This window comes from Streptomyces humi, assembly GCF_001005085.2.
Classification (GTDB): domain Bacteria; phylum Actinomycetota; class Actinomycetes; order Streptomycetales; family Streptomycetaceae; genus Streptomyces; species Streptomyces humi.
In genome coordinates this window covers 1-41,705 of the sequence record NZ_LBMU02000084.1, presented here as the reverse complement: position 1 = coordinate 41,705, position 41,705 = coordinate 1, and the positions used below count along the sequence as shown (strand labels likewise).

At 70.9% G+C, this 41,705-nt stretch carries 36 protein-coding genes, 2 pseudogenes and 1 riboswitch; of the genes and pseudogenes, 18 read left to right on the top strand and 20 right to left on the bottom strand.

Annotation, left to right across the window (positions count from 1 at the left end):
- Both AAW13_RS47110 and AAW13_RS33435 read right to left on the bottom strand, forming a co-directional pair.
- Positions 1 to 511: pseudogene (locus AAW13_RS47110) on the bottom strand (metallophosphoesterase); the annotation flags it as partial.
- 16 nt (positions 512 to 527) lie between these two features.
- Entirely contained in the window at positions 528 to 767 is a 240-nt protein-coding gene (locus AAW13_RS33435; RefSeq protein WP_046727365.1) for an SCO4848 family membrane protein, read from the bottom strand.
- Positions 768 to 858: 91 nt separating this feature from the next.
- Here AAW13_RS33435 and AAW13_RS33430 point away from each other — a divergent pair, with 91 nt between their 5' ends.
- Positions 859 to 2,145 (top strand): D-alanyl-D-alanine carboxypeptidase family protein, encoded by a 1,287-nt coding sequence (locus AAW13_RS33430; protein ID WP_046727377.1) that lies wholly within the window; start codon positions 859 to 861, stop codon positions 2,143 to 2,145.
- Here AAW13_RS33430 and AAW13_RS33425 read toward each other — a convergent pair.
- Genes AAW13_RS33425 through AAW13_RS33410 form a run of 4 tightly spaced genes read right to left on the bottom strand, consistent with a single transcriptional unit; the run spans position 2,093 to position 4,966 of the window.
- A complete protein-coding gene (locus AAW13_RS33425; protein ID WP_046727364.1) occupies positions 2,093 to 2,998 on the bottom strand; it encodes a YihY/virulence factor BrkB family protein in 906 nt (301 codons plus the stop codon). The genes AAW13_RS33430 and AAW13_RS33425 overlap by 53 nt on opposite strands.
- Positions 2,986 to 3,411 carry a GtrA family protein gene (locus AAW13_RS33420; protein ID WP_046727363.1) on the bottom strand — a complete coding sequence of 142 codons (426 nt, stop codon included), beginning with the start codon at positions 3,409 to 3,411 and terminating at the stop codon, positions 2,986 to 2,988. Before AAW13_RS33420 ends, AAW13_RS33425 begins: the two co-directional genes overlap by 13 nt.
- Entirely contained in the window at positions 3,408 to 4,385 is a 978-nt protein-coding gene (locus AAW13_RS33415) for a decaprenyl-phosphate phosphoribosyltransferase (RefSeq protein ID WP_046727376.1), read from the bottom strand. Before AAW13_RS33415 ends, AAW13_RS33420 begins: the two co-directional genes overlap by 4 nt.
- Before the next feature lie 56 nt (positions 4,386 to 4,441).
- Positions 4,442 to 4,966: a phosphatase PAP2 family protein gene (locus AAW13_RS33410; RefSeq protein WP_046727362.1), complete on the bottom strand. Its 525-nt coding sequence runs from the start codon at positions 4,964 to 4,966 to the stop codon at positions 4,442 to 4,444.
- A gap of 151 nt (positions 4,967 to 5,117) precedes the next feature.
- Between AAW13_RS33410 and AAW13_RS33405 the strand changes: the two genes are divergently transcribed.
- Together AAW13_RS33405 and AAW13_RS33400 are read left to right on the top strand one after the other, a co-directional pair.
- Positions 5,118 to 6,500 carry a decaprenylphosphoryl-beta-D-ribose oxidase gene (locus tag AAW13_RS33405; RefSeq protein WP_046727361.1) on the top strand — a complete coding sequence of 461 codons (1,383 nt, stop codon included), beginning with the start codon at positions 5,118 to 5,120 and terminating at the stop codon, positions 6,498 to 6,500.
- Positions 6,501 to 6,522: 22 nt separating this feature from the next.
- Positions 6,523 to 7,278: a decaprenylphospho-beta-D-erythro-pentofuranosid-2-ulose 2-reductase gene (locus AAW13_RS33400; protein ID WP_046727360.1), complete on the top strand. Its 756-nt coding sequence runs from the start codon at positions 6,523 to 6,525 to the stop codon at positions 7,276 to 7,278.
- Between the two features lie 98 nt (positions 7,279 to 7,376).
- Here the strand turns inward: AAW13_RS33400 and AAW13_RS33395 are convergent, their stop codons facing one another.
- From AAW13_RS33395 to AAW13_RS33385, 3 genes are all read right to left on the bottom strand, one after another.
- Positions 7,377 to 7,955, bottom strand: a complete 579-nt coding sequence (locus tag AAW13_RS33395) for a 2'-5' RNA ligase family protein (protein ID WP_046727359.1) — start codon at positions 7,953 to 7,955, stop codon at positions 7,377 to 7,379.
- A gap of 144 nt (positions 7,956 to 8,099) precedes the next feature.
- Positions 8,100 to 9,113, bottom strand: coding sequence for a tryptophan--tRNA ligase (gene trpS, locus AAW13_RS33390; protein WP_046727375.1), 1,014 nt, complete (start codon positions 9,111 to 9,113; stop codon positions 8,100 to 8,102).
- Between the two features lie 126 nt (positions 9,114 to 9,239).
- Positions 9,240 to 10,694, bottom strand: coding sequence for a glycine hydroxymethyltransferase (locus AAW13_RS33385; RefSeq protein ID WP_046727358.1), 1,455 nt, complete (start codon positions 10,692 to 10,694; stop codon positions 9,240 to 9,242).
- Positions 10,695 to 10,726: 32 nt separating this feature from the next.
- Positions 10,727 to 10,818, bottom strand: a riboswitch (ZMP/ZTP riboswitch).
- Positions 10,819 to 10,920: 102 nt separating this feature from the next.
- Here AAW13_RS33385 and rocD point away from each other — a divergent pair.
- The 5 genes from rocD to AAW13_RS33360 all read left to right on the top strand — a co-directional run bounded on the left by rocD (position 10,921) and on the right by AAW13_RS33360 (position 20,669).
- On the top strand, positions 10,921 to 12,126 hold the full coding sequence (gene rocD, locus AAW13_RS33380) for an ornithine--oxo-acid transaminase (protein ID WP_046727357.1): 1,206 nt from the start codon (positions 10,921 to 10,923) through the stop codon (positions 12,124 to 12,126).
- Between the two features lie 146 nt (positions 12,127 to 12,272).
- Positions 12,273 to 15,953: a DEAD/DEAH box helicase family protein gene (locus tag AAW13_RS33375; RefSeq protein ID WP_240528803.1), complete on the top strand. Its 3,681-nt coding sequence runs from the start codon at positions 12,273 to 12,275 to the stop codon at positions 15,951 to 15,953.
- Positions 15,950 to 17,383: a restriction endonuclease subunit S gene (locus AAW13_RS33370; RefSeq protein WP_052768464.1), complete on the top strand. Its 1,434-nt coding sequence runs from the start codon at positions 15,950 to 15,952 to the stop codon at positions 17,381 to 17,383. The genes AAW13_RS33375 and AAW13_RS33370 overlap by 4 nt, the downstream gene beginning before the upstream one ends.
- Positions 17,380 to 18,993 carry a type I restriction-modification system subunit M gene (locus AAW13_RS33365; RefSeq protein WP_079179060.1) on the top strand — a complete coding sequence of 538 codons (1,614 nt, stop codon included), beginning with the start codon at positions 17,380 to 17,382 and terminating at the stop codon, positions 18,991 to 18,993. The genes AAW13_RS33370 and AAW13_RS33365 overlap by 4 nt, the downstream gene beginning before the upstream one ends.
- A gap of 155 nt (positions 18,994 to 19,148) precedes the next feature.
- Positions 19,149 to 20,669, top strand: a complete 1,521-nt coding sequence (locus tag AAW13_RS33360) for an HsdM family class I SAM-dependent methyltransferase (RefSeq protein ID WP_046727356.1) — start codon at positions 19,149 to 19,151, stop codon at positions 20,667 to 20,669.
- Positions 20,670 to 20,801: 132 nt separating this feature from the next.
- Here AAW13_RS33360 and AAW13_RS33355 read toward each other — a convergent pair whose 3' ends face one another.
- A complete protein-coding gene (locus AAW13_RS33355; RefSeq protein WP_206306309.1) occupies positions 20,802 to 21,395 on the bottom strand; it encodes a Uma2 family endonuclease in 594 nt (197 codons plus the stop codon).
- A gap of 183 nt (positions 21,396 to 21,578) precedes the next feature.
- Positions 21,579 to 22,208 (bottom strand): ATP-binding protein, encoded by a 630-nt coding sequence (locus AAW13_RS33350; protein ID WP_046727355.1) that lies wholly within the window; start codon positions 22,206 to 22,208, stop codon positions 21,579 to 21,581.
- A gap of 188 nt (positions 22,209 to 22,396) precedes the next feature.
- On the opposite strand from AAW13_RS33350, the gene AAW13_RS33345 reads away from it, so the two are divergent.
- A complete protein-coding gene (locus AAW13_RS33345) occupies positions 22,397 to 23,269 on the top strand; it encodes a helix-turn-helix domain-containing protein (RefSeq protein ID WP_046727354.1) in 873 nt (290 codons plus the stop codon).
- On the top strand, positions 23,266 to 23,469 hold the full coding sequence (locus AAW13_RS33340) for a DUF397 domain-containing protein (RefSeq protein WP_046727353.1): 204 nt from the start codon (positions 23,266 to 23,268) through the stop codon (positions 23,467 to 23,469). The genes AAW13_RS33345 and AAW13_RS33340 overlap by 4 nt, the downstream gene beginning before the upstream one ends.
- Before the next feature lie 62 nt (positions 23,470 to 23,531).
- Here AAW13_RS33340 and AAW13_RS33335 read toward each other — a convergent pair whose 3' ends face one another.
- The 3 genes from AAW13_RS33335 to AAW13_RS33325 form a co-directional block, all read right to left on the bottom strand.
- On the bottom strand, positions 23,532 to 25,700 hold the full coding sequence (locus AAW13_RS33335) for an AIPR family protein (protein WP_167391759.1): 2,169 nt from the start codon (positions 25,698 to 25,700) through the stop codon (positions 23,532 to 23,534).
- 174 nt (positions 25,701 to 25,874) lie between these two features.
- The gene (locus AAW13_RS33330; protein WP_046727351.1) at positions 25,875 to 27,059 is read right to left on the bottom strand and encodes a glutathionylspermidine synthase family protein; all 1,185 of its coding nucleotides are present in this window, start codon (positions 27,057 to 27,059) and stop codon (positions 25,875 to 25,877) included.
- Positions 27,060 to 27,066: 7 nt separating this feature from the next.
- Positions 27,067 to 27,408, bottom strand: coding sequence for a hypothetical protein (locus tag AAW13_RS33325; protein WP_046727350.1), 342 nt, complete (start codon positions 27,406 to 27,408; stop codon positions 27,067 to 27,069).
- Positions 27,409 to 27,687: 279 nt separating this feature from the next.
- Here AAW13_RS33325 and AAW13_RS33320 point away from each other — a divergent pair, with 279 nt between their 5' ends.
- Positions 27,688 to 28,551 (top strand): DMT family transporter, encoded by an 864-nt coding sequence (locus tag AAW13_RS33320; RefSeq protein ID WP_046727349.1) that lies wholly within the window; start codon positions 27,688 to 27,690, stop codon positions 28,549 to 28,551.
- Positions 28,552 to 28,557: 6 nt separating this feature from the next.
- On the opposite strand, the gene AAW13_RS33315 is transcribed toward AAW13_RS33320, so the two are convergent.
- On the bottom strand, positions 28,558 to 29,346 hold the full coding sequence (locus AAW13_RS33315; RefSeq protein WP_046727348.1) for a DUF3050 domain-containing protein: 789 nt from the start codon (positions 29,344 to 29,346) through the stop codon (positions 28,558 to 28,560).
- 208 nt (positions 29,347 to 29,554) lie between these two features.
- Between AAW13_RS33315 and AAW13_RS33310 the strand changes: the two genes are divergently transcribed.
- Genes AAW13_RS33310 through AAW13_RS33280 form a run of 6 tightly spaced genes read left to right on the top strand, consistent with a single transcriptional unit; the run spans position 29,555 to position 37,577 of the window.
- Positions 29,555 to 30,142 (top strand): putative antibiotic biosynthesis monooxygenase, encoded by a 588-nt coding sequence (locus tag AAW13_RS33310; RefSeq protein WP_046727347.1) that lies wholly within the window; start codon positions 29,555 to 29,557, stop codon positions 30,140 to 30,142.
- A gap of 30 nt (positions 30,143 to 30,172) precedes the next feature.
- Positions 30,173 to 32,509 (top strand): aminodeoxychorismate synthase component I, encoded by a 2,337-nt coding sequence (pabB, locus tag AAW13_RS44385; RefSeq protein ID WP_046727346.1) that lies wholly within the window; start codon positions 30,173 to 30,175, stop codon positions 32,507 to 32,509.
- Positions 32,506 to 34,014 carry an AMP-binding protein gene (locus tag AAW13_RS33295; RefSeq protein WP_046727345.1) on the top strand — a complete coding sequence of 503 codons (1,509 nt, stop codon included), beginning with the start codon at positions 32,506 to 32,508 and terminating at the stop codon, positions 34,012 to 34,014. The genes pabB and AAW13_RS33295 overlap by 4 nt, the downstream gene beginning before the upstream one ends.
- A gap of 23 nt (positions 34,015 to 34,037) precedes the next feature.
- Positions 34,038 to 35,588 (top strand): class I adenylate-forming enzyme family protein, encoded by a 1,551-nt coding sequence (locus AAW13_RS33290; protein ID WP_240528802.1) that lies wholly within the window; start codon positions 34,038 to 34,040, stop codon positions 35,586 to 35,588.
- Positions 35,585 to 36,763, top strand: coding sequence for an FAD-dependent monooxygenase (locus tag AAW13_RS33285; protein WP_046727344.1), 1,179 nt, complete (start codon positions 35,585 to 35,587; stop codon positions 36,761 to 36,763). The genes AAW13_RS33290 and AAW13_RS33285 overlap by 4 nt, the downstream gene beginning before the upstream one ends.
- A gap of 25 nt (positions 36,764 to 36,788) precedes the next feature.
- The gene (locus tag AAW13_RS33280; RefSeq protein WP_046727369.1) at positions 36,789 to 37,577 is read left to right on the top strand and encodes an aminotransferase class IV; all 789 of its coding nucleotides are present in this window, start codon (positions 36,789 to 36,791) and stop codon (positions 37,575 to 37,577) included.
- Between the two features lie 110 nt (positions 37,578 to 37,687).
- On the opposite strand, the gene AAW13_RS33275 is transcribed toward AAW13_RS33280, so the two are convergent.
- Together AAW13_RS33275 and pdxR are read right to left on the bottom strand one after the other, a co-directional pair.
- On the bottom strand, positions 37,688 to 38,173 hold the full coding sequence (locus AAW13_RS33275) for a carboxymuconolactone decarboxylase family protein (protein WP_046727343.1): 486 nt from the start codon (positions 38,171 to 38,173) through the stop codon (positions 37,688 to 37,690).
- A gap of 52 nt (positions 38,174 to 38,225) precedes the next feature.
- Positions 38,226 to 39,668, bottom strand: a complete 1,443-nt coding sequence (gene pdxR, locus AAW13_RS33270; protein ID WP_046727342.1) for a MocR-like pyridoxine biosynthesis transcription factor PdxR — start codon at positions 39,666 to 39,668, stop codon at positions 38,226 to 38,228.
- 46 nt (positions 39,669 to 39,714) lie between these two features.
- Between pdxR and AAW13_RS33265 the strand changes: the two genes are divergently transcribed.
- Positions 39,715 to 40,212 (top strand): carboxymuconolactone decarboxylase family protein, encoded by a 498-nt coding sequence (locus AAW13_RS33265; RefSeq protein ID WP_046727341.1) that lies wholly within the window; start codon positions 39,715 to 39,717, stop codon positions 40,210 to 40,212.
- A 77-nt stretch (positions 40,213 to 40,289) separates the two neighbouring features.
- Here the strand turns inward: AAW13_RS33265 and AAW13_RS33260 are convergent, their stop codons facing one another.
- The 3 genes and pseudogenes from AAW13_RS33260 to AAW13_RS33250 all read right to left on the bottom strand — a co-directional run.
- Positions 40,290 to 40,943: a chaplin gene (locus AAW13_RS33260; protein WP_338059071.1), complete on the bottom strand. Its 654-nt coding sequence runs from the start codon at positions 40,941 to 40,943 to the stop codon at positions 40,290 to 40,292.
- A gap of 153 nt (positions 40,944 to 41,096) precedes the next feature.
- Positions 41,097 to 41,375 (bottom strand): hypothetical protein, encoded by a 279-nt coding sequence (locus tag AAW13_RS33255; RefSeq protein WP_046727339.1) that lies wholly within the window; start codon positions 41,373 to 41,375, stop codon positions 41,097 to 41,099.
- 71 nt (positions 41,376 to 41,446) lie between these two features.
- Positions 41,447 to 41,705, bottom strand: a pseudogene (locus AAW13_RS33250) (hypothetical protein); the annotation flags it as partial.

Genomic DNA, 41,705 nt, shown 5'->3' with positions numbered 1-41,705 from the left:
GGCTGGGGGCGGGTGTGGGGGCCGGGGTGGGGGTGGGGGTGGGGGTGGGGTTCTCGGTTTCCGTTTCGGTGCGGCTGAGTTGTCTCAGGGGGACTTCGGGTTGTGCGGACGGTTGCGCTGTGTGGGGGCCGGGCGCGCCCGCGCGGCGGTAGCCGCCCATCGAACACAGTCCCGCGCCCCCTTCGGGGCGCTTCAGGGAGCGCTGCTTCAAGGCGCGGGTCAGCAGGGGACGTACGGCTTCGCCCGCCACCACCGCCAGCAGCAGGTACAGGGACAGGACCATCCACAGGAAGCCCGGCCAGGCGAGCACCCGCTGGAGCGTGAACGGGGCGTGGCCGACCTCGGCGAAGAGGGCGGCGAACATCACCACCGGGCCGACGACGAACAGCGCCGTGCCCGCGCGGCGCGCCCACCCCGGCCCCGCCGTCGTGTCCCGTACCAGGCGGCGCCACAGGTACCAGTACAGGACGGCCACCACGGCCAGGGCGACGAGCCCGAAGACGATGATCACCCCGGTGTGCCTCTTCCTATGACGTGCGGCGCAGTGCGCGCACTCCGCGCAACCCGATGACCCCGATGACCGTCCCCAATACGAAGGACACGACGGCCAGTGTCAGGTGGACCCAGAAGTACGCCGTGGGGCGGCCGTCGTCGAAGGCGAGTCCGCTGCCGTCCTTGACGAGGTTCTTGACGAAAGTGATCCAGATGAACCAGCTCCACACCCCGAAGGCGAGCAGGAACCAGGAGACCGGACGGCTGAGCTTCATGGGTTCAGTATCGCCGCCCGCTGTCCGGTTCCGATTCCGGGGTGGGGCGGGTGGCGGGACTTCGCCCTCCGTGCCGGGTACGTTCTCGTCCGTGTCCGCACCGAAACCGAAGACCGGCCGATCCCTGCTGGTCACCTCCGCCACCCTGCTGTCCCTGTCGCTCACCGCGCCGGCCGCGCTCGCCGCGCCGACGCCCTCGACGAGTCCGTCCGCCACTCCCCCGGCACGGATGTCGACGGTCGGGGGCGCCCGCCTGGGCCGGCCCGGCACCCAGGTGAACCTGGGCGCCGGGGTGCCGGTGCTGCCGAAGGACATCACCGCGCGTTCCTGGATCGTCTCCGACGCCGAGTCGGGCGAGGTGCTCGCCGCGCACAACGCGCACTGGCGGCTGCCCCCGGCGAGCACCCTGAAGATGCTGTTCGCGGACACCGTGCTGCCCCGGTTCCCGAAGGCGACCACGCACAAGGTGGTGCCGAGCGACCTGGCGGGCATGGGCGCCGGGTCCAGCCTGGTCGGGATAAAGGAGGGCCAGACGTACACGGTGCACGACCTGTGGCTGGGCGTCTTCCTGCGTTCCGGGAACGACGCCGTGCACGTGCTGTCCGCGATGAACGGCGGGGTGGAGCGGACGGTCGCCGACATGCAGGACCACGCCGACGAGTTGCAGGCGCTGGACACGCACGTGGTGAGCCCGGACGGGTACGACCAGCCGGAGCAGGTGTCGTCGGCGTACGACCTGTCGCTGTTCGCGCGGTCGGGGCTCCAGAAGAAGGACTTCCGGGAGTACTGCTCGACCGTGCGGGCGAGCTTCCCGGGCGACACGACGAAGAACGCCAAGGGCAGGTCGGTCCGCGGCTCCTTCGAGATCCAGAACACCAACCGGCTGCTCAGCGGGGACGCCGACGTGTCGGTCTACCCGGGTATCGCGGGGGTGAAGAACGGCAACACCACCAACGCGGGCGCCACCTTCACCGGCGTCGCCGAGCGGGGCGGCAAGGTGCTGCTGGTCACCGTGATGAACCCCGAGAAGAAGGAGCACAACGAGGTCTACAAGGAGACCGCCAAGCTGTTCGACTGGGGGTTCCAGGCGGCAGGCAAGGCGACTCCGGTGGGTGAACTGGTCCCGCCCAGGGGGGCGGTGGGCTCCAGTGCCCAGCCGGGGGCGACCGCCTCGGCGACCGCGGACGGCTCCGGGAAGGGCAGCGGCAAGGGCACCGGGTCCAAGCCGGTGGCCGCCGCCTCCGCCGGGGGTTCCCGCGGGATGGGGGTGGCGCTGGCGATCACGGGCGGGGCGCTGGTGCTGCTCGCGGTCGCGGCGTTCCTGGTCAACCGCCGTTGGCCACTGCCGGATCTGGTGCGCCGGCGGACTCGGCCCTGACCGCCCTGCCGCTCTCCGTCGCCGTCCAGGCGGCGCAGAACAGGACGAGTTTGGACGTGAAGTTGATCCACAGCAGCAGGGCCACCGGCACCCCGAACGCGCCGTACATGCTCTTCGCGGCGATCCCCTGGATGTAGCCGCTGAGCAGCAGCTTGAGGAGTTCGAAGCCGACCGCGCCGATCAGTGCCGCGACCAGCAGGCGCCGGCGGGTCGGTTCGACTCCGGGCAGCAGGGTGAGGACGTAGAGCAGCAGCAGGAAGTCGGCGGCCACGGCGACGGTGAACGCGGCGATCCGCAGCAGCACGCTGCCCCAGCCGTGTTCGGCGAGGCCCAGCTGCCGGGACGTCCAGCCGACGGCCGCCGAGGCGAGCGTGGACACGGCGAGGGTGGCGAGCACCGCGCCGCCGAAGCCGAGCAGGATGCCGCCGTCCTTCAGCTTGGCGAGGACCGGGTTCTCGTCCTTGTCGGCCAGCTCCCACACCGCGCGCAGACAGTCCCGCATCTGGCCGACCCAGTTGATGCCGGTGAACAGCAGCACCGCACCGGCGATGAGGCCGACGGCACCGGCGTTCTGGACCAGCGCGTTGATGTCCAGCTGGTCGGAGATGCCGGGCACCTGGTCGGCGATCTTGTTCTGGAGGTCCTTCTGCTGCGACTCGCTCAGTGTGGCGGCCCCGATCGCGGCGCCGACGGTCAGCAGCGGGAAGAGCGAGACGAAGCTGATGAACGTCATGGCGGCGGCCAGCCGGGACCACTTCACCCGGTCGAGCCGCTCGTACGACCGCCACGTGTGCGTGGCCATCAGCCGGCCGACGAGCGGGCCGACGACGGGAAGTTTTCTCAGCCAGTCCATGATCCGACTCTGCCCCCTGCGCGGAATACCAATGTGCGGGTACCCCAGAAGCGCACGAGTGTGGCCAGTGCCATGCCGACGACCGCACCGGATACGGTGTCGGCGCGCCGCGAGGTGAGGCCGAGTCCGTAGTGGCTCACGGTGAGGCAGAGCAGCTGGACCAGGGCGCCGGCGACGTTCACGGCGACGAAGACGGCGTAGGCGCGTATGCCGGTGGCGCGCGCGTGCCGGTAGGTGCCGAGCGCGTTGCCGAGGTAGGCGACCGTGCAACCCGCCACGAAGGACAGGGACTTGGCGGTGAGCGGACCGAGCCCGGCCGGACCGCGCAGCCAGCTGAACAGGGCCAGGTCGGCGGCGTAGGCGAGCAGCCCGACGGCGGCGAACCCCACCAGCTCACGGCGGTCCGCGATCACCAGTGGGCCACGGCGAGGGCGTACATCGTCAGCCAGGCCAGGCCGATCAGAGCGAGGGCGCGGTCGCGCAGGACGACGTCCTCGGGTTCGCCGGCGGTGCCCCGGTCGGCGAAGACGGCGTAGCGCAGGATCGCCAGGATGAAGGCGACCATGGACAGCTGGCGCCAGGGCAGCAGTCCCGGGCCCGGTCCGCCGTGGCCCTCCAGCGCCCACAGGCAGTAGGCGAGGACGGCGACCCCGGCGGCGAGCTGCCAGACGAAACGGAGGTATCCGGTGGTGTACTCGGTGAGCAGCGCGCGCGTGGCGCCCGCTTTCCCGGCCATCTGCACGGCCTCGGAGTAGCGCTTGGCCGACACCATGAAGAGCGCGCCGAAGCCGGTGGTGATCAGGAACCAGCGGGACAGCGGGATGCCGAGCGCGACCCCGCCGATCATCGCCCGCATCAGGAAGCCGGTGGTGACGACGACGAGGTCGACGACCAGGACGTGCTTCAGGGCGACGCAGTACGCCAGTTGCACGGCCAGGTAGGCGACCAGCAGGACCGGGACGAGAGGCGGGGTCAGCCGGGCCGCGAGCAGCGGCGCGAGGACCGCGAGGACGCCTCCCACGGCGTAGGCGACGGGGACCGGGACCCGGCCGGCGGCGACCGGGCGGCGGCACTTCGTGGGGTGGGCGCGGTCGGCTTCGGCGTCCCGGGCGTCGTTGATCAGGTAGACGGCGGCGGCGCAGGCCGTGAAGAGGGCGAAGACCAGGGCCTCACGCAGCAGGGCGGGCACCGAGAACAGCCGTCCGGCGGCCGCCGGGGCGGCGATGACCAGGGCGTTCTTGACCCACTGTTTGGGGCGGGTGGTCTTCAGCAGGCCCGTGAGGAGACCGCCGGGGGTGACCGGGGCCCGTACGGGTCCGGACGGCCGGACGGGGTGGCCGCGCTGCTCATGCAGAGTCGTTTCAGCCCGCGCCTCACCAGCACGCACCTCACCGGCACGCGCCTCACCAGCCCGCGCCTCACCGGCCGCGTGGGCGGTCTCGGTCACGCCCGCCTCCCCGGGTACGAGGCGCCGGGCACTCCGTCGCGCATCCAACGCGCTCCCGCGCGCGCCGTGAGCGCCCCCAGGGCCGCGCCCGCCGCCACGTCCGTCGGGTAGTGCACCCCGACGACCAGCCGGGAGAGGCACACGGCGACCGCGAGGGGCGCGAGGGCGGAGGCGCCGAGCGCTCCGAAGGCGACGGCGGCGGCCGTGGCGGAGGTGGCGTGCGAGCTGGGGAAGGAGTGCCGGCCCGCGGTACGCACCCGGGGCCGCACATGCGCGGGACGCGCCCGCCGTACGACCCGTTTGACGCCCATGCTGCCGAGGTGCGCGCCCGCGACCAGCGCCGTGCCGCGCAACCAGGCGCCGCGTCGCGCGCCGTCCACGGCGGCCCCGGCGAGGCCCGCCGCGAGCCAGAGCGCGCCGTGCTCCCCGGCGAGGGAGAGTCCGCGCGCGGCCGACGCGACGCGTGGATCGGCGCCGCAGGCGTGCAGCGCGGAGAGGATCCGGTGGTCCATGTCGTCCATTGGACTCACTCTTCACCTTCACCCCGCCAAAGCTACGACCATATGGAGCGACATTCGGATAATCACCCGTTTCGGGGAGTCAGGTGATCTTCCGTAACTCAATCCCCTATTCCACCCATAACACCCATACGGCAGCGATACGGTCGTTCTCATGCCTGGAAAGCCTGGAGGGCCCGTCGCGCCTGACACCACCGTCCCCGTCACCGGCTGGGGCCGCACCGCCCCCACCGCCGCCCGGCTGATCCGGCCCCGCACGTACCAGGAGGCCGCCGACGCAGTCCGCAACTGCGGGGCGCGCGGCGGTATCGCACGGGGCCTCGGGCGGGCGTACGGGGACGCGGCGCAGAACGCCGGCGGTGCCGTGCTCGACATGACGGCTCTCGACCGCATCCATGCCATCGACGCGGACGGCGGCACCGTGCTGTGCGACGCAGGGGTCTCGTTGCACCGCCTGATGGAGGTGCTGCTGCCGCTCGGCTGGTTCGTCCCGGTGACCCCGGGCACCCGCCAGGTGACGGTGGGCGGCGCGATCGGCGCCGACATCCACGGCAAGAACCACCATGTCTCGGGATCGTTCTCCCGTCACGTGCTGTCCTTCGAACTCCTCACGGCGGACGGCCATGTCCGCACGGTGAGCCGCGGCACCCCGCTGTTCGACGCGACGGTCGGCGGCATGGGTCTGACCGGAGTGATCCTCACGGCGACCGTCCGCCTCCTCCCCGTCGAGACGTCGTACATGTCCGTCGACACCGAACGCGCCGCCGACCTCGACGACCTGCTGACCCGGCTCACCGAGACCGACCACCGGTACCGCTACTCGGTCGCCTGGATCGACCTGCTCGCGCGCGGCCCGGCGACCGGGCGCGCGGTCCTCACCCGCGGCGACCACGCCCCCCTGGAGGCGCTCGGCCCACGCACCCGCGCCGGACGCGCGCCCCTCGCCTTCCGCCCCCGCAGCCTTCCGCCCGCCCCCGACCTCGTCCCCGGCGGCCTCCTGGGCCGCACCACCGTCGGCCTCTTCAACGAGCTCTGGTACCGCAAGGCGCCCCGCGCCAGCACCGGCCGGCTCCAGCGCGTCTCCGCGTTCTTCCACCCCCTGGACGGCGTCCCGCACTGGAACCGCGTCTACGGCCGGGCCGGCTTCGTCCAGTACCAGTTCGCCGTCGGACACGGCCAGGAGGACACGCTGCGCCGGATCGTGGCCCGGATCTCCGAACGCCGCTGCCCGTCCTTCCTGGCCGTCCTCAAACGCTTCGGCGACGCCGACCCCGGCTGGCTCTCCTTCCCGGTGCCCGGCTGGACCCTCGCCCTGGACATCCCGGCCGCGCTGCCCGGCCTCGCCGCCCTCCTCGACGAACTCGACGAGGAGGTGGCCGCCGCCGGCGGCCGCGTCTACCTCGCCAAGGACTCCCGGCTGCGCCCCGAACTGCTCACCGCGATGTACCCGAGGCTCGCCGAATTCCGCGCCCTGCGGGCGGAGTTGGACCCGCACGGGGTGTTCGTCTCCGACCTGTCCCGCCGTCTCGGTCTCTAGCCCCCAGTCTCCAGGAGCTGTCGTGAAGGACGCCTTCGGAATGCCCCAGTCCCTGCTCGTCCTCGGCGGTACGTCCGAGATCGCGCTGGCCACCGCGCGCCGGCTGATCGCCCGCCGCACCCGTACCGTGTGGCTGGCCGGCCGTCCCTCCCCCGCGCTCGAACAGGCCGCCGCGCACCTGCGCACGCTCGGGCCGGACGTCCACACCCTCCCCTTCGACGCCCTCGACCCCGAGTCCCACGAGGCGGTCCTCGGCAAGGTCTTCGCGGAGGGCGACGTCGACGTGGTCCTGCTGGCCTTCGGCGTCCTCGGCGACCAGGCGACGGACGAGCGGGAGCCGGTGAACGCCGTGCGCGTCGCCCAGACCAACTACACCGGCGCCGTCTCGGCGGGCCTGGTCAGCGCGCGGGCGTTGCAGGCCCAGGGCCACGGCTCGCTGGTGGTCCTGTCGTCCGTGGCCGGAGAGCGGGCCCGCCGCTCCAACTTCATCTACGGCTCCAGCAAGGCAGGCCTGGACGCCTTCGCACAGGGCCTCGGCGACGCGCTGCACGGGACGGGCGTGCACGTGATGGTCGTACGGCCGGGTTTCGTGCGGTCGAGGATGACCGAGGGCCTGGAGGAGGCCCCGCTGGCGACGACCCCGGAGGCGGTGGCGACGGCGATCGAGACGGGCCTGCGCAGGCGCTCGGAGATGGTGTGGGTGCCGGGCGCGCTGCGGGTGGTGATGTCGGCCCTGCGGCACGCACCGCGGTCGGTGTTCCGACGACTGCCGATCTAGTTCCGCCCGGCTGGGGGTGCCCCTTCAGGGGCGCTGGGGGTGCCCCCGGACGAAGGCCGGGGGAGGAACCGCGCGACCAGCCCCCACCGGCCCGCAGGCTACCGACTGGCGATACTGCCCCGCTCCGCGTGACCCACCTGAGGCGGCACGACAGAGCCCCCGAACGCGTACTCGTGCAGCTTCCGCCACACCCCGTCCGCCCCCTGCTCGTACAACGCGAACCCCATGCACGACCACTCGGCCTCGAAATCCGCCAGTTCGGCGAACGCCCGGTCCATCGCCGCCTCGTCGATCCCGTGGGCCACGGTCACATGCGGGTGGTACGGGAACTGAAGCTCCCGCTCCAGCGGCCCCGACGCGTCCCGCACCCGCTGCTGGAGCCAGGCGCAGTCGTCCGCCCCCTCCACCACCCGGACGTACACCACCGGTGACAGCGGCCGGAACGTACCGGTACCGCACAGCCGCATCGGGAACGGCCTGCCCACCGCCGCGACCTCGCTCAGGTGGGCCCGCACCGCGCCCAGCGCCCCCGCGTCGATCTCCGTCGGCGGCAGCAGGGTCACGTGCGTGGGGATGCCATGGGCCGCGGCGTCGCCGAAGCCCGCGCGCCGCTCCTGGAGCAGGCTGCCGTGAGGCTCCGGGACCGCGATCGACACGCCGATCGTTACGGTCCCCACGTCATCTCCCGTCGGTCGTGATGGCCGGACGGGTGTCGGGTTCGTACCCGGCCGTCCGGCTATCGACTGTACGGCCACGGCCCCCTCCCGGGCAGCCGTGGCCGAAGTGATGTGCAGCGCTTCGCCGCGCGAATCGCTGCCGGCTCAGTGCTTGGCGGGCAGGAAGCCGACCCGGTCGTAGGCCTGGGCCAGGGTCTCGGCGGCGACGGCACGCGCCTTCTCCGCGCCCTTGGCCAGGATCGAGTCGAGCGTCTCCGAGTCGTCCAGGTACTGCTGGGTGCGCTCCCGGAACGGGGTCACGAACTCGACCATGACGTCGGCGAGGTCCGTCTTGAGCGCGCCGTACATCTTGCCCTCGTACTCCTGCTCCAGCTCGGCGATCGACCTGCCGGTGAGGGTGGAGTAGATAGTGAGGAGGTTCGAGACGCCCGGCTTCGCCACGGCGTCGTAGCGGATCACCGTGTCCGTGTCGGTGACGGCGCTCTTGACCTTCTTCGCCGTCGCCTTCGGGTCGTCGAGCAGGTTGATGAGGCCCTTCGGCGTGGACGCCGACTTGCTCATCTTGATCGACGGGTCCTGAAGGTCGTAGATCTTCGCCGTCTCCTTGAGGATGTACGGCTTCGGGACGGTGAAGGTCTCGCCGAACCGGCCGTTGAAGCGCTCGGCGAGGTCACGGGTGAGCTCGACGTGCTGGCGCTGGTCCTCGCCGACCGGGACCTCGTGGGCCTGGTAGAGCAGGATGTCGGCGACCTGGAGGACGGGGTACGTGAACAGGCCGACGGACGCGCGGTCCGCGCCCTGCCGGGCCGCCTTGTCCTTGAACTGGGTCATCCGGCTGGCCTCGCCGAAGCCGGTGAGGCAGTTCATGACCCAGGCGAGCTGGGCGTGCTCCGGGACGTGGCTCTGCACGAAGAGGGTGCAGCGGTCCGGGTCCAGGCCGGCGGCGAGCAACTGCGCCGCGGCGAGCCTGGTGTTGGCGCGCAGTTCGGCGGGGTCCTGCGGGACCGTGATCGCGTGCAGGTCGACGACCATGTAGAAGGCGTCGTGGGACTCCTGGAGGGCCACCCACTGGCGGACGGCGCCGAGGTAGTTGCCCAGGTGGAACGAACCGGCGGTGGGCTGGATGCCGGACAGCACGCGAGGTCGATCTGAGGCCATGTTCACCATTCTCTCAGAGGGTGAGGGTGGGAATGGCCCGGCGGTGGGGGGGGTGGTTTCGGAGCGCGGGGGACTGCGGGCCGGTGGGGGCCGTTCGCGCAGTTCCCCGCGCCCCTGCGGGGCGCCTCAGCCGAGGTCGATCTCCGGGTAGAGCGGGAAGCCCGCCACCAGGTCCGTCGCGCGCTGGGCGATCTCCGCCGAGACCTTCTCGTCCAGGACGTGCGACGCCTTGCTCGGCGCGCCGGACTTCGTGGTGCCCGGCTCGGCGGTGGTGAGGACGCGGTCGATCAGGCCCGCGACCTCGTCCATCTCGGCCGTGCCCAGGCCGCGCGTGGTCAGCGCCGGGGTGCCGATGCGGATGCCGGAGGTGTACCAGGCGCCGTTCGGGTCGGCCGGGATCGCGTTGCGGTTGGTGACGATGCCGGAGTCGAGGAGCGCGGACTCCGCCTGGCGGCCGGTGAGGCCGTAGGAGCCTGCCACGTCGATCAGGTTGAGGTGGTTGTCGGTACCCCCCGTGACCAGGGTTGCGCCCCGGCGCATCAGGCCCTCGGCGAGCGCGCGCGCGTTGTCGACGATCCGCTGGGCGTAGTCCTGGAAGGCGGGCTGCCGGGCCTCGGCCAGGGCGACGGCCTTCGCGGCCATGACGTGCGGGAGCGGACCGCCGAGGACCATCGGGCAGCCGCGGTCGACCTGGTCCTTCAGGGAGTCGTCGCACAGGACCATGCCGCCGCGCGGGCCGCGCAGCGACTTGTGGGTGGTGGTGGTCACGATCTGGGCGTGCGGGACCGGGTCGAAGTCGCCGGTCAGGACCTTGCCGGCGACCAGGCCCGCGAAGTGCGCCATATCGACCATGAGGGTCGCGCCGACCTCGTCGGCGATCTCGCGCATGATCCGGAAGTTCACCAGGCGGGGGTAGGCGGAGTAGCCGGCGACGATGATCAGGGGCTTGAACTCGCGGGCCTGCTCGCGCAGCGCGTCGTAGTCGATGAGGCCGGTGGCCGGGTCGGTGCCGTAGGAGCGCTGGTCGAACATCTTGCCGGAGATGTTCGGGCGGAAGCCGTGCGTGAGGTGGCCGCCCGCGTCCAGGGACATGCCGAGCATCCGCTGGTTGCCGAAGGCCTGCCGCAGCTCGGCCCAGTCGGCCTCGGTGAGGTCGTTGACCTGGCGGGCGCCGGTCTTCTCCAGGAAGGGGACCTCGACGCGGTCGGCGAGGACGGCCCAGAAGGCGACCAGGTTGGCGTCGATGCCGGAGTGCGGCTGGACGTAGGCGTGCCGGGCGCCGAACAGCTCGCGGGCGTGCTCGGCGGCGAGACCCTCGACGGTGTCGACGTTGCGGCAGCCGGCGTAGAAGCGGCGGCCGATGGTGCCCTCGGCGTACTTGTCGCTGAACCAGTTGCCCATCGCAAGCAGGGTCGCCGGGGAGGCGTAGTTCTCGGACGCGATCAGCTTGAGCATCTCGCGCTGGTCGGCGACCTCCTGGCCGATGGCGTCCGCGACGCGCGGCTCGACCGCGCGGATCACGTCGAGGGCGGCACGGTAGGCGGTGGACTCGGTGGACAGGGGCGCGGACTTGTCAGTCATTCGGGACCTCCGGACATGTCGTTCGGCACTCACGGTTCGGCCCAGGCGCACGGCACTCGATCACGACGCGGGCCGCTCCCCGATGGTCGGTCCCATCCCAGCGCGCCAGTCACGGCCCTGCGGTCACACTACCGGGCACGCCCGGTCCGGGGGCCGTGGCGTCCACCAGTCGGGCACGGACAGAGGGTAGGAAAGGGATCATCTCGCCGCCCTCCCTGGAGTCGCCGTGACCACTACGGAAGCCCTCATCGCCGCCGCCGACCTGCACAGCGCGCACAACTACCATCCCCTGCCGGTGGTGATCGCCACGGGCGAGGGAGCATGGCTGACGGACGTCGAGGGGCGCCGCTATCTGGACTTCCTGGCCGGGTACTCGGCGGTCAACTTCGGGCACGGCCATCCGCGCCTGGTCGCGGCCGCGCGGGCGCAGCTCGAACGGGTGACGCTGACGTCCCGGGCCTTCCACCACGACCGGTTCGCCGCGTTCTGCACGGAGCTGGCCGAGCTGTGCGGGATGGAGATGGTGCTGCCCGTGAACACCGGGGCGGAGGCGGTGGAGACGGCGGTGAAGACCGCCCGGAAGTGGGGCTACCGGGTCAAGGGCGTACCCGCGGAGATGGCGAAGGTGGTGGTCGCGGGCGGGAACTTCCACGGCCGTACGACGACGGTGATCTCCTTCTCGACCGACCCGGAGGCACGGGCGGACTTCGGGCCGTACACGCCCGGCTTCGAGATCGTCCCGTACGGGGACCTCACGGCGATGCGGGCGGCGCTGACCGAGAACACGGTGGCCGTGCTGCTGGAGCCGATCCAGGGCGAGTCCGGGGTGATCGTGCCGCCGGCGGGTTATCTGGCGGGGGTGCGGGAGCTGACCCGCGAGCGGGACGTGCTGTTCGTCGCGGACGAGATCCAGTCGGGGCTGGGCCGCACCGGGCGCACGTTCGCCTGCGAGCACGAGGGGGTGGTGCCCGATGTGTACGTCCTCGGGAAGGCGCTCGGGGGCGGGGTGCTGCCGGTGTCGGCGGTCGTGTCCGGTGCCGACGTGCTGGGCGTGTTCCGGCCCGGGGAGCACGGTTCCACGTTCGGCGGGAACCCGCTGGCCTGCGCGGTGGGCCTGGAGGTGATCGCGATGCTGCGGACCGGGGAGTTCCAGGAGCGGGCGGCGGTGCTGGGGGAGTTGCTGCACCGGCGGCTGGCGGAGATCGCGGGCAGCGGCCGGGTGACGGCCGTACGGGGGCGGGGTCTGTGGGCGGGGGTGGACGTGGCTCCGGCGGTGGGGTCGGGGCGGGCGGTCTCGGAGCGGCTGCTGGAGCGGGGGGTGCTGGTGAAGGACACGCACGGGTCGACGGTGCGGGTGGCTCCGCCGCTGGTGGTCGAGGAGGAGGATCTGGAGTGGGGGATCGAGCAGCTGTGGGGGGTTCTGAGCGCCTGAAGGACCCACCTGTGGCAGATGTGCCACAGCCTGTTTCGACTACCGGCGATGACGAAACTCCTGGCGCCACTACATCCTCACCGCTAGGCTCGATGATCCCTTCAGTGCACTTTGTACAGCAGCCCAGGAAGAGCGGTACCTCTCTGATGAGCGCAGGTGGCGCGGCACAGACACCGGACTCCAGACTCGCCGAGCTCGCCCGCACATCGCGCAACTTCGGCTTTCTGTACGACCATCTGCCGCTGCTCGTCGCCTACGGCTCGGGCGCCGAGGCCAATGTCTTCACCGACCCGAACACCTCGCTGATCAAGTCACGGCAGTTTGGTGAGGCCCTCGCTTCCGACCTGGTGCGCCGAGGTCGCGTTCAGTTCACGGGGAGCAAGCAGGTCGAGCGCCTCGCCGCCCTCGACAGGGAGGGCTATCTGCACGGCAACGTGGGGCCCGCCTTCCGCGAGGTCCGAGTTCTCGGCAACAAGGCCAACCACGACGACTACGACGACCCCGACGACGCCTTCCGGGCCCTGCGGACCTGCCATCGGCTCGGCGTCTGGTACCACCGCCTCATCACCGGATCTCGCGAACAGCGAACCTTCGTTCCGCCGGATCCGGCCCGCACCCCGGCCGCCCAGAACACGGCCCTGCGCGCGCAGGTGGAGGAGACCCGGCGGGCTCTGGAGGAGGCCCGTCTCACCTACGAGGGCCAGGCGTCCCAGGCGCAGGCAGAGCATGCAGCCCGCCTCGCGGCGGAACAGGAGCTCGCCGACGCGGCAGCAGAGCGTGCGGACCTTGCCCGCCAGGTTGCCGCCATGCAGGATCAACTCGCGGCACTGCAACAGGCCCAGTCCGCGGCCGATGCCCAACTGCTGCGCTATCAGGTCACAAGCCCCGCTGCCGCCTCCGAGGCCGTGGCCGAGCGCGCGCGTCTCCTGGAGAACGCCGAGCAGGCAGCCCGCGAGCCCCTCACCGAGGCGCAGGTACGCACCCGCCTCGACGAGATGCTCACCGAAGCAGGCTGGAGCGTCCAGGACGCGGGTGGCAACCTCAACCTGTACGTGCAGGGTGACCGGCGCGGTAGCGGCGTCGCCGTACGCGAGACGACCACGGCCACCGGCCGCGCCGACTACGCCCTGTACGTGGAGCGCAAGCTCGTCGGCGTGATCGAGGCCAAACGGGAGGGCGCGGACCTGACGGCCGCCGAGACACAGGCCGACCGGTACGCCGACCACCCCACCGAGGCACAGCAGCGTCTAATCGCCTGGCGCACCCCGCTGCCGTTCCGCTATGTGTCAGACGGCGGCGAGACCCGGTTCCGCAACACCCTCGACCCCGAATCGCGTAGCAGGCGGGTCTTCTCCTTCCACCAGCCCCGCACACTGGCCCGCTGGATCCGGCAGGCCGAACAGGACCCCCAGGCGCCCTCCTACCGCGCTCGGCTGCGCCTGCGTATGCCCGAACTGGACGAGCGCCCGCTGCGCCCTGCTCAGATCAAGGCGGTGCGCGAGGTAGAGGAGTCCGTCGCACTGGGCAAGGGCCAGCAGGGCACCGGCCAGTCCCGTTCCCTCGTGCAGATGGCGACCGGAGCCGGCAAAACGTACACAGCGGTCACGTTCGCGTACCGGATGCTCAAGTACGCTCAGGCCGAGCGGGTCCTGTTCCTGGTTGACCGGAACAACCTGGGCGCCCAGGCGCAGAACGAGTTCGAGAACTTCACAACGCCCGACACCAACCGCACCTTCGCAGACCTGTTCAACGTGCAGCGCCTGGGCGCCGAGGGTATGAACGCCTCCGCGAAGGTCGTCGTCTCCACGGTGCAACGCCTCTACATGGAACTGACGGGCGCCACCGTCCCCGCCACGCGGGGAGAGGACGGCGAGGAAGAGTACTCGTACGACGTGGCCGGGGACATCCACGTCGGCTACAACCCCGGCATCCCGCCCGAGTCCTTCGACCTGATCATCGTCGACGAGTGCCACCGCTCCATCTACGGCAAGTGGCGTTCCGTGCTGGAGTACTTCGACGCGCCGGTCGTCGGCCTCACCGCGACGCCCGTCGCCCAGACCTTCGGGTACTTCAACGGCAACCTAGTCAGCGAGTACACCTACCCGGAGGCGGTCGCCGACGGCGTCAACGTCGACTTCCAGGTATACGAGATCCTGACGCGCATAACGGGTGAGGGCGGCGTCATCGCGCGGGGCACAATTCCCGTCCGCGACCGCCGCACCCGCCGCCAGCGCTACGAGGACTTCGACGAGGACGTCTCCTACGGCGCCACGGAAGTCGGCGTCGGGGTGATCAGCAAGGACCAACTCCGCACGGTCGTCCGCACCTTCCGCGAGCGCCTGTTCACGGAGATCTTCCCGGAGCGCGCGAAGCGCGACAAGGAGACCGGCGAGCTGCTGTGGGACGAGATGTACGTCCCTAAGACCCTCGTCTTCGCCAAGAACGACAACCACGCCGAGGAGATCGTCGAGGTCATCCGTGACGTCTTCGGCAAGGGCAACGACTTCTGCGCGAAGATCACCCATGCGGCCAAGAAGCCTGCGGAGCGGCTCTCCGACTTCCGTAACCTGCCGCAGCTGCGTATCGCCGTCACCGTGGACATGATCGCCACCGGCACCGACGTCAAACCACTCGAATGCCTCCTCTTCCTTCGGGACGTCAAGAGCTGGGCCTACTTCGAGCAGATGAAGGGCCGCGGCGCCCGCACCCTCTCGCTGACCGAGTTCGAGCGGGTCACGCCGGGTGTCGGCCCGAAAACTCACTTCGTGATCGTCGACGCGGTGGGCGTGACCCGGAAGCCGAAGGTGGACGCCGGTCCGCTGGAGCAGCACACGGAGAAGGACCTCAACCTTGAGAAGCTCCTCCGCCTGACCGCCCGGGGAGTCGCGGAGGACACCCACGTCTCGACGCTGGCCTCGCGTCTGGCCAAGCTCGACCTCCAGATGACCGACGACGAGCGCGCCGAGATCGAGGGGCTCACCGGGGGCGTACCGCTGAAGCACATCGTGCACCGGATGGTGGACGCCGTCTCGATCGACGAACAGGGCAAGACCCGCGAGGCCGCCGAACGCCTCGGCCTCGACCCCGACCAGGCCGTACGGGACGTGACCGAACGCGCGCTTCGTCCGCTGGCCTCCAACCCCGAGCTGCGCACCAGGCTGCTGGAGATGCGCCGCGCGAAGGACATCCTCTACGACGAGACGAGCCGCGACGCCCTCGTGTCGGCCGGCGCTGTCCCGGAGGACGAGTCCAGTGCACGCGAGACCGTTCGCGAGTGGCAGAAGTACATCAAGGAGCACCGCGACGAGATGGCGGCGCTCGCCCTCTCGTTCTCGGCCGACTCGCGGGTGTCGCCCCGCGACGCCCTACGGCAGCTGAAGGACCTCGCGCGGGCCGTGGCCCGACCACCGCGTGCCTGGACGCCGGAGAAGTTGTGGCGCTCTTACGAGCAGGTCGGCGAGGCCGTGACAACGAACCGAGCCGCCGCCCGTACCGCGGCCGATCTGCTGGCCCTGATGCGCTACGAGTTGGCGGGCGGCGCGGAAGCGGGTGCGGCTCCGCCACGCCCGCACGAGGAAGCGGTACGCGAGCGGTACGCGGCCTGGCTGGCCCGGCAGGAGCAGGTAGGTGTGACCTTCACCGACACCGAACGCTGGTGGCTCGACCGCATCGCCGAGGCCACAATCCAGCGTGTACGCTTCGACACCGCCGACCTTGACTACGCCCCGTTCACGAAGATGAACGGCACGGATGGATTCCTCGCCGAATTCGGCGAGGAAAGGGCGGAAGAGATCCTCGACGAACTGGACAGGGAGCTGAGCGCGTGACGCTGGATCTGGGACTGGGTGCGCATTCCGGCGACGGCCGGGGGGAGCTTCCGGGCGGGTCCGGTGGGGGGCTGCCTGAGGGGTGGGCTTGGGCGACGTTGGGGGAACTGTGTGAGGTCAACCCCCGCTCCTTCGAGGATGAGCCTGGGGATGATGACCTCATTTCGCAGGTGCCCATGGCGGCTGTTGAGGCAGAAACGGGACGCATTAACGCGTCCACCCATGTGCGATATGGCGACTTGAAGAACAAGTCTCTCACTCGCTTCCAGGAGGACGATGTTCTCTTCGCCAAGATCACGCCCTGCATGGAAAACGGCAAGATCGCGGTAGCCCGAGGCCTGTTGGACGGTCGCGCTCTCGGCAGCACAGAATTCCATGTGCTGCGCAGTCATGGGGCAGTTCTTTCTGAATACCTGATGCACTATTTGTTGCAGCGCGACGTACGCGTCAATGCCGAGCAGAACATGTCCGGCGCAGTTGGTCAACGTCGCGTACCGCGGCCTTATCTGGAGTCCCTTGAGGTTCCGGTTCCACCACTTGCGGAACAGCGCCGCATCGTTGCTGAGATCGAGCAGCAGATCAACCACATCGAGGCGGGCGAAGAGGCCCTAAAGGTCAGTTTTCAGAAAATCGACGAGTTCCGCAAGTCCGTCATCTGCTCAGCAATTCCAGACCCCCTTCCCGACGACTGGGAAGAAGTCACCGTCGGAGAAGCCGGGAAGGTGGACCTGGGTCGGCAACGACACCCATCCTGGCACTCTGGGCCAGAAATGAAGCCGTACCTGCGTGTCGCCAACGTATTCGAAGATCGCATCGACACTTCCGACGTCAAGGAGATGGATTTCTCCAATACTGAGGACAAGTACACCCTGAAGGAAGGTGACGTGCTTCTCAACGAAGGACAGAGCCCGCACCTCCTGGGGCGTCCAGCGATCTACCATGGCGAGCCCGAAGGTGCCGCCTTCCAGAACACACTTATCCGATTCCGTCCAAGTCTTCGGATAACTTCAGAGTGGGCACTGCTTGTCTTCCGCCGACACATGCACACTGGGCGTTTCATGAAAGAGTCACGTATTACGACCAACATCGCGCACCTCTCAGCTGCCCGCCTGAAGACCGTCGAGTTCCCGTTTCCCCCTGAGGGGACGCAAGAGTCGATCGTCAAGCAGGTACGGCGACAACTGGAAGAGGCGGACAGAATGGAAGCTGAGCTCCGTGGCGTGACCAAAGGATCAGCTGACCTTCGCGCCGCTCTCCTCAACGCCGCCTTCACCGGCGCCCTCGTCCCCCAGGACCCCGCCGACGAGCCCGCCTCCGTCCTGCTCGACCGGATCCGCGCCGAGCGCGTGACCGCCAAGAAGGCACCCCGCAAGCGCGCCCCACGAAAGCCGCGATCCGCCCCACCCGGTCAGGAAGAACTGCCCCAATGAGCACCACCACCCTCATGGACAACGCCACCACCCCGGCCCCCCGCCGCTCCGCCGGCGACACGACGTCCACGCTCGTCAACCGGCTCTGGTCGTACTGCGAACTGCTGCGCCACTCCGGCGTCTCCACCCTCGACTACGTCGAGCAGCTGACGTACCTCCTCTTCCTGAAGATGGCGGACGAGCGCGCGAACCGGCCCGCCCGGTTCCGCAACAACCTGCCGGAGGAGCCGCTCGTCCCGTCGGGCCTGGACTGGTCGAGTCTCATGAGCCGGTCCGCCGAGGATCTGGTGGACCACTACGAGCACATCCTGCGGGAGCTGGGCCGCAAGGGCGGCACGATGCTCGGCGAGGTGTTCACCAAGGCACAGAACAAGATCCACGAGCCCGCCGTCCTGGAACGCCTCATCAAGGACCTGATCGACCCCTACACCTGGACCCGAGCGAACCTGGACCTCAAGGGCGACGCGTACGAAGGCCTGCTCCAGCGCGGCGCCGAGGACCGCAAGACGGGCGCCGGCCAGTACTTCACGCCCCGCCCGCTGATCGACGCCATGGTCGACTGCGTGCAGCCGCGCCCCGGTGAGTCGATCACGGACCCCGCTTGCGGCACCGGCGGCTTCCTCATCGCCGCGCACGCCCACATCGTCGAGCGCTACGAGGAGCAGCTGTACGGCGACGAGGCGCGCAAGCTCCAGACGGGCGCTATCACCGGCTACGAACTGGTCCGGGAGACGGCCCGGCTGGCCCTGATGAACATGCTGCTGCACGGCATCGGCACGTCCGAGGCCCGCCCGCTGATCACCATCCAGGACTCCCTGGCGAAGTCGCCGCACAAGTTCTACGACATCGTGCTCGCCAACCCGCCCTTCGGAGTGGGCTCGGTCACCGGCGAGGCGTACACCTCCCGCAAGGACTTCTGGACGCAGACCACGAACAAGCAGCTCAACTTCGTCCAGCACATCTACACCCTGCTGAAGACGAACGGCCGGGCCGCCTTGGTACTCCCGGACAACGTGCTGTTCGAGGGCGGGGCAGGCGCGGAGATCCGCCGCCGCCTGCTGGACCTCACCGACGTCCACACCCTGCTGCGCCTGCCCACCGGCATCTTCTACGCCAACGGCGTCAAGGCGAACGTCCTGTTCTTCGACAAGCGCCCGCCCCGCCCCGGCGGCAAGCCCGCGACGAAGCGGCTCTGGGTCTACGACTTCCGCACCGACCAGCGCTTCACGCTCAAGCAGCGCGCCCTGCGCCGCGAGCACCTCGACGATTTCGTGGCCGCCTTCCACTCCGGCGGCACGGACTACTCGGCCCGAAAGCCAAGTGAGCGCTTCCAGTCATACGAGTACGATGAACTGATCGCCCGTGACAAGGTCAACCTCGACCTGACGGTGCTTCAGTCAGCCTCCGCTTCCGCCGCGACGCTCGCGCCCCCGGACGTGATCGCGCAGGAGATCGTGGAGGACCTGGAGACCGCGCTGGCCGAATTTACCGCCGTAGCACAGGCGTTGAAGAAGGCCGCGAACACCAGGGCGACCGACGGCTCCACCGGCACCACCACCAACGCTTCCGAAGACGGCACCACGGACGACGGCACGACCCAGGAGCGGTAACCCGGTCCCCCTCCCGCCAAGCCCCCACGGGCTCCGGTGCCCCGAGGGCCTGCCGGAGCCCGCTCCTGGCAACGGGAGGCGTGGCCTCTGTATCCGTGCGGACGGTACGGACACCGATGGCCCGCCAGGGACTTCACACAGGGACTGGGTGACACATGGCCAACGGGCTCGGCCGAGGCAACGGCGCGGCGGCGGCAGGCGTACAGCCGGAGAGGCTCTGGAAGGGCGACGCGATAGCGGACCGCTTCTGGAAGTTCTACCGGGAGGAGACCAGTACCCGCGCCATCACGCGCCTCCAGTTCCTGGAGCACGTCGGCTACCTGCTGTTCCTCAAGCTGGACCACGAGCGCGCCCAGCGCTCGGCTCGGTTCGCGCACCCCCCCGTCGCCCCCGTCGACGCCTGGCCGAACCTGGCCCTGCTCAGCGGAGACGCCCTGCACACCGGACTGTCCGCGCTCATGGACGACCTCGGCGACCAGGAGCTCTCCGACCGTCCCGACCGGCAGACCGCGAGCGTCGTCTTCCGCGACGCCCAGCCGTGGGACCTCGACCGGATGGCCGAGCTCAACAAGCTGATCGTCGAGCAGATCGACCCCTACCGGTGGTTGTCGGTCCCCCAGGCCGAGTTGGGCCGTGCCTTCTCCCGGATGCTGCGTGACTGCCGCGACGACATCGACCTCAAGATCGACACTGGCCAGACCCTCACGCCTCTCCCCATCCTGAACGCCATCACGAAGGTGCTCGGCGTGGGCCCCGAGGACATCGTCATCGATCCGGCGTGTGGTACGGGCACGACGCTCATTGCCGCGTACAACGCCATGCTCGCGGCGAACCGTCAGCTGGCGCCGACCGCTCTCGCCGGCGCCGACCTCGACGCGCAGATGTGCCGACTGGCCATGCTCAACATCCTTCTGCACACCGGCCGTCCGTTCGCCGACCCCGCTCCCATCCGGCTCGCGGATACGCTCAAGCGCAAGTCCCCGGTGGTCCGTTCCGTGTCCGGTGTCGTGCCCACCGTGGCCATCTGCAACCCGCCGTTCAAGAGCAACGGTGTCCAGCCCGACGCCACCATGCGCGACGACTTCTGGGCCTACGGGGACTTTCCCACCAACTTCCTCCAACACCTGGCGATCACCCTGCCCCAGGGCGCGCGGGCGGCCGTGTTCGTCCCGGACGGAGTCCTCTTCGGCGGCGGCGCGGCGGCCACCGTACGTCAGAACCTGCTGAGGAACTGCGATGTGCACACGCTTCTGCGGCTCCCGACCGGGCTGTTCCACCGCAAGGGCGTGAAGTCCAACATCCTCTTCTTCACGAAGTCCGCCCCCAGGCCGAGCGGCGAGCCCGCTACGAAGGACCTCTGGGTGTACGACGCCCGGACGGGCAACCACCACACCGACACCGGAAACCCGGTCACCGAGGCCGATTTCGAGGACTTCGTCGCCTCCTGCCTCCCCGAGGAGGGCTTCGCCGCACGGACCGAGTCGAAACGTTTTCGCCGTTACCCGGTGGAGGACCTCCTCGCCCGCCCGAAGACGAGCCTCGACCTCAAGGCCCATCTGACCCCGGAACTGGGCGACTTCGGCTCCCCCAAGGAGATCGCCTTCGAGGTGGCGGACCTCCTCGACGAGGCAGCCGCCCATTTCCGCCAGGTAGCTGAGGCGTTGCCGGGACAGTGATCCGAAGAGAAGAGAGGCGTCGCCGGTAGGACTCGGTCCGGTCGACAACGAGCCACGCACCCAGCGGCCCGGCCAAGGACTGATCACCCTGGCGTGCCCGCCCCGATTTCTCGCGGGGAGGGCACGCTGCGGTCAGTGACCCGGTCGCGTCCCGTACAGGCCCAGGCCGACCGTGGACAGGTCGCCACCGAGCTCGGCAGGCAACGGCACATCTTCGCCGTACTTGCCGTGGACGACGCTCCTGTACTCGCCTTCCCCCGGGCGGCCGAACAGCGACCACGTACCTGTCCGCGGGTCGACCTGCAAGAGGAGAGCGACGCCCGCCGCCGCGTACCACGCCGTCTTCTCGTTGATGCCCTTGAGCCGCTCGGTCGGAGAGATGACCTCCACGGCCAACTCAACGGCGTCGGCGTCCAGAAGCCAGCCGTCGTCGTCCTTGAACGCACGTGGGCCGATGGTCAGATCCGGGGTCGCGTAGTCGTCCGGATCACCGGGCATCGGGACGGACACGTTCTCGAACGCCTCGTACGCGGCCGAGAGCCCGGGGCGGATGGCATCGCGCAGGTCGATGATGATCCCGGCGTGCCTGCCGCTCGGGCTGGGGGACATCACGAGTGTTCCTCCGATGATCTCAACACTCATGCCCGTGGCTTGCTCGATGCTCTCTGCGGCCTCGCGCAGGTGCCCACGACGGACGGGAATGGGGTGGTGAGCCGGGGTGCCCAAGGTGCCACCTCTCTCGTTGCCTGGCTGAAGCTCCAGCGGGAAGCGTCTCAATGCTCACGCGACATGGTTTTCACTGTACGACAGAGATCGGGGACAGGGCTTCAGCGATCAACGAATCACTCACGGGAGTACTGCGCCTCCGCTGATGTCGCGTCTCACGAGTCGGGCTGGGGTACACGGTGATCACAGCGGCCCACCATCCCGTACCGCTAGTGGCTCCGCCGCAGGCACCCGTAGCGCCGGGCCCTCGTCCAGTCCGAGTACGACGGCGAGACCACCCGCCGCGTACGGCTCGGTGCGCACCGTAAGGACGACGTGCCACTCACCCCACACCCGCACGTGCTGTCCAGGCCGCACGACGGCCGCCGCGACCTCCCTCCCGCCGGGCACAGCCACCATGTCCGGCGCTTTCAACTCGGCCCACACCGTCTTTCCGATCCCCTCCGCGCGCTCCTCGACGCCCCACCGGTGAGCCATCGCCTCCACGAGCAGCAGCCCACGCCCGCCCGTCTCCTCATCGCCGGGCGCACGTACCTCCGGAGTGCCGGAACCCGCGTCGCTGACCTCCAGCCGCAGCAGGCCTTCCGACGGCGAGCGCGCGATCCGGACACCCACCTGGCGGTCCCTCGGCACGGGCACGCGCAGCGCGTTGGTCACCAGCTCGGAGAGCACCAACTCTGCTGCTTCCAGAAGGTCTTGATCGGCATGCCAGCCACCCAATGCAGCGTGTAACGCGGCCCGGGACCGCGGCACGCTTTGAGGGGACCGGGACAGCCGGAAGGTGACTTCGTCCGAGCTGAGGCTCTCTGCCATGACGCCCCCTGAGGGTCGATAGCCGCTGATCAAGTTGCCGGGTCGCCGCTGCGAGGTGCCGGGCGGCCACTCGCGCGCATTCCGCAGCATATGTATCGGCGCAACGTTGCACAGAGCTTGTCAGCCCTGTTTCACTCTTTCGAGTAAGAGCCACGCTCCGCACCTCCGGCCTCTGGTAGGAGTCGCATATGCCTACTGTTAAACCCTCCACCGTGCTCGGGCGCCAACTCGGTGACGAACTACGCAAGTTCCGTGAGACCGCAGGTGTCTCCATGGCGGAAGCAGCCGAGTTGCTCGACTGCACCAAGGGAAAGATCAGCCGGATGGAGAACGGGCACGTACCCGTCCGCATCCCGGATCTGAACACACTTATGCACGCCTATCGGGTCGAGGCCCCGGAGACGCGCAACCGCCTTGCCGCCATTGCACAGCGAGCCAACCGCCGCCGCCGCGAGGGGTGGTGGCATCAGTACGGCTCTGTTCTGGGTGATTCGTACCGCGATCAGATCGAGCTTGAGGCCATCTGCGACAGTGTTCGAACGTACGAGGTACAGCTGGTCCCGGGACTCCTCCAGACCGCCGAGTACGGCCGCGCGGTGACGGTCGCGTCGAGGGCCTGGAAGACGCCGGAAGAGATCGATCAGTTCGTCCAGGTGCGGCTCGCCCGACAGCAGCGGCTCACATCCGAGGGCCCCATGTCGCTCTGGGCAGTACTGGCGGAAGGAGTCCTCCGACAGCACGTAGGCGGGCCCGCAGTGATGCAGGCGCAACTGGAGCATCTCGCCACTATGGCGGAACTCCCCAACATCACCGTCCAGGTGCTGCCGTTCTCACGCGGTGCCCACTCGGGTATGTTCGGCCCGTACCTGCTGTTGAGCTTTCCCCAGGTGACATCGCTCGACCTCGTACTGACGGAGACCCCGACCGGCAACATCTGGATGGAGCGTGAACCGGAGGTCGCTTACTACCGCGCCCTGTTCGACGATGCCCGCACTACCGCGCTGCCTCCGACGGAATCCCTCAGGCTGATCCGCCGCACCGCCAAGGAGCACCTCGCATGAGCCAGGATCACGACATACATCCCGTACACCCGGGAGCAACGTGGCGTGCCAGCAGCTACAGCGGCGGGCAGGGCAACTGCGTCGAAGTCGCCGACAACCTCCCCACCCTCATCCCCGTCCGCGACAGCAAGCGCCCCACCGGCTCAGCACTCGCCTTCTCCCCCAGCGCATGGACCGCTTTCGTCCACCACCTGCGCTGAGCGAAGCAGAGAGCCTTGCCTGACCACGGCTCGACAGCGGCCGGCGGGGCCGGAGCCGTGGACTACGCCGGACTCTCCTCCTCCGACTCTCCCGCTCCCGCGTCCGCGATCTCCTGCCAGAGCCGCTCGGCGATCTCCACCAGCGTCCCCTCCCCCGGAACCTTCCACTGCTTGGGTCCCTGGACCGCGCTCCACTGCTCCTTCCAGTCGGCCGCGTTCCACATCTGGGAGACCAGTCCGGTCGGGGAGTAGCGCTTGCCGTCTGCCTCCCAGAGGATGGGGGTCTTCCGGTCGTTCACCCAACTCGCCCTGCGGCGCCGGGGGTCCTCGTCGAGCCAGGCGCCGATGGCCAGTTCCTCCACGGTGCTGGGGGCGTAGACGAGCGGGGTGCCCTCGCTGATGGCATCGTGGTCGACGAGCAGGCGGACCGTCTGAGGCCGCCGCTGCCGCTTCGGCCCGGTGCCCGACATGAGGGCCTTAAGGTTCATGGGGGAATCCGGACCAGTGCCTCGTTCGAGTACCCCCAGGACCGCGGAGACCAGTTGCGCGCAGCGCCCCTCGTTGGCGAACGTGCTGGTGACGTAACTCTTCTTCGTGAAGAGGGTGTCGACCATGGTGATAAGGCAGAGAAGCACGGCGCTGACCTGGCCGGGCACGTCGGCGAGTTCGGCGGCCCACTCGTCGTCCGGCTCGTCGAACCGGTCCCTCCCGATGCGCTGGAACACCAGGTGAGCCACCAGCAGACCACCACTGTCCACGACGGCGGCAGGGCGGCCAGTGAACTTCGCCCTCAATTCCGTCAGTTGGTCCCGGACCAGCCGGAACACCTGCACCGCGCGCCAGATCTGCTGGGCGGTCGGCTGCTGACCGAACAGCATGGTGTAGGCGCCTCCCTTGCCCTCCTCCCACAGCGCGTTCGTGGAGCCCTTGACTCGCACGGCGAGCGACGAGTCCCGGTGCATGCAGGCCAGGGCCGTAGCCGCTTCCGTGACCGAGCAGCCCGACTCGGGGGCCGGATCCAGTTCACCCCGCCGGAAGACGTACTCCTTGTCGAGGGAGAGGCGAAAGTCTTTCTGGATCTCGCTCTGGACGGTGTCGATGGCGATGAAGTCCCGGCGCTCCATGTGGTTCTGTGTGTTGGTGGCCTTGGTGATGGAACGCCCGAAGCCTTCCGGCGCGCCCTCCAGGGAGATGATCCGTACCAGGACGTACGCGTCCGCGACGGCCTCGGGGTCCCTCTCGTACGCCCGGAAAGCGGAGGACACCGTCTGGGCGCCGTTGACCACGCTGGCATTGTGCAGGGTGAGGGTGGTGGGCTGGCCGACCGCTCTCTTGGCGTGCCAGTCCTGCACGATCCTGTCGCACTGCACGGTGATGCCGTTGTGGCGGTAGAGGAACCCTTCGGGGTCCTCCAGCATCGACTCCACCATGGTCTGGTTGACCCCGGTCAGCCCCAGCGTCTTGCGAACGTTGCGGTCGTAGAGGCGCTCGCCGTGCCCCTTGTCATGGCCCTCGTCGTCGCCCTTGCCTCCGTACCAGCGCGCCAGTTGGTCAGCGCTGATCTCACCGATCACCGCCTTGTACGGTGTCTCGCGGCTGTACCACTCCCGGTCCATAGTCGCTTTGAGGGTGATCGGCTGCGGCTCCAGGTCCTCCCGGATCGCCCGGTGAAAGTCCTCCTGGCCCAGGATCCGGTACTCCACGGTCCGTCCGTGTCCGCCGAACTCGTTGGCGGCTTCGTCCAGGATGTTGCGGGTTTCGGGGGAGAGACGGCCGTCTCCCATGAGAGCGACGACCAGGTTCACCTTGCAGGTGGGAAGTCGAAGGATTCCGTGCACACGGTCCGCGAGCAGCTGCAACCGCTCGTTGAAGTGGTCGAGATCGCGGTTGTCGAGCTTCTTCAGTCCGTGCACGAGCTTGAGCGCCGCCTCCGTGTCGAAGCCGGCCGTCCCCTTGTCCTTCCACTTTGCCTGGATCAGCCAGAGTTCGGATCCTGAGGCGGAGAACGCGACGCAGTCGATGCCGAAGTCGTCCCGGCCGTCGATCACCCACGCCGCCGCCTCGTCCGAGGTGCAGTCCGCGAGGATACGGGCGGCCTTCGCGGACACGGCTCTCGACAGCAAGGCCGTCTCGCGCTCCTTGGGATCCTTCTTCTCGAAGTCGTCCATGGAGATCCGGTCCTGGAACTCCCGCAGCAGCGCCCTCTTGATGTGCTGAACCTCAAGGGGCATGTCCTGCCCGCCCTTACCCATCCACACTCCCAACGGCCTTGCTCGACAGAACTGTTCAGACTATCGAAGCGGGGCACAGCGCGCACCGTCCCGGGCAGGAAGGCAACGCTCCTGACTTCTCGAGGACGATCTGGACGCCGGCACACGGCCGATCAGGCGCACACGGTCACACCACTAGAGGATCACGTGGGGCAGGAAGCGGGCGTAGTCGTCCGTGACCAGGCCCGCCGACTCGCGGATCCCCAGGCCCGCCGCCTCAGCCCCCACCACCCAAGCGCCCAGCACGACGTGGTTGCGGTCGAACGTCGGCAGCGGGGCCAGCTCCTGGTAGCAGCACGGCTCCTCGCGCACGACCGGGGCGTGGCCCGGCTCGTGCACGACCACCCCCGCGCCCTCCCGGCCCAGCAGCGGCTTGCTGACGTAGCCGCCGGCGTCCGCGAGCTCTCTCGGACCGTCCACGTAGGCCGCCAGGAGGTTCGGGTGGCCCGGGTACAGCTCCCAGAGGACCGCCAGCAGCGCCTTGTTGCTGAGCAGCATCTTCCAGGCGGGCTCGATCCACATCGTCGTGCCCGTGCCGCCGCCGTTGTCCAGGGTGTCGAGGACGTGACCGGCGAACTCGTCGGTGGTGAGCCATTCCCAGGGGTAGAGCTTGAAGCAGGCGCGGATGAAACCGAGCCGGTTGTCGACGAAGCGGCCGGAGAGCGTGTCCCAGCCGATCTCCTCCATGGAGATCCAGTCGGTGGCGAGGCCCGCCTGTTCGGCCGTCTCCTTGAGGTAGGCGACCGTCATCAGGTCCTCGCCCAGTTCGTCGGCGGAGGAGTGGGCGAAGTGCAGGGGCGTGCCCGGGGGCAGCAGGCGGGCCTGCTCGCGCCAGGCGGCGACCAGGCGTTCGTGGAGGCTGTTCCACTGGTCGGCGCCCGGGAAGCGGTCCGTCATCCAGAACCACTGGGCCGAGGCCGCCTCCACCAGGGAGGTCGGCGTGTCGGCGTTGTACTCCAGGAGCTTCGCCGGGCCGGTGCCGTCGTAGCGGAGGTCGAAGCGGCCGTAGAGGGAAGGGAGTTCGGCACGGCGGTGCCAGGACTCGGTGACGGCGGCGACCACCCGGGGATCGGTGATGCCGAGGTCGGCGAAACGGTTCTTCGCGACCATGTGGTCCGCCGCCGCCAGACACATGGCGTGCAGTTCCCCGACCGTCTCCTCCAGCGCCTCCACCTCGTCGAGGGTGAAGGCGTAGTAGGCGCTCTCGTCCCAGTACGGGCGCAGTGCGCCGTCGGCATGGCGGGTGAGGGGGTAGATCACACCCTGTTCCTCGACGGTCCGCTGCCAGCCGGCGCGGGGGTCGGTGGTACGGCGCTCCATGGCCCGGTCAGCCGCCGGAGCTGCCGTGGCCGCCGCCGAAGCCGCCGCGGTGGACGCTGTGACCGCCGCTCGACGAGCCGCCGCCCCCGCCGGACTTGGTGAACGAGCCGCCCTTGACCCAGCCGCTCCGCTTCTTGCCGCCGTAGTAGTAGCCGGCGTCGACGGTGGACTTGGCGGACGTGCAGTTCTTGTCGGAGACGACCTGGTAGCCCTTGCCGGCGCGGTAGCTGTCGCGGTCGACGCAGCGCTTGTCGGGGTCGGAGGAGCAGGCGGTCAGGGCGGCGGCCAGCAGGCCCATACCGCCGAGGACGACCGTTCCCGAGCGTAGTTGACGGCGTACGCCTGCCATGTCCGTGCTCCCCCGTGCTGCCCGTGTGATGTCCGGCGACAGTTTAGACGAGCGGTTTCGGCCACCCGGTCGACGCGGTCCCCGCCCTCGACGCCGCCGCCCGCCCGGCCGCCCGCCCGCCCGGCCGCCCCTCCGCCCCTCCGCCCCTCCGCCCCTCCGGCGCGAGCTGACCCGCGGCGGGGCGGGGGGAAGCGGGTCCGGGACTCCCAGGTCCGCTTCTTACCTTCCCTCCGGTCGCCGCTTGCCCGTCTCCCCTACAGTCCCTCTGTGCTCTTCGGAATGGTGTGCGCCCTCGCGGCCGCGGTCTGCTTCGGTACGGCGACGGTCCTCCAGGCGATGGCCGCGCGGGCGGCCGGTGACGGGACCGGCGGGGAGGCGGCGCTGCTGCTGCGGGCGGTCCGGCAGTGGCGGTACGTCGTCGGGCTCGGGCTGGACGGACTGGGGTTCGTCTTCCAGGTCCTGGCGCTGCGCTCGCTGCCCATCTACGCGGTGAGCGCGGCCCTGGCGTCCTCGCTGGCGGTGACGGCGGTGGTCGCGGCGCGACTGCTGCGGGTGCGGCTCAGCGGGGTGGAGTGGGCGGCCGTGGGAGTGGTGTGCGCGGGTCTGGCGATGCTGGGGCTGGCCTCCGGCCCCGAGGGGGACCGGGCCGGGACCACGACGCTGAAGTGGGTGATGCTGGGGACCGCCGTGGCGGTGCTGCTGCTCGGCCTGGCCGGCGGGCGGCTGTCGGGGCGGGGGCGGGCACTGGTCCTCGGCCTCGGCGCCGGGTTCGGGTTCGGGGTGGTGGAGGTGTCGGTACGGCTGATCGACACGCTCCGGCTGCCCGCCCTGCTCACCAACCCGGCGACGTACGCCCTGCTCGTCGGCGGCGGCGCCGCCTTCATGCTGCTGACCTCGGCGCTCCAGCGCGGCTCGGTGACCACCGCGACGGCCGGCATGGTCATCGGCGAGACGATCGGTCCGGCGGCGGTGGGGGTGGTGTGGCTCGGGGACCGCACCAGGGAGGGCCTGGCCTGGCTGGCGGTGCTCGGGTTCGCGGTGGCCGTGGCGGGTGCCCTGGCGCTGGGCCGGTTCGGGGAGGCACCGGACACGGCGGACGCCGGGCCCGGCGCGTCCGAGCCGGTCAGCCCATCGCGTCCGTGATCCCGATCAGCCCATCGCGTCCGTGATCCCGTCCCACAGGCGGGACCTGGCCTCCAGGGCGACGAGAACGGTCCCGACGGCCTCCGCCCAGCGCTGTTCGTCGGTGCCGCACAGGTCGGCGACCATCTGAAGGGCCATGGGAGTGTGCTCCTCGCCGTCGACCTCGATGTGGCGGGCCAGGTAGTCCCGGAAGAGCGGGAAGCGGTCGGTGCCCTCCTCCCTGACGACCTGGTCGAACATGTCCGGGATCAGGTCCTCCCTGGAGAAGGCGAACACGGCGGCCCGGCAGTGCAGCGGGCGGTCGGCGATGATCTCGAACGTGGTGCGGACGAACTCCGCGGCGGGGGCGGGGACCTGGGCCACCCGCAGGGCCGCGGAGACGTCGTGGCCCTCGGCGACGAGCGCGACGAAGGTGTCGATCGGGACGGTGTCGGCGGAGGCCTCGGCCATGGCCGCGCGGTACAGCTCGTAGTGGCTGGTGAAGCCGCCGTCGAGGGCGTCGCTCTCCTCCACGAGCACGATGTCGTTGACGAGCCGGCGGGCCACCGCCGAGCCGCGGGGCACCCAGGGCACGTCGACGCAGGTCAGTTCCCGCTGGAGCGACTTGAGCAGGGACATGAAGTCCCAGACGGCGAAGACGTGGTGGGTCATGAACGTCGCCAGCCGGTCCCGGTCGGATATCCGCCGGTAAAGCGGGTGCGCGGTCACCTCTTTACGCGCGGATTCGATCACCGCGCGCGCCTGATCGATTGCCTCGCGGCTTTCCCGGGTGAGCTCCCAGACATACCTCGACATGGCGTCTCTCCTTCGTTCCGGACCGCGATCGTGCAACTCCAGGGACCGCCGGGCAAGCACTTTCCGGAATTCCGCGAAAGTTACCCGAAGTAGTAGTCCACGGAAGGCGCCAACCCCATAGAAAGCGCTATAAAAAGTTACGTTCCGGACACAAAAAAATCTCGTTGAACCTGTGAACGCGCGTTGTGTCGATTGCGTAAAGGACAGCGTGACCAGTAATCCCGTCACCGTCACCGTGGCCTATCACGTGATGCCGGGTCGTGAGGGCGACTTCCACTCGTGGGGGTGGGCCATGCTGGGCGCGAGCGCCCGACAGCCGGGGTTCCTCGGCGGCGGCGTCCTAGTCGACCAGGAGGCGGAATGGCATGTCGTGTATCGCTTCGCCACCGAGGACTCGGCGCTGGCCTGGGAGAACTCCCTGGACCGCGGGCAGTGGGAGACCCGCACGGACGGCATCGCCCGCCCCACCGGGCGCCGTAGCGTACGGGGGTCGAAGGAGTGGTTCGACGCGCTGAACGGGCCGCCGCCCGCCGCGCCGCCACCCGCTCCGCCGGCCAAATGGAAACTGTGGTTCATCAACATGAGCGCGGTGTTCCCACCGGTCCTGCTCTTCAATATCGTCGTGCTGCCCTATCTCAGCGGCGTCAATCCGCTCATTCGCACGCTGGTGCTCTGCCTCTGCGTGACCGCGCTTGTCACCTGGATTCTCATGCCGCGGCTTCAGCGTTTCTTCAAGAAATGGCTGTATCCGCCGCTCCAGGCGCTGCGCGGGCGGCACAAACGACGGGCCGCATAGGCCCGGGAACGATCCGAGGGAGGTGGGCGGGTGAAGACCCTGCTCATCGACAATTACGACTCGTACACCTACAACCTGTTCCAGTTGATCTCCGAGGTCAACGGCGAGGAACCGGTGGTGGTCCGCAACGACGACGGGGGCGGCGCACTCCCCCGGCTCGCGGAGTTCGACAACGTGGTGGTGTCCCCGGGGCCCGGACATCCGGGGAACGGCCGTGACTTCGGCGTCAGTGCCCGGGTGATCGCCGAGGCCACCCTGCCCGTGCTCGGGGTGTGCCTGGGCCACCAGGGCATCGCGCTCGGCGAGCGGGCCCGGGTGGCACCCGCCCCGCAGCCGCGGCACGGGCACCTGAGCAGAGTGCGGCACGACGGGCGGGACCTGTTCGAGGGGCTGACCCAGGACTTCACGGCCGTGCGCTACCACTCCCTCGCGGTGCACGAGCCGCTGCCCGCCGCCCTGGAGGCCACCGCCTGGGCCGAGGACGGCGTCCTGATGGGCCTGCGCCACCGTGAACGGCCGCTGTGGGGCGTGCAGTTCCACCCGGAGTCGGTCCTCACCGAGTACGGCCACCGCATGCTGGTGAACTTCCGCAACCTCACCGCCCGCAGGGCCCGAAGGGCACGCACCAAGAACACCGCCGTCCCTCCGGCCGAGGCGGCCGTCCCCCAGCCGAGGTCGGCGTCCGGTGCGCGGAGCACGACGGGCGTGCCGGGTGCGCGGAGCGCCGCGGACGTGCCGGATGCGCGGAGCACCGCGGGTGCGGTCGATCCGGCGGGCGCCACGGGCGGTGCCGACGCGGCCGGGTTCCCGGCCGTCCTCCCCCGTGCGGGGCGCACGGCCAGGACCGCCGGTCCCCGCCCCGGCGCGGCCGTCCCCCGGCCCCGGCAGGGCGAGGTGCCCGCGTACCGGCTGCACACCCGCCGGCTCGCCGGCGCCGTGGACACGGAGGCCGCCTTCGGCCGCCTGTTCGCCGCCTCGGCCCGCTCCTTCTGGCTGGACAGCTCGCTCGTCGAGCGCAGCCGCTCACGGTTCTCGTTCCTCGGTGACGACACCGGTCCGCTCGCCGAGTTCGTGCGGTACGACGTGACGGCCGGGCGGTGCGAGGTGACACGGGCCGGACGGCCGCCGCGCAAGGTGTCGGCGAGCGTCTTCGACTACCTGAAGCGGCAGCTGACCAGCCGCCGGGTGGACGCCGACGGGCTGCCGTTCGACTTCACCGGCGGTTACGTCGGTTACTTCGGCTACGAGACCAAGGCCGACTGCGGCTCTCCCAACCGGCACCGCGCCGAGACCCCGGACGCCTGCTGGCTGTTCGCGGACCGGCTGCTCGCCGTGGACCACGAGGAGGACGTCACCTACGCGGTCTGTCTCGCCGAGGACACCCCGCAGGCCACGGCAGAGGCCGAGGAGTGGCTGGCGGACACGCTGGCCCAGCTCAGCTTCCTGGCACCGGGCGACCGCAGGCCGGCCCCGCCCGCCGCCGGCGCGCCCGATCCGGAGGCCGCCGAGCCCTGGCTGGTGCGCGACCGGGCCACCTACCTCGCGGACATCGAGGCCTGCCAACGGGAACTGCGGGCCGGCACCAGCTACGAGGTCTGCCTCACCGACGCGGCCCGGCTGCCCGCCCCGCCGGACCCGTACGCCTTCTACCGGGAGCTGCGCCGCGTCAACCCGGCGCCGTACGCGGCCTTACTGCGGTTCGGCGACCTGGACGTGGCCGGCTCCTCACCGGAGCGGTTCCTGCGGATCACCCGGGACGGGGTGGCGGAGGCCAGGCCCATCAAGGGGACCGCGCCGCGCGGTGCGACCCCGTTCGAGGACGGCCGGCTGCGGGACGCGCTGGCGGCGGACGCCAAGACCCGCGCCGAGAACCTGATGATCGTCGACCTGCTCCGCAACGACCTGGGCCGGGTCTGCCGTACCGGAACCGTCAAGGTGCCCCGGCTGATGGCCACTGAGTCGTACGCGACCGTGCACCAGCTGGTGTCGACGGTGACCGGCCGGCTGCGGGCCGGGACGGACGCCGTGGACTGTGTACGGGCCTGCTTCCCGGGCGGGTCGATGACCGGGGCGCCGAAGCTGCGCACGATGGAGATCATCGACTCGCTGGAGACCGAGGCCCGGGGCGTGTACTCGGGTGCGCTCGGCTACCTCGGGTGCAGCGGCGGCGCGGACCTCAGCATCGTCATCCGTACGGCGGTGATGGCGGGCGGCCGGATGCAGCTGGGCGCGGGCGGCGCGATCGTCCTGGACTCCGACCCGGCCGCCGAGTACGACGAGATGCTGCTGAAGACGGCCGCGCAGATGCGGGCCCTGCGGGCGCACACCGCGGCCGCGACGGACGCCGTGCGGGAGGCCGCCCGGTGACCCGGGCCCCCGCCGTCACGGCGACCGCCAACCTCGCCGCCCGGCTCACCGACCGCGCCGAACGGTACGGCTGGGACGGCCGGCCCGCCTTCCACCAGGGCCACCGCGTCTTCACCCACGGCGAGGTGCACGAGCTGGGGGCGCGGACCGCGACCGTCCTCGCGGAACACGGGGTCGGTCCCGGTGACCGGGTGGTCCTCGCGCTGCCCGACTCGATCGCCTGGGTGGTGGCCTTCCTGGCCCTCGCGCGGCTCGGCGCCGTGGCCGTCCCGGTCAACCCCGAACTCCCGGCGGCCGACCACGCGTTCATGGCCGCCGACACAGAGGCGGTGCTGTGCCTGACCGGCCCCGGCCTGGACGACCGTTTCGCGAGACGGGTCCGGCTCGGCGCCGACCAGCTGCTCGCGCTCGCCTCCGCCGCCGGGCCGGCCCCGGCCCACCCGGTCGACGCGGACACCCCGCTGTACGTCCAGTACACGTCCGGGACGACGGGCAGGCCCAAGGGGGTCGTCCACACCCACGCCGACCCGACCGCGTACCACGACCTGATCGGGCGGCGGCTGCTCGGCGTCACCGCGGACGACGTGACGCTGTCGGTGTCCAGGCTGTACTTCGCGTACGGCTTCGGGAACGCCTTCGCCTTCCCGCTCTTCTCCGGCTCCAGTGCCGTCCTGACGGACCGGCGGCCGGGGCCGGCCGCCGTGGACGAACTGGTCGCCCGGCACCGGGTGACCCTGGTGTACTCGGTGCCGTCCGCGTACGCGGCGCTGGTCGCCGACCGGGGCAGCGGGCACCAGGCCTGCTTCGCCTCGGTGCGGGCCGCCGTGTCGGCCGGCGAGGGGCTGCCGGCCGGACTCGGCGAGCGGGTCTCGGAGCTGCTCGGCGCGCCGCTGCTCGAACAGATCGGCTCCACCGAGGCCGGGCACGCCTTCTGCGCCAACAGCCTGGCCCACAACCATCCCGGGACCGTGGGCCGTCCGGTGCCCGGCTTCGAGGTGGAGCTGCGCGACCGCGACGGCCGTCCGGTGCCGGACGGCCACGAGGGCGAACTGTGGGTGCGCGGGCCGACGGTGACGCCCGGCTATCTGAACCGGCCCGAGGACACCGCCCGCACCCTGGTGGGCGGCTGGCTGGCCACCCACGACCGGGCGGTCCGCGAACCCGACGGCGCCTACCGGCACCTGGGCCGCACCGACGACATGGAGATGGTCGGCGGGATCACCGTCTCCCCGCTGGAGGTGGAGGCCGTGCTGCGCACCCATCCCGGGGTGCGCGAGGTCGCGGTGGCGGCGGTGCCCGACGGGTCCGGTGCCGGACGGCTGCGCGCCTTCGTCGTACCCGCCGCGACTCCGGCGCCGGACGGGCTCCAGGAGGAGCTGCTGGCGCTGGCCAGGCAGCGGCTGGCCGCGTTCAAGGTCCCGCGCAGCGTCAGCCTGCTGCCCTCCCTGCCCCGCACGTCGTCCGGGAAGCTCCGCCGCCATCTGGTCCGCCGGGGCGCGTGGTGACCATGACTGAAAGGACCGTCTCCATGCAGGAATCCCTGATCGGTGAGCGCGGCTTCTACCTGGGCCCGCTGTTCCGGCGGGCGGCCGACCGGCACGGTGGGGTGTTCGTCACCCTGGACCGGCCCCTGGACACCCACCCGGATCTCGGCGTCCGCCTCAGTTACGGGGAACTGGCCGACGCCGTCGAGGAGTTGTCGGCGCGCCTGTGGGCGGCCGGGGTGCGGCCCGCCGAGCAGGTGGTCGTCCACAAGACGGACAACGTCGACATCGTCCTGCTGACCTGCGCGGTGTCCCGGATCGGCGCGGTGCCCGTGCTGCTCTCGCCCACCCTGGCCGGTGAGGTGGTGGGCAAGCTGCTCGCCGGGCTCCGGCGGCCGTGGCTGGTCACGGACGCGGCGAAGCTCGCCGGCCTGGAGGTCGGGGGCCTGGTCCGGCAGACCCTCACCGTGGACAGCGTGCCCGGTGTGGTGTCCCTGCCGGAGCACGCGGGCGCCGAGATCCCGGCGCCGGTACGGCTGCATCCGCGCGAACCGGCCCTGATCACGCACAGCTCCGGCACCACCGGCCTCCCGAAACTCGCCGTGCACTGCCCGCAGACCATGTGGAACCGCCTGGTGCCGCAGCAGGCGCTGGGCTGGCCCACCCGCGGCGAGGTGGCGGCGCTGCACATGTCGTTCGTGCACTCGCGCTTCTACCATCTGCTCGGCGTCCTGCTGCACTTCGGCAGCCCGCTGCTGCTGATCACCGACCCGGACCCGGCGAAGGTCGGCCCGATGCTGGCCCGGCACCGCCCCGGCATCGTCGAGACCCACCCCAACACCTTCGTGCTGTGGGAGGAGCTGGCGGACGCGCCGGGCGCCCCGCTGTCCCGGGTCAGGTCGTACGGCTCGACGTTCGACGCCATCCACCCGCGCACGGTACGGCGGCTGCTCGACGCCTCCGGGCGCCGGTCGCCGTGGCTGATCCAGCTGTACGGGCAGAGCGAGACCGGGCCGGTCGCCTTCCAGTGGTTCACCCGCAGGAGCGCGTCCCGGGCGGACGGGCGGCGGGTCGGGATCGGGATACCGGGCTTCACCCGGGTCCGGGTCACCGGCCCCGACGGACGGCCCGCGGCTCCCGGCACGCCCGGGCGGATCGAGGCCCGCACCCGGGGCCGGATCCTCACCTACCTCGGCGCCCGCGAGCAGTACGAACGCCAACTCGACGGCGAGTGGTGGCAGATGGGCGACATGGGGTACCGCGACCGGCTGGGCGCGCTGTACCTGATCGACCGGGAGATCGACCGGATCGACTCCGTGCACAGCAACCTGGAGGTCGAGGACACCCTGATGGACCGGCTGGAGGAGCTGCGTGAGGTGGTCATCGTGCCGGGCGCGGACCGGGAGCCGGTCCCGGTGGTGTGCGTGCGCGGGGAACGGCCGCTGGACCTGGAGCGCTGGCGGGCGGCCACCGCCGACCTGCCCGCGATGGCGGAGCCCAGGCAGTGGCGGTTCGAGGAGCTGCCGATGACGGCGACCTGGAAGGTGAAGCGGGTGGAGATCACCCGGATGCTGGCGGCGGGTGTGCGCGCGTGACGCCCGTCGTGGTGGTCGGTGCCGGGCCCGTGGGCCTGTCGGCGGCGCTCGCGCTGCGTGCGCGCGACCTGCCGGTGCTGCTGCTCGAGGCGGACCCCGAGGACCGTGAACGGCCGGGCAGCCGGGCCCTGTTCGTGCACCGCGAGACCCTGGCACTGCTGGACGCGATGCGGCCGGGGCTGGCCGGGGAGATCACCTCCTACGGCCGGACCTGGCACACCCGGCGGACCCTGTACCGGGGGCGGGAGGTGTACTCCCGCACCTTCCCGCCCTCTTCCGGCCGACCGCCCTTCACCAGCCTGCGCCAGGTGGACACCGAGCGGTTCCTGCGGGCCGCGTGCGAGCGGGCGGGCGTGGATTTCGGGTGGAACGCGCGGGTGATCGGCGTCCGTTCCACCGCCTCGGGTGTCTCGCTGAGCTGCGCGGACGGGCGGGAGGTGACGTGCGGTCACGTCATCGCGGCGGACGGCGCCCGGTCCGCCGTCCGGGCCGGGCTCGGCATCCCCATGGAGGGCACGCACGGCGAGGGCTTCCACGTGGTCGTCGACGTGGCCGACAGGCCGGGCGCGGAACTGCCGCTGGAGCGGGTCTTCCACTACGAGCATCCGGGCGCCGGCGGCCGCAGCGTGATGCGCGTGCCGTTCACCGGGGGCTTCCAGGTGGACCTCCAGTGCCACGCCGGGGACCGGGCGGAGGACTTCGGTACCGAGGAGGCCGTCCGCCGCTGGCTGCCCGTGGTGGTCGGCGAAGGATACGAAGACCACGCGGACCGGATCCTGTGGGTGTCGACGTACCGCTTCCTGCGCAAGGTCGCGGCCTCCTTCACCGATCCGCACGAGCGGGTGCTGCTGGCCGGGGAGGCCGCGCACCTGTTCCCGCCGTTCGGGGCGCGCGGCATGAACAGCGGGATAGCCGACGCGGCGGCGGCAGCGGAGGCGGTGGCGACCGGCGCGGTGGCCGGCTTCGCGGCGGCGCGGCGGGCCGCGGCCCTGTTCAACAGCGAGGCGGCCGGGATCGCCCTGGACCATCTGCGGCCCCGGCGGCGGATCGTACGGCTCCGGCAGCGCGCGGCGGCGGCCCTGGCGCCCGTCCTGCCGTCCTGCGGATCCTGGCTGGAGCACGCCCCGTACGGGCCGCGGACCGGGGTACCGGTGCCGGCCGGCGGAAAGTACTGAGGAGGAGCGTGTGGGCGGTCGGGTGATGTCCGGGGAAGGGCTGCTGACGTGGTCGGCGGCCGGCGGTCTGCGGTCCGCCGGTGACGCGGCGCCGGGCGGGCGGCTGCTCGTCGCCGACTCCTGGCTGGTCCGGGACGGCCGGGTGCGTGCCCTCGACCGGCACCGGGAGCGTTTCCTGCGGTCCTGCGGCGAGTGCGGCGGGCCGCCGGTGTCCCGGCTGCGGGAGTTCTGGCAGGCGGTGGCGGCCGCCCTGCCGCGTACCGGCGAGTGGTTCCCCCGGGTCGAACTCGTGCCGGGTTCGCTGGAGTTGCGGCTGCGGCTGCGGCACGCGCCGCCGCTCGGGTCCGAGGTCCGGGTGTGGGCGGCCGGCCAGGCGGATCCGCGGACCGTCCCGCGCCGCAAGGGGCCGGACCTGGACACCCTGGCCCGGGTGCGCGGCCGGGCCACCGGGGCGGGCGCGCAGGAGGCGGTGCTGGTCACGCCCACGGGAGTGGTGCTGGAGGCGGCCACCGCGAGCGTGCTGTGGTGGGAGGACGGCACCCTGTGCCTGCCGTCTCCGCAGCTGCCCGTGCTGCCCGGGGTGACCGTCGCGCTCCTCCAGGAACGGGCGCTGCGCACCGGGGTCCCGGTCGCCCACCGGGACCGGACCCTGGCCGAACTGGACGGCCGGGAGGTGTGGCTGGTCAACGCGCTGCACGGGATCAGGCCGGTCGCGGGGTGGATCGGCGAACCCCTGCGGGCGGGCCCGGCGGCGCGCGCCGGGGAATGGCGGACGTGGCTGGACTCGGCCCTGCGGCCATTGCCGGCCCACTGAATTCTCAGAGCCGCCGCGGACGGCACACCGGCGGCACACGGGAAAAGCGCCGGGTCGAATACCGCTCCGTCCGACTCGGCGCCATTTCCGCTGCCTGAATTATTTCGGCATTACTTCTGCCGGGGCTGATAGGCGCCCGGCACCATGCGGGTGGCGATGGCGATCCGGTTGTAGGCGTTGATGACGGTGGCCGCCCAGATGAGGGCCGCGACCTGGTTCTCGTCGAACACCGCTGCGGCCTGCGCGTAGACCGCGTCCGGGACACGGCCGTCGGCGACCAGGGTCACCGCCTCGGTCAACTCCAGCGCGGCGCGCTCCCGTTCGGTGAAGAACGGGGTCTCCCGCCAGGCGTTCAGCGCGTAGATCCGCTGCTCGGTCTCACCCTGGGCACGGGCGTCCTTGGTGTGCATGTCGAGGCAGAACGCGCAGCCGTTCAGCTGGGAGGCGCGAATTCTGACCAGTTCCAGGAGTTCCGGTTCGACCTTGGCGTCCTGGGCGGCGGCGACGGCTGCGGCATGCAGGGAACCCATCGCCGCGGAGACGTCCGGGGTGATTTTCTTGAGGGCCACACGGGAAATCTGATCACCATTGCTCATGGGTGAGACTCTAGCTTCCAGAATTCAATTGCGCGGCCGGTTGTCCGGGAATTCAGGCGACGCTGATCACAGCCGGGTCGGACAGCACCGCGCACAGCACGTCCAGCGCTCCGGACCAGGCGTGGTCGGCCGGCGTGCCGTAGCCGAGGACGAGGGCGTCCGGTGCCTCGACGGCGGCCGCGGGGTGCCGGTGGCGCGGGGTGAGGCCCTCGACGGCGAGGCCGCGGGCGGCGGCGGCCCGGATCACCCGGCCCACGCTGCCGGGCGGGAGTCGCAGCACCACGTGCAGGCCCGCCGCGATGCCGGTGACCCGGATCGCCGGGGCCCGTTCGGCGAGGGCGGCGACCAGGGCGTCACGGCGCCGCCGGTAACGGGTGCGGGCGGCGCGGACGTGACGGTCGTAGCCGCCGGAGTCGATGAACTCGGCCAGGGTCAGCTGGTCCGGCGCGCCACAGGTGTCCACGCCGCCCTTGGCCGCGGTCACCTCGCGGGCCACGGCCGGCGGCAGCACCATCCAGGCCAGCCGCAGCCCGGGGGCCAGCGATTTGCTGGCGGTGCCCAGGTAGACCACCTCGTCGGGGGGCAGGCCCTGGAGGGCGCCGACGGGCCGGCGGTCGTAGCGGAACTCGCCGTCGTAGTCGTCCTCCCAGACCAGGCCGCCGGTGCGCCGCGCCCAGTCCACGACGGCCGCCCGCCGGTCGTGGTGCAGCGGCAGCCCGAGCGGGAACTGGTGCGAGGGGGTCAGCAGCACCGCGCCCGGTCCCGGCCCCAACGCGCCGGTGTCCGTGCCCAGTTCGTCCATGGGCAGGGCGAGCTGGCGCAGCCCGGCCGCGGTCAGCAGTTGCCAGTGTTCGTCGAGGCCGTACGCCTCCACGGCGACCGTGTCGGCCCCGCCGGCCCGCAGGGCCTTGCCGAGCAGGGTCAGGCCGTGGGCGAACCCGGCGCAGATCACGATGTGTTCGGGGTCGGCGCGCACGCCCCGGGCGCGGGCGAGGTAGGCGGCGAGCGCGGTGCGCAGTTCGACGCGGCCGCGCGGATCGCCGTAGCCGAACGCGTCGTTGGGGGCGGCGGTGAGGGCGCGGCGGGCGGCCTTGAGCCACTCGGTGCGCGGGAAGGCGGAGACGTCGGGGAAGCCGGCCCGCAGGTCGTAGGCGGGGCGCTGGGCGGTCGCGGCGGCCGTGGCCGTGGCGCGGGGGTCCGCGGGCAGGGCCGGTACGCCGGTCGCGACCCGGGTGCCGGAGCCCTGCCGGGCGGTGAGCCAGCCCTCGGCCACCAGGTCGGCGTAGGCGTCGGCGACGGTGTTGCGGGCGATGGCCAGGTCGGCGGCGAGGGAGCGGGACGAGGGCAGCCGGGTGCCGGGGAGCAGCCGGCCGCTGCGGACGGCCTCGCGCAGGGCGTCGGTCAGGCCGCGGCGCAGGCCCGGCCCGGCCGGTTCCAGGTGCAGGTCGATGCCCAGAGCCGTCCGAGCCGGCTCATTGGCCCATGTTTTCCGCATGGAAATGGACCATACCTCTGGGCTGCCTGGCTCCTAGGCTCGAGGCATGAGCACAGAAGAGACGGTTCAGTACGCGCCCGAGCACACCCCGCGCCTCGCCTGGGCGCAGCACGTCCCCGAGGTCTACAAGGCGATGGTCCGGCTGGACGGAGCGGCCCGTAAGGGGCTGGACGCCAAGCTGTTCGAGCTGGTGAAGATCCGCGCCTCGCAGCTCAACCACTGCGCGTACTGCCTCGACATGCACACCAAGGACGCGCTCGCGGCCGGCGAGAGCATCCAGCGCATCGTCCAGCTCAGCGCGTGGGAGGAGTCGAAGCACTTCTACACCGAGCAGGAGATCGCCGCGATCGAGCTGACCGAGGCCGTCACCGTGCTGACCGAAGGGTTCGTGCCGGACGAGGTCTACGAGCGGGCCGCCAAGCACTTCGACGAGGTGCAGCTGACCCAGCTGATCGCGTCGATCATCGTGATCAACTCCTGGAACCGGTTCGCCGTGACCACCCGTATGGTCCCGGGGCACTACACGCCGGGGCAGCACGGCTGAGCGCGGCGGACGTCCACGCGGGGACGGCGACGGCCCCGGGTCCGCCGTGCTCGGCGGACCCGGGGCCGTCAGCGTGATCAGGCGTAGGGCGCGTTGCTCGCCCCGGGCCGGAACCGGCGGTACAGCACCGCGCCGGCCGCCAGCGAGGCCAGGCTCACCATCGCCGGCGCCCAGGGGCTGGCCGCTCCGGTGTGGGCGAGCGTGTCGGTGGTCCGCTGCCGCACGACGGTGGTCGGCTTCGGGTGGGCCTTGGCCGGGTGGTGCGGCTGGGGGTGGACGCGGGGCGTCGACGGGGTGCTGGGGGCGGGCTCGTCGGACGGGCCGTTGGTGGACTCGTTGCCGAAGACCGGGTTGCCGACACCCACCACGTTGACGCTGTTGCCGCTGAAATTCACGGGCGCGTGGACCGGGACCTCGACACCGTTGCCGGAGAGGATGCCCGGCGAGTCGTGGGTGCTGCTGTCGGCCGTGGCCTGCCCCGAGTTGCGGGAGCCCGCCGAGGTCGCCTTGCCCGGCGCCTTGTGACTGCTGTTGGTGCACTTGTTGCCCATCGCGGGGTTGAGCAGCCCGATGACGTCCACGGTGTTGCCGCAGACGTTCACCGGGATGTCCACCGGCACCTGGATGGTGTTGCCGGACCCCAGACCGGGCGAGCCGCTCGCCGTACCGTCCGCGGCGGAGTCGGCGTGTGCCGTCCCCGCGACTGCCATCGCGCCGGAGGCGACGGCCATGGCGATCACACTGTTTCGGGTAGCCCGTTTCATGGGGTCCCTGCCCTTCCAGACGCGTCGCGGGCACTCACCCGGACTCGGTGTAACGCTGAGGAGATCTGCTGAGAGGTTTTTCTGCGGGGTTCTGCTGGGCCGCGTGGTTCGAGCGGCAGGTCAGAACGCCTGGTTGTTGCAGCCCATGTCGGAGCCGAGGTGGCTCTGCTGGGCGCCCGGGTTGCCCTCGCCGTTCAGCAGGTTGCCGGCCAGCCCGGTGAGGACGCCGACACCGCCGAGCACCTCGATGTTCATGTCGTGCGAGCGGCACTCGGTGCCCTGGGTGACGTCGATGTCGTGGCCCGGCTCACCGTGTGCGAAGGCGGTGCCGCCGCCGAACGAGCAGACGCTGCCGAGGACGGCGGCGCCCACCAGGGCTGCCTTGTGGAACGTGCGCATGGGGTACTCCGTGGGTCGAGCGGACCGGGATCCGCGACGGATCGAATGGTGGTGCGGACGGTGACGGGGGCTCAGCCGAGGCGCGGGAGACCCAGCTGCCCGACGGGAGGCGCCGCGACCTGGCCGAGGCCGACCGGTGCGAGGCCGGGCACGGCCGGCGCCCCGAGGACCGGGTTGACGAGCGGGTTCACCTGCGGGTTCACCTGGGGGTTCACCTGCGGGGTGACGCGCGTCGGGCCCTCCGGGGCGTAGCCCTGGGGAACGGCCAGCTGCGGCGCGACCTGCGGCATGACCTGAGGCATGACCTGGGGTACGACCTGGGGCGGGGCG

Excerpts from the sequence above, each read along its gene's own strand:
- AAW13_RS33265 (WP_046727341.1), top strand. The coding sequence starts at position 39,715 with ATGAGCACAGAAGAGACGGTTCAGTACGCGCCCGAGCACACCCCGCGC.
- AAW13_RS33345 (WP_046727354.1), top strand. The coding sequence starts at position 22,397 with ATGCCTACTGTTAAACCCTCCACCGTGCTCGGGCGCCAACTCGGTGAC.
- AAW13_RS33425 (WP_046727364.1), bottom strand. The coding sequence starts at position 2,998 with ATGGACTGGCTGAGAAAACTTCCCGTCGTCGGCCCGCTCGTCGGCCGG.
- AAW13_RS33260 (WP_338059071.1), bottom strand. The coding sequence starts at position 40,943 with ATGGCCGTCGCCTCCGGCGCGATGGCAGTCGCGGGGACGGCACACGCC.
- AAW13_RS33255 (WP_046727339.1), bottom strand. The coding sequence starts at position 41,375 with ATGCGCACGTTCCACAAGGCAGCCCTGGTGGGCGCCGCCGTCCTCGGC.
- AAW13_RS33410 (WP_046727362.1), bottom strand. The coding sequence starts at position 4,966 with ATGGACGACATGGACCACCGGATCCTCTCCGCGCTGCACGCCTGCGGC.
- AAW13_RS33290 (WP_240528802.1), top strand. The coding sequence starts at position 34,038 with ATGCAGGAATCCCTGATCGGTGAGCGCGGCTTCTACCTGGGCCCGCTG.
- AAW13_RS33280 (WP_046727369.1), top strand. The coding sequence starts at position 36,789 with ATGTCCGGGGAAGGGCTGCTGACGTGGTCGGCGGCCGGCGGTCTGCGG.
- AAW13_RS33275 (WP_046727343.1), bottom strand. The coding sequence starts at position 38,173 with ATGAGCAATGGTGATCAGATTTCCCGTGTGGCCCTCAAGAAAATCACC.
- AAW13_RS33435 (WP_046727365.1), bottom strand. The coding sequence starts at position 767 with ATGAAGCTCAGCCGTCCGGTCTCCTGGTTCCTGCTCGCCTTCGGGGTG.
- AAW13_RS33320 (WP_046727349.1), top strand. The coding sequence starts at position 27,688 with ATGGTGTGCGCCCTCGCGGCCGCGGTCTGCTTCGGTACGGCGACGGTC.
- trpS (WP_046727375.1), bottom strand. The coding sequence starts at position 9,113 with ATGGCCTCAGATCGACCTCGCGTGCTGTCCGGCATCCAGCCCACCGCC.
- AAW13_RS33330 (WP_046727351.1), bottom strand. The coding sequence starts at position 27,059 with ATGGAGCGCCGTACCACCGACCCCCGCGCCGGCTGGCAGCGGACCGTC.
- AAW13_RS33405 (WP_046727361.1), top strand. The coding sequence starts at position 5,118 with ATGCCTGGAAAGCCTGGAGGGCCCGTCGCGCCTGACACCACCGTCCCC.
- pdxR (WP_046727342.1), bottom strand. The coding sequence starts at position 39,668 with ATGCGGAAAACATGGGCCAATGAGCCGGCTCGGACGGCTCTGGGCATC.
- AAW13_RS33385 (WP_046727358.1), bottom strand. The coding sequence starts at position 10,694 with ATGACTGACAAGTCCGCGCCCCTGTCCACCGAGTCCACCGCCTACCGT.
- AAW13_RS33340 (WP_046727353.1), top strand. The coding sequence starts at position 23,266 with ATGAGCCAGGATCACGACATACATCCCGTACACCCGGGAGCAACGTGG.
- AAW13_RS33325 (WP_046727350.1), bottom strand. The coding sequence starts at position 27,408 with ATGGCAGGCGTACGCCGTCAACTACGCTCGGGAACGGTCGTCCTCGGC.
- AAW13_RS33335 (WP_167391759.1), bottom strand. The coding sequence starts at position 25,700 with ATGCCCCTTGAGGTTCAGCACATCAAGAGGGCGCTGCTGCGGGAGTTC.
- AAW13_RS33350 (WP_046727355.1), bottom strand. The coding sequence starts at position 22,208 with ATGGCAGAGAGCCTCAGCTCGGACGAAGTCACCTTCCGGCTGTCCCGG.
- AAW13_RS33365 (WP_079179060.1), top strand. The coding sequence starts at position 17,380 with ATGAGCACCACCACCCTCATGGACAACGCCACCACCCCGGCCCCCCGC.
- AAW13_RS33315 (WP_046727348.1), bottom strand. The coding sequence starts at position 29,346 with ATGTCGAGGTATGTCTGGGAGCTCACCCGGGAAAGCCGCGAGGCAATC.
- AAW13_RS33360 (WP_046727356.1), top strand. The coding sequence starts at position 19,149 with ATGGCCAACGGGCTCGGCCGAGGCAACGGCGCGGCGGCGGCAGGCGTA.
- AAW13_RS33375 (WP_240528803.1), top strand. The coding sequence starts at position 12,273 with ATGAGCGCAGGTGGCGCGGCACAGACACCGGACTCCAGACTCGCCGAG.